General features: G+C 65.9%; 54 protein-coding genes (2 of these 54 only partly in view). 19 read left to right on the top strand and 35 right to left on the bottom strand.

The genetic code is table 11. From position 1 onward, the window contains the following. From leuS to ACQ4MJ_RS23350, 5 genes are all read right to left on the bottom strand, one after another. Window positions 1-2,130, bottom strand: partial view of a leucine--tRNA ligase gene (gene leuS, locus ACQ4MJ_RS23370; protein ID WP_431151103.1) — the 5' portion only. The gene continues 564 nt to the left of window position 1, outside the view; 2,130 of the gene's 2,694 nt are visible here — the first part of the coding sequence; its start codon is at window positions 2,128-2,130; the stop codon falls past the left edge of the window. A gap of 135 nt (window positions 2,131-2,265) precedes the next feature. Continuing rightward, a complete protein-coding gene (locus ACQ4MJ_RS23365) occupies window positions 2,266-2,715 on the bottom strand; it encodes an ExbD/TolR family protein (RefSeq protein ID WP_431151105.1) in 450 nt (149 codons plus the stop codon). Beyond that, the gene (locus ACQ4MJ_RS23360; RefSeq protein WP_121421476.1) at window positions 2,712-3,503 is read right to left on the bottom strand and encodes a MotA/TolQ/ExbB proton channel family protein; all 792 of its coding nucleotides are present in this window, start codon (window positions 3,501-3,503) and stop codon (window positions 2,712-2,714) included. Before ACQ4MJ_RS23360 ends, ACQ4MJ_RS23365 begins: the two co-directional genes overlap by 4 nt. A 132-nt stretch (window positions 3,504-3,635) precedes the next feature. Further along, window positions 3,636-4,481, bottom strand: a complete 846-nt coding sequence (dapB, locus tag ACQ4MJ_RS23355; protein WP_121421477.1) for a 4-hydroxy-tetrahydrodipicolinate reductase — start codon at window positions 4,479-4,481, stop codon at window positions 3,636-3,638. Window positions 4,482-4,562: 81 nt separating this feature from the next. Further along, the gene (locus tag ACQ4MJ_RS23350; RefSeq protein ID WP_055395435.1) at window positions 4,563-5,123 is read right to left on the bottom strand and encodes an outer membrane protein assembly factor BamE; all 561 of its coding nucleotides are present in this window, start codon (window positions 5,121-5,123) and stop codon (window positions 4,563-4,565) included. A gap of 89 nt (window positions 5,124-5,212) precedes the next feature. On the opposite strand from ACQ4MJ_RS23350, the gene fur reads away from it, so the two are divergent. Next, the gene (gene fur / locus ACQ4MJ_RS23345; protein ID WP_431151106.1) at window positions 5,213-5,632 is read left to right on the top strand and encodes a ferric iron uptake transcriptional regulator; all 420 of its coding nucleotides are present in this window, start codon (window positions 5,213-5,215) and stop codon (window positions 5,630-5,632) included. A 172-nt stretch (window positions 5,633-5,804) separates the two neighbouring features. Here fur and hprK read toward each other — a convergent pair whose 3' ends face one another. The 4 genes from hprK to ACQ4MJ_RS23325 form a co-directional block, all read right to left on the bottom strand. Next, a complete protein-coding gene (gene hprK, locus ACQ4MJ_RS23340; protein ID WP_055395437.1) occupies window positions 5,805-6,761 on the bottom strand; it encodes an HPr(Ser) kinase/phosphatase in 957 nt (318 codons plus the stop codon). A gap of 35 nt (window positions 6,762-6,796) precedes the next feature. Continuing rightward, entirely contained in the window at window positions 6,797-7,264 is a 468-nt protein-coding gene (locus tag ACQ4MJ_RS23335) for a PTS sugar transporter subunit IIA (protein WP_055395439.1), read from the bottom strand. A 113-nt stretch (window positions 7,265-7,377) separates the two neighbouring features. Further along, entirely contained in the window at window positions 7,378-7,713 is a 336-nt protein-coding gene (gene hpf, locus ACQ4MJ_RS23330; protein WP_010464246.1) for a ribosome hibernation-promoting factor, HPF/YfiA family, read from the bottom strand. A gap of 237 nt (window positions 7,714-7,950) precedes the next feature. After that, a complete protein-coding gene (locus ACQ4MJ_RS23325) occupies window positions 7,951-9,177 on the bottom strand; it encodes an MFS transporter (protein WP_431151107.1) in 1,227 nt (408 codons plus the stop codon). Between the two features lie 271 nt (window positions 9,178-9,448). On the opposite strand from ACQ4MJ_RS23325, the gene ACQ4MJ_RS23320 reads away from it, so the two are divergent. Further along, on the top strand, window positions 9,449-10,369 hold the full coding sequence (locus tag ACQ4MJ_RS23320) for a phosphoribosylaminoimidazolesuccinocarboxamide synthase (RefSeq protein ID WP_431151108.1): 921 nt from the start codon (window positions 9,449-9,451) through the stop codon (window positions 10,367-10,369). Window positions 10,370-10,440: 71 nt separating this feature from the next. On the opposite strand, the gene trxA is transcribed toward ACQ4MJ_RS23320, so the two are convergent. Then, window positions 10,441-11,349, bottom strand: a complete 909-nt coding sequence (gene trxA / locus ACQ4MJ_RS23315; RefSeq protein ID WP_431151110.1) for a thioredoxin — start codon at window positions 11,347-11,349, stop codon at window positions 10,441-10,443. Window positions 11,350-11,506: 157 nt separating this feature from the next. Between trxA and purE the strand changes: the two genes are divergently transcribed. From purE to ACQ4MJ_RS23295, 4 genes are all read left to right on the top strand, one after another. Next, window positions 11,507-11,998: a 5-(carboxyamino)imidazole ribonucleotide mutase gene (gene purE / locus ACQ4MJ_RS23310; RefSeq protein WP_431151112.1), complete on the top strand. Its 492-nt coding sequence runs from the start codon at window positions 11,507-11,509 to the stop codon at window positions 11,996-11,998. Window positions 11,999-12,077: 79 nt separating this feature from the next. Next, entirely contained in the window at window positions 12,078-13,250 is a 1,173-nt protein-coding gene (locus ACQ4MJ_RS23305; RefSeq protein ID WP_431151114.1) for a 5-(carboxyamino)imidazole ribonucleotide synthase, read from the top strand. Window positions 13,251-13,252: 2 nt separating this feature from the next. After that, window positions 13,253-14,269 carry an L-threonylcarbamoyladenylate synthase gene (locus ACQ4MJ_RS23300; RefSeq protein ID WP_431151115.1) on the top strand — a complete coding sequence of 339 codons (1,017 nt, stop codon included), beginning with the start codon at window positions 13,253-13,255 and terminating at the stop codon, window positions 14,267-14,269. A 76-nt stretch (window positions 14,270-14,345) separates the two neighbouring features. Then, window positions 14,346-15,299 (top strand): SGNH/GDSL hydrolase family protein, encoded by a 954-nt coding sequence (locus ACQ4MJ_RS23295; RefSeq protein ID WP_055395451.1) that lies wholly within the window; start codon window positions 14,346-14,348, stop codon window positions 15,297-15,299. Window positions 15,300-15,423: 124 nt separating this feature from the next. Here ACQ4MJ_RS23295 and ACQ4MJ_RS23290 read toward each other — a convergent pair whose 3' ends face one another. The 3 genes from ACQ4MJ_RS23290 to dacB form a co-directional block, all read right to left on the bottom strand. Beyond that, complete coding sequence (locus tag ACQ4MJ_RS23290) at window positions 15,424-16,722, bottom strand: lipase family protein (RefSeq protein ID WP_218301898.1); 1,299 nt, start codon at window positions 16,720-16,722, stop codon at window positions 15,424-15,426. A gap of 131 nt (window positions 16,723-16,853) precedes the next feature. After that, window positions 16,854-17,123, bottom strand: coding sequence for a SemiSWEET transporter (locus ACQ4MJ_RS23285; RefSeq protein ID WP_055395455.1), 270 nt, complete (start codon window positions 17,121-17,123; stop codon window positions 16,854-16,856). A 50-nt stretch (window positions 17,124-17,173) separates the two neighbouring features. Next, on the bottom strand, window positions 17,174-18,646 hold the full coding sequence (gene dacB / locus ACQ4MJ_RS23280) for a D-alanyl-D-alanine carboxypeptidase/D-alanyl-D-alanine endopeptidase (protein ID WP_431151118.1): 1,473 nt from the start codon (window positions 18,644-18,646) through the stop codon (window positions 17,174-17,176). 97 nt (window positions 18,647-18,743) lie between these two features. Between dacB and ACQ4MJ_RS23275 the strand changes: the two genes are divergently transcribed. From ACQ4MJ_RS23275 to corA, 5 genes are all read left to right on the top strand, one after another. After that, complete coding sequence (locus tag ACQ4MJ_RS23275; protein ID WP_431151119.1) at window positions 18,744-19,742, top strand: DMT family transporter; 999 nt, start codon at window positions 18,744-18,746, stop codon at window positions 19,740-19,742. A gap of 30 nt (window positions 19,743-19,772) precedes the next feature. Beyond that, window positions 19,773-20,489 (top strand): tRNA (adenosine(37)-N6)-threonylcarbamoyltransferase complex dimerization subunit type 1 TsaB, encoded by a 717-nt coding sequence (gene tsaB / locus ACQ4MJ_RS23270; protein WP_218301895.1) that lies wholly within the window; start codon window positions 19,773-19,775, stop codon window positions 20,487-20,489. A gap of 19 nt (window positions 20,490-20,508) precedes the next feature. Further along, window positions 20,509-20,988, top strand: coding sequence for a ribosomal protein S18-alanine N-acetyltransferase (gene rimI / locus ACQ4MJ_RS23265; RefSeq protein ID WP_121421487.1), 480 nt, complete (start codon window positions 20,509-20,511; stop codon window positions 20,986-20,988). Between the two features lie 28 nt (window positions 20,989-21,016). After that, window positions 21,017-21,799 (top strand): uracil-DNA glycosylase family protein, encoded by a 783-nt coding sequence (locus tag ACQ4MJ_RS23260; RefSeq protein ID WP_431151120.1) that lies wholly within the window; start codon window positions 21,017-21,019, stop codon window positions 21,797-21,799. Between the two features lie 194 nt (window positions 21,800-21,993). Continuing rightward, window positions 21,994-22,980 carry a magnesium/cobalt transporter CorA gene (gene corA / locus ACQ4MJ_RS23255; RefSeq protein WP_431151121.1) on the top strand — a complete coding sequence of 329 codons (987 nt, stop codon included), beginning with the start codon at window positions 21,994-21,996 and terminating at the stop codon, window positions 22,978-22,980. Between the two features lie 293 nt (window positions 22,981-23,273). Here the strand turns inward: corA and ACQ4MJ_RS23250 are convergent, their stop codons facing one another. The 8 genes from ACQ4MJ_RS23250 to ACQ4MJ_RS23215 form a co-directional block, all read right to left on the bottom strand. Further along, on the bottom strand, window positions 23,274-24,041 hold the full coding sequence (locus ACQ4MJ_RS23250) for a 5'-methylthioadenosine/adenosylhomocysteine nucleosidase (RefSeq protein ID WP_431151122.1): 768 nt from the start codon (window positions 24,039-24,041) through the stop codon (window positions 23,274-23,276). Window positions 24,042-24,171: 130 nt separating this feature from the next. Continuing rightward, a complete protein-coding gene (locus ACQ4MJ_RS23245) occupies window positions 24,172-25,851 on the bottom strand; it encodes a long-chain-fatty-acid--CoA ligase (RefSeq protein WP_121421489.1) in 1,680 nt (559 codons plus the stop codon). Window positions 25,852-25,942: 91 nt separating this feature from the next. Further along, window positions 25,943-27,355, bottom strand: a complete 1,413-nt coding sequence (gene pntB, locus ACQ4MJ_RS23240; protein WP_426305495.1) for a Re/Si-specific NAD(P)(+) transhydrogenase subunit beta — start codon at window positions 27,353-27,355, stop codon at window positions 25,943-25,945. Between the two features lie 35 nt (window positions 27,356-27,390). Further along, window positions 27,391-28,992: a Re/Si-specific NAD(P)(+) transhydrogenase subunit alpha gene (locus ACQ4MJ_RS23235; protein ID WP_431151123.1), complete on the bottom strand. Its 1,602-nt coding sequence runs from the start codon at window positions 28,990-28,992 to the stop codon at window positions 27,391-27,393. Between the two features lie 63 nt (window positions 28,993-29,055). Beyond that, window positions 29,056-29,790 (bottom strand): hypothetical protein, encoded by a 735-nt coding sequence (locus tag ACQ4MJ_RS23230; RefSeq protein ID WP_176887415.1) that lies wholly within the window; start codon window positions 29,788-29,790, stop codon window positions 29,056-29,058. Between the two features lie 317 nt (window positions 29,791-30,107). Further along, the gene (gene fba, locus ACQ4MJ_RS23225) at window positions 30,108-31,172 is read right to left on the bottom strand and encodes a class II fructose-bisphosphate aldolase (protein ID WP_055398457.1); all 1,065 of its coding nucleotides are present in this window, start codon (window positions 31,170-31,172) and stop codon (window positions 30,108-30,110) included. Between the two features lie 79 nt (window positions 31,173-31,251). After that, window positions 31,252-32,643 carry a histidine kinase dimerization/phospho-acceptor domain-containing protein gene (locus tag ACQ4MJ_RS23220; RefSeq protein WP_431151124.1) on the bottom strand — a complete coding sequence of 464 codons (1,392 nt, stop codon included), beginning with the start codon at window positions 32,641-32,643 and terminating at the stop codon, window positions 31,252-31,254. Continuing rightward, on the bottom strand, window positions 32,640-33,347 hold the full coding sequence (locus tag ACQ4MJ_RS23215) for a response regulator transcription factor (RefSeq protein WP_431151125.1): 708 nt from the start codon (window positions 33,345-33,347) through the stop codon (window positions 32,640-32,642). Before ACQ4MJ_RS23215 ends, ACQ4MJ_RS23220 begins: the two co-directional genes overlap by 4 nt. A 79-nt stretch (window positions 33,348-33,426) precedes the next feature. On the opposite strand from ACQ4MJ_RS23215, the gene ACQ4MJ_RS23210 reads away from it, so the two are divergent. Next, window positions 33,427-34,167, top strand: a complete 741-nt coding sequence (locus ACQ4MJ_RS23210) for a phosphatase PAP2 family protein (protein WP_431151126.1) — start codon at window positions 33,427-33,429, stop codon at window positions 34,165-34,167. A 19-nt stretch (window positions 34,168-34,186) separates the two neighbouring features. Here the strand turns inward: ACQ4MJ_RS23210 and pyk are convergent, their stop codons facing one another. The 5 genes from pyk to ACQ4MJ_RS23185 all read right to left on the bottom strand — a co-directional run bounded on the left by pyk (window position 34,187) and on the right by ACQ4MJ_RS23185 (window position 39,102). Continuing rightward, the gene (gene pyk / locus ACQ4MJ_RS23205; RefSeq protein WP_055398460.1) at window positions 34,187-35,623 is read right to left on the bottom strand and encodes a pyruvate kinase; all 1,437 of its coding nucleotides are present in this window, start codon (window positions 35,621-35,623) and stop codon (window positions 34,187-34,189) included. A 113-nt stretch (window positions 35,624-35,736) separates the two neighbouring features. Then, the gene (locus tag ACQ4MJ_RS23200) at window positions 35,737-36,522 is read right to left on the bottom strand and encodes a CPBP family intramembrane glutamic endopeptidase (protein WP_431151127.1); all 786 of its coding nucleotides are present in this window, start codon (window positions 36,520-36,522) and stop codon (window positions 35,737-35,739) included. Between the two features lie 14 nt (window positions 36,523-36,536). Next, window positions 36,537-37,934 (bottom strand): aminopeptidase P N-terminal domain-containing protein, encoded by a 1,398-nt coding sequence (locus ACQ4MJ_RS23195; protein ID WP_431151128.1) that lies wholly within the window; start codon window positions 37,932-37,934, stop codon window positions 36,537-36,539. Further along, window positions 37,931-38,716, bottom strand: coding sequence for a nucleotidyltransferase family protein (locus tag ACQ4MJ_RS23190; protein WP_121508274.1), 786 nt, complete (start codon window positions 38,714-38,716; stop codon window positions 37,931-37,933). The genes ACQ4MJ_RS23195 and ACQ4MJ_RS23190 overlap by 4 nt, the downstream gene beginning before the upstream one ends. After that, the gene (locus ACQ4MJ_RS23185; RefSeq protein ID WP_431151130.1) at window positions 38,713-39,102 is read right to left on the bottom strand and encodes an S-adenosylmethionine decarboxylase family protein; all 390 of its coding nucleotides are present in this window, start codon (window positions 39,100-39,102) and stop codon (window positions 38,713-38,715) included. The genes ACQ4MJ_RS23190 and ACQ4MJ_RS23185 overlap by 4 nt, the downstream gene beginning before the upstream one ends. 123 nt (window positions 39,103-39,225) lie before the next feature. Between ACQ4MJ_RS23185 and tkt the strand changes: the two genes are divergently transcribed. After that, window positions 39,226-41,307, top strand: coding sequence for a transketolase (tkt, locus tag ACQ4MJ_RS23180; RefSeq protein ID WP_055398465.1), 2,082 nt, complete (start codon window positions 39,226-39,228; stop codon window positions 41,305-41,307). A gap of 88 nt (window positions 41,308-41,395) precedes the next feature. Further along, window positions 41,396-42,394 (top strand): type I glyceraldehyde-3-phosphate dehydrogenase, encoded by a 999-nt coding sequence (gap, locus tag ACQ4MJ_RS23175; RefSeq protein ID WP_055398466.1) that lies wholly within the window; start codon window positions 41,396-41,398, stop codon window positions 42,392-42,394. A gap of 211 nt (window positions 42,395-42,605) precedes the next feature. Here gap and ACQ4MJ_RS23170 read toward each other — a convergent pair whose 3' ends face one another. After that, a complete protein-coding gene (locus tag ACQ4MJ_RS23170; RefSeq protein ID WP_055398467.1) occupies window positions 42,606-43,754 on the bottom strand; it encodes a mechanosensitive ion channel family protein in 1,149 nt (382 codons plus the stop codon). Between the two features lie 374 nt (window positions 43,755-44,128). On the opposite strand from ACQ4MJ_RS23170, the gene ACQ4MJ_RS23165 reads away from it, so the two are divergent. After that, window positions 44,129-44,506 (top strand): DUF4398 domain-containing protein, encoded by a 378-nt coding sequence (locus ACQ4MJ_RS23165; protein WP_055398468.1) that lies wholly within the window; start codon window positions 44,129-44,131, stop codon window positions 44,504-44,506. 108 nt (window positions 44,507-44,614) lie between these two features. Then, window positions 44,615-45,535, top strand: coding sequence for an OmpA family protein (locus ACQ4MJ_RS23160; RefSeq protein ID WP_431151133.1), 921 nt, complete (start codon window positions 44,615-44,617; stop codon window positions 45,533-45,535). A gap of 193 nt (window positions 45,536-45,728) precedes the next feature. On the opposite strand, the gene ACQ4MJ_RS23155 is transcribed toward ACQ4MJ_RS23160, so the two are convergent. The 3 genes from ACQ4MJ_RS23155 to ACQ4MJ_RS23145 all read right to left on the bottom strand — a co-directional run bounded on the left by ACQ4MJ_RS23155 (window position 45,729) and on the right by ACQ4MJ_RS23145 (window position 48,308). Further along, window positions 45,729-46,748, bottom strand: coding sequence for an aldo/keto reductase (locus tag ACQ4MJ_RS23155; RefSeq protein WP_431151135.1), 1,020 nt, complete (start codon window positions 46,746-46,748; stop codon window positions 45,729-45,731). A gap of 59 nt (window positions 46,749-46,807) precedes the next feature. Then, complete coding sequence (locus tag ACQ4MJ_RS23150; protein WP_431151136.1) at window positions 46,808-47,416, bottom strand: YdeI/OmpD-associated family protein; 609 nt, start codon at window positions 47,414-47,416, stop codon at window positions 46,808-46,810. 64 nt (window positions 47,417-47,480) lie between these two features. Further along, on the bottom strand, window positions 47,481-48,308 hold the full coding sequence (locus tag ACQ4MJ_RS23145) for a sigma-70 family RNA polymerase sigma factor (RefSeq protein WP_431151137.1): 828 nt from the start codon (window positions 48,306-48,308) through the stop codon (window positions 47,481-47,483). Window positions 48,309-48,467: 159 nt separating this feature from the next. On the opposite strand from ACQ4MJ_RS23145, the gene ACQ4MJ_RS23140 reads away from it, so the two are divergent. The 3 genes from ACQ4MJ_RS23140 to ACQ4MJ_RS23130 all read left to right on the top strand — a co-directional run bounded on the left by ACQ4MJ_RS23140 (window position 48,468) and on the right by ACQ4MJ_RS23130 (window position 50,930). Next, a complete protein-coding gene (locus tag ACQ4MJ_RS23140; protein ID WP_431151138.1) occupies window positions 48,468-48,821 on the top strand; it encodes a FlxA-like family protein in 354 nt (117 codons plus the stop codon). Window positions 48,822-48,945: 124 nt separating this feature from the next. After that, entirely contained in the window at window positions 48,946-50,262 is a 1,317-nt protein-coding gene (locus tag ACQ4MJ_RS23135; protein ID WP_431151139.1) for a flavin-dependent oxidoreductase, read from the top strand. A gap of 68 nt (window positions 50,263-50,330) precedes the next feature. Continuing rightward, window positions 50,331-50,930: an ATP-dependent Clp protease proteolytic subunit gene (locus ACQ4MJ_RS23130; protein ID WP_431151140.1), complete on the top strand. Its 600-nt coding sequence runs from the start codon at window positions 50,331-50,333 to the stop codon at window positions 50,928-50,930. Window positions 50,931-51,011: 81 nt separating this feature from the next. On the opposite strand, the gene ACQ4MJ_RS23125 is transcribed toward ACQ4MJ_RS23130, so the two are convergent. The 5 genes in view from ACQ4MJ_RS23125 to ACQ4MJ_RS23105 are tightly spaced (at most 34 nt apart) and all read right to left on the bottom strand, a layout consistent with a single transcriptional unit that may run on beyond the window. Then, window positions 51,012-51,965, bottom strand: coding sequence for a Gfo/Idh/MocA family oxidoreductase (locus ACQ4MJ_RS23125; protein WP_218300930.1), 954 nt, complete (start codon window positions 51,963-51,965; stop codon window positions 51,012-51,014). Window positions 51,966-51,978: 13 nt separating this feature from the next. After that, window positions 51,979-52,845: a class III extradiol dioxygenase subunit beta gene (locus tag ACQ4MJ_RS23120; RefSeq protein ID WP_055398478.1), complete on the bottom strand. Its 867-nt coding sequence runs from the start codon at window positions 52,843-52,845 to the stop codon at window positions 51,979-51,981. A 2-nt stretch (window positions 52,846-52,847) separates the two neighbouring features. Next, on the bottom strand, window positions 52,848-53,288 hold the full coding sequence (gene ligA / locus ACQ4MJ_RS23115; RefSeq protein ID WP_055398479.1) for a protocatechuate 4,5-dioxygenase subunit alpha: 441 nt from the start codon (window positions 53,286-53,288) through the stop codon (window positions 52,848-52,850). 4 nt (window positions 53,289-53,292) lie between these two features. Continuing rightward, window positions 53,293-54,222, bottom strand: coding sequence for an amidohydrolase family protein (locus ACQ4MJ_RS23110; RefSeq protein ID WP_431151141.1), 930 nt, complete (start codon window positions 54,220-54,222; stop codon window positions 53,293-53,295). A 34-nt stretch (window positions 54,223-54,256) separates the two neighbouring features. Further along, on the bottom strand, window positions 54,257-54,496 hold the final stretch of the coding sequence (locus ACQ4MJ_RS23105) for a Bug family tripartite tricarboxylate transporter substrate binding protein (protein ID WP_431151142.1). It continues 768 nt past the right edge of the window; 240 of the gene's 1,008 nt are visible here — the last part of the coding sequence; its start codon lies beyond the right edge, outside the window — the gene reads right to left on this strand; it ends in the stop codon at window positions 54,257-54,259.

The raw sequence follows: 54,496 nt of genomic DNA, 5'->3' as shown, positions 1-54,496 counted from the left end.
ATCCATAGCAGACAGCTTGAGGCCAAAGTTCCACACCCGGCGCAGGAAGCGGTAGCTGCCTTCCACCGCAGCGTCGTTCCACTCCAGCGTGGCCTCGGGCGGTGCGGTGAACATGGTGTACAGGCGGGCGGTATCGGCGCCGTACTTCTCGATCAGGTCCTGCGGGTCCACGCCATTGTTCTTGGACTTGGACATGGTGCCCACGCCCTCGTAGTCGATGGGCGTGCCCACGGGCAACATACCGTCGCCGCTGGTGGCTTCGTTCTTGAGCTTGGCGCCGATGATCTTGCCGCCTTCGTCCAGCACGTGCTCCACATCGTGCGGCCAGAAGTAGTCCTTGCCGCCCTTGGCGGTGCGGCGGCTGTAGATGTGGTTGAGCACCATGCCCTGCGTGAGCAGCTTGGTGAAGGGCTCATCGACCTTGACCAAGCCCAGGTCGCGCATGACCTTGGTCCAGAAGCGGGCGTACAGCAAGTGCAGGATCGCGTGTTCGATGCCGCCGATGTACTGGTCCATCGGCATCCAGTAGTCGGCACCGCCCGCCACCATCGCGTCGGCGTTCTTGGGGTCGCAATACCGCATGAAGTACCACGAGCTGTCTACGAACGTGTCCATGGTGTCCGTCTCGCGGCGGGCAGGCTTGCCGCACACGGGGCAGGTCACGCCCGCGTGGAAGCCTTCGTGCTTGTGCAGCGGGTTGCCCGAGCCGTCGGGGATGCAGTCTTGCGGCAGCACCACGGGCAGGTCTTTTTCGGGCACGGGCACGGCGCCGTGTTCATCGCAGTGGATGATGGGGATCGGAGTGCCCCAGTAGCGCTGGCGGCTCACGCCCCAGTCGCGCAGGCGCCAGGTGGTCTTCTTCTCGCCCAGGCCCTTTTGCTCCAGCGCATGGGCCACGGCGTTCACGGCTTCCTTGTACGACAGGCCGCTGAAGCTGTCGGAGTTGATGGTCACGCCGCGTTGCTTGTCGCCGTACCAGTCGTTCCATTGGTGGTAGTCAAAGTGTTCGCCATCGACCAGCACCACCTGCTTGATCTCGATGCCGTACTTGAGGGCAAACGCGAAGTCGCGTTCGTCGTGCGCGGGCACGCCCATCACGGCGCCGTCGCCATAGCCCATGAGCACGTAGTTGCCGACCCAGACCTCGACCTTCTCTTCGGTCAGCGGGTGGGTGACGAACAGGCCCGTGGGCACGCCCTTCTTCTCTTGCGTGGCCAGCTCGGCCTCGGTCGTGCCGCCGCTCTTGCATTCTTCGATGAAGGCCTTGAGCGTGGGATTGGTTTTGGCGGCATGGGCGGCCAGCGGGTGCTCGGGCGCCACGGCGCAGAAGGTCACGCCCATGATGGTGTCGGCGCGCGTGGTGAACACGTACATCTTGCCGTCGCCGATCAGTGCACCGTCGTCGCCTGCAATGTCGTGCGTGAACGCAAAACGCACGCCTTCGCTCTTGCCGATCCAGTTCTCCTGCATCAGCTTGACGCGCTCGGGCCAGCCGGGCAGCTTGTCGCCGGTGACGAAGTCCAGCAGCTCTTCGGCGTAGTCGGTGATCTTGAGGTAGTAGCCGGGGATCTCGCGCTTTTCGACCACCGCACCCGTGCGCCAGCCCTTGCCGTCAATCACCTGCTCATTGGCCAGCACGGTCTGGTCCACCGGGTCCCAGTTCACGACCTGGGTCTTGCGGTAGGCAATGCCCTTTTCGAGCATTTTCAGGAACAGCCACTGGTTCCACTTGTAGTACTCGGGGTCGCAGGTGGCCACTTCGCGGCTCCAGTCGATGGCTAGGCCCATGGCCTGCATCTGCTTTTTCATGTACGCGATGTTTTCGTACGTCCACTTGGCAGGGGGCACACCATTCTTCAGCGCCGCGTTTTCAGCGGGCAGGCCAAACGCATCCCAGCCCATGGGCATCAGCACGTTGTGGCCGTTCATGCGCAGGTAGCGCGTGAGCATGTCGTTGATGGTGTAGTTGCGCACGTGGCCCATGTGCAGCTTGCCGCTGGGGTACGGCAGCATCGAGCAGGCGTAGAACTTCTTCTTGTTGGCGTCTTCCGTCACGCGGTAGGCATCGGTGGCGGTCCAGTGGCCGTGGGCGGCGCGCTCGACGTCTTGGGGAGAGTATTTGTCTTGCATGGGGGCTCGGGGGTGAGAGGGAGGTGCAGCCGCAGGGCCGCGCTGCGCAGATTTTAGGCTGTCAGGCCCCACCTTCCGCGCCTGGCGCCGCCAGCGGCCTGCGCAGAACGGCTGGCACGGCAGCGCACGGCGGTTTCAGGGGGCCTTGGCAGGGGCAGATGGCGCGCCTGCGGCCGGTGGCTCGGCCACAAAGCCGATGCGCTGCAGCCCGGCCAGATGCGCTGCGCCCATGACCTCGACCACGCGCCCATAGGGCACTGCGGCGTCAGCGCGCAGCTGGATTTCGGTGTCGGGCCGTTCGGCGCCGATGCTGCGCAGGCGCTCAGCCAACGCGCTCTGCGACAGCGGCTGGTCGTCCAGAAAGGCTTGGCCCGACGCATCGACCACAAGGGTAACGAACTGCGGCGCACTACCGGGCGTGGCGCCCTCGGAGCGTGGCAGGTCGAGCCGGATGGAACTGGCCAGCAGCGGTGCCGTGAGGATGAAGATGACCACCAGCACCAGCATCACATCGACCAGCGGCGTCATGTTGATGTCGCTCATGGGCTGTGGCCCGGTGGTGCGTTCGAGTCTGCCGAAACTCATGCCCCCACGCTCCCCGCTGCGCGTGGTTCGCTGCCCCCCATGGGGGCTGACCCGCCTTGGGGCGGCCCGGCGGCGGGTCGGCTCGCATTGCTCAGACCTTCCGTGGTGCCTGCCAAACTCTGGAGTGCCGCCGTGTCAATGACCAGTTCGCGCAGGTCGCGCGCAAACCCTTCCAGGTCCGCCTCGATGCGGCCGATCAGCCGCCCAAACACGTTGTAGGCCAGCACGGCGGGGATGGCCACGGCCAGCCCGGCCGCCGTCATGACGAGGGCCTCGCCCACGGGGCCGGAGACGCGGTCGATGGTGATCTGGCCCGCGCCCGCCATGGCCGTCAGCGCATGGTAGATGCCCCACACGGTGCCCAGCAGCCCCACGAACGGCGCGGTGGAGCCCACCGTGGCGAGCAGCACCTGGCCAAACTGCAGGCGCCCCAGCACGCCATGCAGGGCATCGCGCAGCACCCGGGTCAACCGCTGAGACAGGCTGCCCGCGCTGGCCAATGAGGCCGGGGCATCGGGCAGAGAATGATTTGCTATTGAATTTGCAGCAACCACCAGAGGCAAGACCAGCGCAGCGCGGTCAAAAGACTGCAAACGTTGTGCTGCAACCTCCATGGATGGCGCCTGCCAGAACGCCGCAGTGCAGCGGGCCACGTCGGCACTGGCCTGGCGCATGAGCCGCAGCTTCCAGACGATGACCACCCAGCTTGCCACCGACATGGCCAGGAGCACCAGTGCGGCACCCTGCGTGACGGCGTCGCCCTGGCGCCACCAGTGGAGAGCGTCCATCAATACCTCGCTATTTGGCGCATCGCCCGCAACTGGCGCGCCCGAAGCCAGTGCCACCGTGGAACTGGCTTCGCCAGGCCACGGGTGGCGTCCCCCTGTAAGGGGAAGATGCGAAGCATCTCAGGGGGTTTCTCATTGCAGACCGAGCACGTCGAACATGTCGAACATGCCCGTCTTGTGCCCAGCGAGGAACCGCACCGCCCGCAGGCTGCCCTGTGCGTAGGTGGAGCGACTGGAAGACTTGTGCGTGATCTCGATGCGCTCGCCGATGCCCGCGAACAGCACGGTGTGATCGCCCACGATGTCACCACCCCGGATGGTGGCGAAACCGATGCTCGACGGGTCGCGCTCGCCGGTCACACCTTCGCGGGCGTACACGCCACATTCCTTGAGGTCGCGCCCCATGGCGTCGGCAATCACCTCGCCCATCTTGAGCGCGGTGCCCGAGGGCGCATCCACCTTGTGGCGATGGTGGGCTTCGATGATCTCGATATCGTAGCCCGTGGCCATGGCCTTGGCCGCCATCTGCAGCAGCTTGAGGGTGACGTTCACGCCCACGCTCATGTTGGGCGCCATGACGATGGCGGTGCGCTGGGCAAAGACGGCAATCTCGGCCTTCTGCGCATCGGTGAAGCCCGTGGTACCCACCACGGCTTTTACCCCGAGTTCGCAGCACACGGCCAGGTGGGCCAGGGTGCCCTCAGGGCGTGTGAAATCAATCAGAACGTCGGCGTTTTTCAGGCCCGCAGCAATGTCGGCGGTGATGGCAACACCGCTGGCATGGCCCAGAAACGCGGTGGCATCCGAACCGATGCCGGGGCTGGACGGCACGTCCAGCGCGCCTGCCAGCACACAGTCATCACTGGCGCGAAGGGCCTCGATCAGCATGCGGCCCATGCGACCGGATGCACCGGCAACGGCAACACGAAGGGGGCGCGAGGGCGTGGATGCGGGGGCAGGCGAAGGGGTCCCTGTCATGAGTGTCCTGTACGTTGTCGTTGGCTTTGAAGTGAGGCGGGCATCGATCTACCCGTTGCCCCACCGGCCAGATCGCGAAAATCAGCGTGCTGGCGCTTCCAGCGGCGGGTAGCTGACAGAAGCAGGCTCCAGCGGGGGCGCTGTCGGGGAGGCAGATGGCCGTTGCGACGCAGGGTAGCGGGCCAGTTGCTCCGGTGTGGCCTCCAGCACAGGCACCTTGCTTTTGGAGCCACGCGAGCCCAGTGTGGCCACGAACTCGGTCTCTGTGGGCATGGGATCGCCTTCGGAGCGGTCCAACCCATCGCCCTTGAAATACACGGTCAGCTTGCGGGTCTGGGCTTCTTCACCGGGGCGCTTGAGCGTGAACACGTATTCCCAGCGGTCTGCATGGAACAGGCTGGTGACCAGCGGCGTACCGAGGATTTCACGCACCTGCTGGCGGCTCATGCCGGGCTGGAGCGCCTCGACCTGCTCGCGCGACACAAAATTGCCCTGCACCACATCGATTTTGTAGGGAGTGACAATGCTGGCAATGCGGGTACTGGCACCATCCAGGCTACTGCAACCGGCCAGGGCGGCCACACTGGCACCGACCAAAAGGACCAGGCCCAGGCGGGCGCTGCAACGGGCTTTGACGGGCATGGGTAAAAGGGCTGAGGATATGATCGCCCCATTGTAGCGGCAGGCCTTCTGACCTTGAGGCCGAGGCCCGCATCCCGAAAGACCATGCCATGACCAACATCGACGAACTCAAAAGCACGGGACTCAAGGCCACGCTGCCCCGCCTGAAGATTCTGGAGATCTTCCAGAAAGGCGAGCAACGCCACATGACGGCCGAAGATGTGTTCCGCGTGCTGCTGGAAGAGCGTTCGGACATTGGCCTGGCCACGGTCTACCGCGTGCTCACGCAGTTCGAGCAGGCCAGCATCCTGATCCGCAGCAATTTCGAGAGCGGCAAGGCGGTGTACGAACTCAACGAAGGGCAGCACCACGACCACTTCATCTGCACGTCGTGCGGCAAGGTGGAGGAGTTCTACGACCCCGAGATTGAAAAACGCCAGCAGGCCGTGGCCAAGGCCAAGGGCTGGCTGGTGCAGGACCACACCATGGCCCTGTATGGCCAGTGCGCTGCCTGCGCAAAGAAGAGTTGACCCCCTGAGGCGCTGCGCGCCTTCCCCCAAGGGGGACGCACCCGGCGGCCCGGCGAAGCCGGTTCCACGGGTGCACTGGTATTGGCGCGCGCCAGTTTGGCAGCATCTGAGAACCTAAATTGGCTGTAGCGCCTGCCTGCCAAGCGCCGGCAGCTATCAAATACGCAGCATACTAGCCGCCTGTATCGCGCTCCATGGCGCGGCGATGGCGCTCGACAAACTCTTGATAGGTGTCGATGCCGCGCAGTTGCAGGATGGTGTTGCGCACGGCGGCTTCGACCAGCACGGCGATGTTGCGGCCGGCCACCACCTGGATCACCACCTTGAGCACCGGCACGCCCAGCACGTCTTGCGTGAGTGGCTCATAGGGCAGGCGCTCGTAGTCGCGCTCCAGGGTCTCCTTGCGCACCAGGTGCACGATGAGTTTGAGACGCATCTTGCGGCGCACCGCCGTCTCGCCAAAGATGGCACGGATATCGAGCAGACCGATGCCGCGCACTTCCAGCAGGTTCTGCAGCAGATCGGGGCACTTGCCCTCGATGGTGGTCTGGTTGATGCGGTACAGGTCCACCGCGTCGTCGGCCACCAGGCCGTTGCCGCGCGAAATCAGCTCCAGGCCCAGCTCGCTTTTCCCCAGGCCAGATTCGCCGGTGATCAGCACCCCCAGGCCGAGAATGTCCATGAACACGCCGTGCATCGTGGTGCGGTCGGCAAAGTGCTTGGACAGGTAGGCACGCAGCACGTCGATCACAAACGCCGAGGACTCGTGCGTGGAGAACATCGGGATCTGCGCGCGTTCGCACATCGACACCAGCGCATCGGGGGCGGTCTGGTCGTCGGCCAGCACCAGCACGGGCGGCTCCAGCGTCACGATGCGGGCAATGCGACGCTTGCAATCGTCGGGAGACGCGCTGCTCAGATAGGCAATCTCGCGCTCGCCCAGGATCTGGACGCGGTAGGGATGGATGTAATTGAGGTAGCCGACCAGATCGGCCCCGGAGCGCGCGGACCGCACGGCCACTTCGTCAAAGCGCCGCTCGGAAGCGCCCAGCCCGGCCACCCACTCCCACTTCAGGGGGCCGCGAAATTCCTCAAACAGAACATCGGCGCTGACAACATTGGGCTTCACGGCGAATCAGCGAAAGTGCGCAGCGCCAGACAGGCTCAGGCCGTTTGCGTGGACTGCCAGCCGGCAATCATGCCGTGCAGTTCGGCAGCATCGGTGCAGGCCTTGAGCCTTTCACGCAGGGCCGAATCGCTGAGCAGTTCGGCAATCTCGGAGAGGATTTCGAGGTGCTTCTGTGTGGCGGCTTCAGGCACCAGCAGAAAAATCAGCAGGCCCACAGGCAATTCGTCTGGCGCATCGAACCCGATGGGGTTCAGCAGCTGGAACACGGCAGCCATCGGTGCCTTGAGGCCCTTGATGCGCCCGTGGGGAATGGCCACGCCATGGCCCAGACCGGTGGAGCCCAGGCGTTCACGCGCAAAGAGGCTGTCGGTGATCAACGCGCGCGAGAGACCGTGCTGGCTCTCGAACAGCAGACCCGCTTCTTCAAAAGCACGCTTCTTGCTGGTGGCGTCAACGCTCACAAGCACTTGAGCGGAGGGCAGGATGGAGGCGAGTCGGTTCATGGTCAAGGGTAACAATTATGCACATATTGGCGAAAACCCTGAGCGCGGCGCTGTGGGCAACAAAAAAACCGCCCGAAAGGGGCGGCTGCTGTGCCAGGCTCAGGGCTGGCGCATCAAGCGTGCAGTTCGCGCTTGGCGGCTTCGTGGTGGTGGTCCTGCAGGCGATCCTTGTGGCGCACCACCTGACGGTCCATCTTGTCGACCAGTTCATCCACGGCAGCATACAGGTCGGCGTGGGAGCTTTCGGCAAACAGGTCGTTGCCCTTCACATGGATATTGCATTCCGCTCGCTGCCGCTTTTCCTTCTCCTTTTGCTTCTCTACCGTCAGCAGTACCTTGACGTCGACAACTTGGTCAAAATGGCGGGTGATCCGGTCCAGCTTGGTGGTGACGTAGTTGCGCAAGGCTGGGGTAACTTCGAGGTGGTGACCGCTGATCGTCAGGTTCATAAATAAGTCTCCTGTAACACTCTCTGTGGAAGAAGCGCCGCCCTGGATCAGAGGAGCGGCCCGGCGAACTTGGATGCATCCCGTTGACGTGAAGTCACTATGCCCCCGCCCTTCCTGAAAAGCAATCCCATTCCGCCCCGACCCGCTGGGTTATGCCCGCCAAGGTGCCAAGCCCCCAAAAAGCGCGCACAATGGCTGAGTTGCCGGGGAGCACACGCCCCGCCAGTCGGCAGTTGCTCAGCGTGCCGAAGGCGCTGCGCCATGCAGCGTCAACCGCCCTGCCACCACCATCGACAGCAGGCTCGCGGCAATACCCACCAGCGCCGCCATCCAGTAGTTCTGCACCAGTCCCTGCGCGTCGCGGCTGATCAGCATCCCGCCCACCAAAGACGCCGCCCCCATGGCCGCAGACTGCACCGATGCATTCAAGGTCATGAAGGTACCGCGCAGCGGTGCCTGCGCCGCAGAGGCCACGATGGCCATGCCGGGAATCATCCGGCCACTCACAAAGGCAAACATCAGGGTGGACACCGCCAGCACGCCCCACAGCGGCAGCCCCTGCACCAGCGTGATGCCCAGCAGGCAGGGCGCCGCAGCCAGGGCCAGCCAGCGAAAGGTTCGCACCTTGCCGCGCCGGTCCGTCAACCGGCCAAACAGGCGCGCGGTGAACAGGGTCGCGACACCTCCACACAGGTAGGCCACCGGAATCTGGTCGGCCCGCACACCGGCATTGGTCTGCATGTAGATGGTGATGTAGGGAATCACCGTAAAACCTGTAAACATGAGCAACGCGGAGAACAGGAACGCCCAGCGATGGTTCGGGTCGGCAAGCACTTGTCCGATGCCGCCCAACGCCGTTCTGCCGCTGGCCGCCTGCACATGGGCCGTCATCGCCGGCATGGTGCGCGCCGCCAGCACGGCCAGCAGCCCCACCATCGCGGCAATCGCAATGAACGGCATGTTCCAGCCGCCCACCTCGGCAAGAATCAGCCCCAGCGGAACACCGGCCACGGTCGATACCGAGAACGAGGTCATCACGATGCCCATCGCACGGCCGCGCCGCTCGAACGGGATCACGTCAGCCACGATGGTTTGCGACAGGGCCGACAAGACACCCCCGAATGCCCCCGCCAAAACGCGCGCCACCATGAGCGTGCCGTAGGTGGGCGCCACGCCACAGGCCAGTGTGGCCAGCCCAAACAGGACGTAGAGGACCAGCAGCAGCCGCTTGCGCCCGAACCGGTCGATGTAGGTGGAGGCCAGCAACCCCGAAACCCCAGCCGACAGCGTGTAGGCCGACACCAGCAGCCCGAACTGCGCGTCGCTGATGGAAAACAGCTGCGTGAACCGGGGCCCCAGCGGCATCATGATCATGAAGTCAAGGATGTGGGTGAACTGAATGCCCGCCAGGGTGAGCAGCAGCCAAAGTTCGCGGCGGGGAGTGAGCGCAGAGGTGGAGGGCACAGGGGGCGCGGCCAAAGGTGGCGCTGTCAGATTCAGGGCCACACAGTGTGCCGCAAGCTCACCGAGCGCGCAGGTCCGCACTAGCGCCCTCATGCACGCCGGTACATGCCCCTGCCAAGCCCCCACCGAGCCCTTGCCGCAGACACGCGTCAGACCCGCGCGTAAAATCCAAAGGTTGCGCGCACGCACTTGAAGACTTCACCAGCTCCCGCGCTTCACTCCCCGTTTTGCGGCCTGCCTGCAGCGCACATCGATCGCCCACACCGACACCATGACCCAGCCCAGCTCCAACGCCCTGCACACCTCCGCCCTGACATCGCTGCCCCTGCTGGCACGCGGCAAGGTGCGCGACAACTACGCCGTGGGCGACGACCGCATCCTGATGGTGGCCAGCGACCGCCTGTCGGCCTTTGACGTGATCATGGGCGAGCCCATCCCGGGCAAGGGCGAGTTGCTCACGCAGATGGCGCTGTTCTGGTTCGACAAGCTCGGGGATATCTGCCCCAACCACCTGACGGGCGACGCGCCGGAAAGTGTGGTGTCTCCGGAAGAAGCCCCGCAGATCCGTGGCCGGTCCATGCTGGTGCAGCGGCTGCAGCCCATTCCAGTCGAAGCCGTGGTGCGCGGCTACCTGGCCGGCAGCGGCTGGAAGGAATACCAGGAATCACGCGCGGTGTGCGGGGTACCCCTGCCAGAAGGGCTGACCAATGCCGCCAAGCTGCCCGAGCCCATCTACACCCCAGCCGCCAAGGCCGCTGCGGGCGAGCACGATGAAAACATCACGTTCGAGCGCACGGTGGAGATGATTGGCCTTCAGCTCGCCACCCGCATCCGCGACCTGAGCATTGAGATCTACAAGGCTGCTGCCGACATCGCGCTCGCCAAAGGCATGATCATTGCCGACACCAAGTTCGAGTTTGGCCTGGCGCCCGATGGCACGCTGGTGCTGATGGACGAAGTGCTCACGCCCGACAGCTCGCGCTACTGGCCCGTGGAAGGCTATGAAGCGGCTCTCGCTGCCGGCCAAAACCCGCCGAGCTACGACAAGCAGTTCGTGCGCGACTGGCTGGAGCAGGCCCAGGTGAACGGCAAGCCCTGGGACAAGACCGCGCCCGCACCCCGCCTGCCGCGTGAAGTGATCGAAAAAACCGCCGCCAAGTACCGCGAAGCGCTGGAACGGCTGACAGCCTGACGCCTCCGTCTGTTCTGTACAAAAGCAAAGGCCCTTCACGGGCCTTTGCTTTTTGGCGCGTCAGACCCCGCTCAGCTCAGCACGACGCTGGAGAGTCGGCGCCGGTAGGTCGCCACCACCGGGTCGTCGGGTGGGATCTGGCCGTCGGCCACCTTCACCTTGGGCGGCTCGATGATTTCAAGGATGGCCACATAGGTCTTGCGGGCGGCCTCTTCGCCCCAGGCCTTGTCGCGCATGAGGATTTCGAGCAGTTCGTCCATGGCGTCCGTCCAGCGCTGGTCGGCCATGAGCCAGCGGGCGCGGGCGTAGCGGGTGTCAAAGTCGCGCTTGTTGGCGGCGATTTTTGCATCAAAATCGGCACCAGCGCCTTCCCCATAAGCGTTAGAAGCTACGAAATCAATAGCATCCATCCAGGCTTTCAACGCACCCAGCTTGCGCGAGGCTGCGGCCTTGGCGATGACGGGGGCAAAGGCGACCTTGGCGTCGTCCTCGCGACGCAACTGCAGCAGCAGCTTGACGTAGTCGAAGCGCGCGTCGTCATTGGAAGGATCGGTCACCACGGCGTGCTGCAGCTTCTCCAGCGCGGTACTGGTGTCGCCTTCGGCCAGGGCGTCCTGGGCTTCTTCTTCCTCGATTTCCGCCACCAGTTCTTCGGCGGTGGGGATGTGCTTGTCCAGGAAGGCGCGCACCTGGCCTTCGGGCAGGGCGCCCATGAAGCCATCCACGGGCTGGCCATTCATGAGCAGCACGCAGGTGGGAATGCTGCGGATGCCGAACATGCCCGCCAACTGCTGCTCCTGGTCCGAATCGATCTTGACCAGCTTGAAGCGGCCCGCGTAGTCGGTCTCCAGCTTTTCCAGCACCGGCCCCAGCGACTTGCAGGGGCCACACCAGGGCGCCCAGAAGTCCACCAGCACGGGCACGTTCATCGAGGCAGCAACCACCTCGGTTTCAAAATTTTCTACGGTGACGTCAATCATGGCGGTGTGGAGGCCAGGGGCCTGTGGAGCGGTTTGCGCGCTATTTTGGCCCATCGAAACAGCCCCATGCCGGGAAGGGAGGCGCAAAAAGTAAAATCGCGGGTTCCACCTACAGCGGCAAAGCAGGCGCAACCTGCCCGCCAGCGCCCTCCACACCATGAAACCCATCCAGATCGGCGTGGTCATGGGTTCCAGCAGCGACTGGGACACCATGCAGCATGCAGTGCAGATTCTTGAACAGTTCGGCATCGCGCACGAGGCCCGCGTGGTCTCGGCCCACCGCATGCCCGACGACATGTTTGCCTACGCCGAGGCCGCAGCGGGCCGGGGCCTCAAAGCCATCATCGCGGGCGCCGGTGGCGCCGCCCACCTGCCCGGCATGATTGCCGCCAAGACCACCGTGCCCGTGCTGGGCGTGCCCGTGGCCAGCCGCCACCTGCAGGGTGTGGATTCGCTGTACAGCATCGTGCAGATGCCCAAGGGCATCCCCGTGGCCACGTTCGCCATCGGCACGGCGGGCGCTGCCAATGCGGCCCTGTTCGCCGTGGCCCTGCTGGCCAACGAAAGCCTCGAACTGCGCCAGCGCCTGGAAGCATTCCGTGCCGAGCAGACGGAAGTGGCCCGCAACATGACCCTGCCGCCCGCATGAACACGACCCCCACGCTCCACCGCTGCGCGGGTCGCTGCCCCCCGAGGGGGCCGCTTTTTCATCTTGGGGCGGCCCGGCGATGAAAAAATCCACCCATCAACCCCTTCTGCCCGGTAGCACACTGGGCGTGCTGGGCGGCGGCCAGCTGGGCCGCATGTTTGTGCACCAGGCGCAGGCCATGGGCTACTTCACGGCCGTGCTCGACGCCGACCCCACCAGCCCGGCCGGGCTGGTGAGCCACCACCACATCCAGACCGACTATGAAGACCCGCAGGGCCTGGCCGAGCTGGCCCGCCTGTCGGATGCGGTGACCACCGAGTTCGAAAACGTACCCGCTGCCGCGCTGGCTGCACTGGCTGTGCAACGCCCCGTGTCGCCTGCCGCCAGCGCTGTGTCGGTGGCGCAGGACAGGGCCCGCGAAAAGGCCCACTTTGTGGCCTGCGGCGTGCCCTGTGCGCCGTATGCGGTGATCGAAACGGCGGAGCAACTGGCTGCAGTTTCTTCTGATCTGTTACCAGGCATCCTGAAGACGGCCCGCATGGGCTACGACGGCAAGGGCCAGGTGCGCGTGAAGACGCCCGCCGAGCTGGCCGCTGCCTGGGACTCTGTCGGCAAGGTGCCCTGCGTGCTGGAGAAGATGCTGTCGCTGGCGCTGGAATGCTCGGTGATCGTGGCGCGCGGCGCCGACGGTGGCACCGTGCACCTGCCCGTGCAGCGCAACCTGCACCGCGACGGGATTCTGGCGGTGACGGAGGTTTTTGAACAAAATCTGCCTCCAGCGCTTGCCCAGCAAGCGGTAGCAGCTGCAGTTTCGATAGCAAATGGTTTGCAATACGTCGGCGTGCTCTGCGTGGAGTTCTTTGTGCTGCAGGACGGCAGCCTGGTGGTGAACGAGATCGCCCCGCGCCCACACAACAGCGGCCACTACAGCCAGAACGCCTGCGATGTGTCGCAGTTCGAGCTGCAGGTACGCACCATGGCCCGCCTGCCGCTCACGCAGCCACGCCAGCACAGCCCCGCCGTGATGCTCAACCTGCTGGGCGACCTGTGGTTTGCGCACGGCGACGCCGCGCAGACGCCCCCCTGGGCCGAGGTGCTGGCCCTGCCCGGCACGCACCTGCACCTGTATGGCAAGCGCGACGCCAAACGCGGCCGCAAGATGGGGCATCTCAACATCACCGCAGCCACCCCCGAAGCAGCACGTGCCACTGCCCTGCAGGCGGCGGCCCTGCTGGGCATCGCACCGTTCTGACCATGATTCTTGACGGCACCCAGCCCGCATCCATCGCCGCCGCAGCGCGGGCCGTGCGCAGCGGCGCGCTGCTCGGCCTGCCCACTGAGACGGTGTACGGCCTGGCGGCCGACGCCAGCAGCGATGCCGCCGTGGCGCAGATCTTTGCGGCCAAGGGGCGCCCCAGCGACCACCCCCTGATCGTGCATGTGGCCAATGCCGAGGGCATTGCGCACTTCGCCAACGAAGTGCCGAGCTTTGCGCAAAAGCTGGTCGATGCCTTCTGGCCCGGCCCGCTCACGCTCATCCTGCCGCGCCTGCCCGGCGTGGCCAGCGCCGCCACGGGCGGGCAGGACAGCGTGGGACTGCGCTGCCCCGCCCACCCCGTGGCCCATGCCCTGCTGCTGGCCTGCGCCGCCCCCGGCGACAGCGACGCCCAGGGCGGCCCGCCCGTGTGGGGCGTGGCCGCCCCCAGCGCCAACCGCTTTGGCCGCGTGAGCCCCACCACCGCCCGGCACGTGCAGGACGAGCTGGGCGCCGAGCTGCTGGTGCTCGACGGCGGCCCGTGCGAAGTGGGCATCGAAAGCACCATCGTGGACTGCACGCGCGGCGTGCCCGTGCTGCTGCGTCCCGGCGCCATCACGCGCGAGCAGATCCGGGCGGCCTGCGGCATTGCGCCGCTGTCCAAAGACGACATGCCCGCGCTCACGCCCCGCGCCTCGGGCACGCTCGAAGCGCACTACGCGCCCGCCGCCAAGGTGCGGCTGATGGACGCCAAGGCACTGCAGACCGGCCTGGACCTGCTGGGCGCCGACGCCGCCCACATTGCGGTGTATGCCCGCGCAGCGCTGCGCACCCAATCGTCCAAGCTCGTCATGCGCCGCATGCCCGACGACGCCACCGCCACGGCCCAGCAGCTGTTTGCAGTGCTGCGCGGCTTTGACGACGATGGCGTGAAACTGATCTGGATCGAGACCCCGCCCACCAGCCCGGAGTGGGAAGGCGTGCGCGACCGACTGCAGCGTGCGTCCGCAGCGTGATTCCGGCCGCGCCAGGCGGCTTTACATGCGTTGACGTTGCACCGCTAAACTACCCCCCACTTTTCTGGAGAAATACATGGCAGCAAATTGGATGCGCCGCACCGTACTGGTCGCCGCATGTGCGTCGGCCGCGTTGCTCGCGGCCTGCGGTTCCAGCACCACCGAATCGGCCATCGCGCCCGAGCGCTTCATCGCGTTTGGCGATGCCAACAGCGATGTGGGGCAAAAAGGAACGCGCTATACCGTTAACGACGGCAGCGTGAACAACTGGACCCTGCAGGTGGCTGCCAACTACGGCAAGCCCCTTGCGGCCGCCTCTGCGGGTGGCAAGAGCTATGCCGTAGGCAATGCCCGCGTGAAGATCAAGCCCGACGCGGCAGGCAACGCCAGCACCCCCACCATCACCGAGCAGATCGACACCTTTTTGGCCAGTGGCAGCTTTGGCGCCAGTGACGTGGTGTTTCTGAGCGGCGGCATCAGCGACGTGATTGCCGGCATGGCCGCCGTGCAGGCCGGCACCCAGACCGAGGCCGCCATGGTGGCCGCAGCCCGCCAGGCGGGTGAAGACATGGCCGCGCAGGTGCGACGCCTGGTCGCCGCAGGCGCCAAATATGTGGTCGTGACGGGAACCTACGACCTGAGCAAGACCCCCTGGGCCAAGACCATTGGCCGTGAAGCCCTGTTGGCCGATGCGAGCAGCCGCTTCAACGACGGCCTGCTCGTGGGCATCGTGGACCTGGGTGCCAACGCGCTGTATGTGGACCTGGCCTACTACGTGAACCTGTACACCGGCGTGCCCGCCAACTACGGTTTCAACAACGCCACCACGGCCGTGTGCACCTCGGTGGATGCCACCAACGGCATCGGCATCGGCGCAGGACAGGTCAACTCTGCCCTGTGCACCGCCTCCACGCTGCTGCCAGGCGCCAGCCAAACCTCCTACGTGTTTGCCGACCCGGTGTACCTCACGCCCTCGGCGCAACGCCAGTTCGGCACCTACGCTTACGACCGCCTGCGCGCCCGCTGGTAAGGGGCTGCTGACTCGCCCCCAGCCGCCGCTGAGCCTGCTGCTGTGCAGGGGCAGCGGCCCACAAAAAAAGCCGACCCTTGGGTCGGCTTTTTGCTGTGCGGCTTGCTGTGGCAAGCCAGCTGGCTTACTTGACCATGTCGAACACAGCGCGCGCCTGGGCGTGGCAGAACGGGGGTTCATAGGTGCCATGGTAGGCGCCGTAGTAGGTGGCAAACGCGGCCGATGCGGGGTCGGTGGGGGCCTGGCCACCCGGGCCAAAGGTGGCCTGGATGGCGGCATCGACGTCGACCGAGGTCACGTTGGTCAGGCCACGGCTGTCGAAGTCGGCCTTCATCACGCGCTGGTGAATGGCTGGCGGCACTGTGGGGTCACCCGCGCCGCCGCACAGCAGCACGCGGGCCTTGGGGCTCCAGCCCAGCAGGTCGTTCTTCTTGGCCGCCAGGTACAGCGGGTGGGTGGTGCTGGTCTGCGAGCCCGTGATGAAGGCGGACTGGAACAGCGCGTCGCGCGCCTGGTTGGGCGTGCCTGCGGGCAGGGTGCCCGAGGTGAGCAGCGTGGTGTACGTCATCGTGGGGTTGGGCAGCAGATTTTCGATGTAGCCCGAGTACGGTGCCTTGAAGACCTGCTTGACGTCCGTGTAAACGTCGCCATAGACCTTCTGCCAGGCCGTCACCAGATACGGCACGAAGAACTGCACCCCGGCAATCGCATCCGGAATGCGCAGCGAGCCCGACAGGTTGTAAGGGCCGGCCAGGTGGGCGCCTGCGACCACATTGAATTCGCTGCCATAGTCGCGCTCGGCAGCGCGGTGTGCGGCCATCGACGAGTGCCCGCCCTGCGAGTAGCCCGTGAACATGACCTTGCCCGACAGATTGGCCCCCACGGTGCCCGCTGCATTGCGCGCGGCACGCACCGAGTCGATGACCGTGGTGGCTTCCGAATCGGCATGCAGGTAGGGGTGGTAGCTGTAGCCCGACTTGGCAAAGCCCAGGTAGTCGGTGGCCACCACCGCATAGCCCTGGGCGGCGTACATGGCGGCGAGCAGGAAGGTTTCGTTGTCCTGCGGGTTGGCCAGGGTGCGGGGCTTTTGCACATCGGTGCCCTTGGCGTAGGCAATCAGCGGTGCGGCCGTGCTGCAGCTGCCAGCGGGCACCAGCATCACGCCCGAGGCGTTGGTGTTCTCTCCGGCCTTGGCGCCGACGGTGGCGTAGTTGAGCGCCACCACCTTGACATCACACTTCGCCTTGCCCGTGATGGCCTGCAGGCCGCTGCTGGAGGTGCCTGCGTCGATCTGCGCAGCCGTCAGCGTGGTCATCACGGCAGGGGGGTCGATCAGCGAGCCACGGTCTGGATCGTCAGAGCCACCGCAGGCGACAAGCAGCACCGCAGCAGCGGCAACACAGGTAAGGCGGAAATACTTCATGGATGGATACCTCAGGTCAAGAAACAACGACGCATCGTGCGCGCACCTGCACTGCACCATCCATAGGGGATAACGCGGACCGAACCAGCGGGCAGACGCCTAGGTGACAGCAGCCCGCCAGCAGCGGCCGCTCAACGATGGCCGCGCGCCCCGTAGACCAGCTTCATCCCCAGGATCGTCCCCGCCAGCGCGAGCGTGATGGCGTTGGCCACCACGATGGGCCACGCCGCGAGGACGACGCCATACACCAGCCACAGCGCCACCCCCGCCGTGAACACGCTGTACATGCCCAGAGAGATGCCCCGGACATCGCGCGTGCGGAAGGTGTGCAGGGCCTGCGGAACGAAGCTGCAGGTGGTCAGGAAGGCGGCAACGTAGCCGATCAGCTCGGTGGTGGACATGAAGGGAGGCGGGTGACTGCGCGGCGGATGGCTGCGCGAGTGCGCATTATTCACTGGTCGCGCGCGGTCCAGTCGATCAGGCTGTCGAGCACGGGCCGTGCAGCGCCGGCATTGGCATGGTTGACCACGGCCACCAGCACATACCGCCGCCCGCTGGTCGCGTGCACGTAACCGGCCACGGCCATCACATCGCGCAGGCTGCCCGTCTTGAGGTGCGCCGTGCCCGCACGGCTCTGGCTGCGGCGCAGCGTGCCGTCCACCCCGGAGATGGGCAGCGACGCCACCAGCTCCGGCATCACGGGCGATACCCAGGCCACCTGCAGCATGCGCGCCAGTGCCTGGGCGGTGATGCGCGCATCGCGGCTGAGCCCCGCGCCGTTGTCTGCCAGCGGCAGCTCTGCGTCCCCCATGCGCGATACCCACCACTGGCGCAGTGCCTCGCGGGCGCCGTCGAAGGTGGCCACGCCGTTCTTTTGCAGCGCAAGGGTCAGAAACACATGCTGCGCCATGACGTTGTTGCTGTACTTGTTCACGTCGCGCACGACCTCGGCCAAGGCTGGCGACGTGACCACAAACGCGGGCTTGAGACCCGCAGGCACCTTGCCTTCGCGCACGCTGCCCGTGAGCTTGCCGCCCAGTTCGCGCCACATGCCCTCCACGGCCTTCGCCGCAAAGCCGCGCGGGTCGGCGGCGGCCACGGGCCACACCCGCTCCCCGCAGGACGCGGGGTACACGCCCTGAAAGCTCACCTTGGCAGGGTCGGCCAGCTCCGCCCGCAAGGCACCACGCCAGTCGCCACACTCGGTGCCCGGCGCGCCCAGCGCCACGGTGGCCTGGCGCGCCACGCCCGCCAGGGGTGGGTCGTACTGAATGCGCGCCAGGCCTGCGGCGGCATCCGGCACAAAGGTCATCACCGACGATTTGTAGTTGAGCAGCAGCGCGTCGGGCGCGGCGTTGTAGGGGCGCAGGGGCTCGCCATCAAATCGCGCCGGATCGTGGTCGGGCACCTCAAAGGCGGTGCGGTCGAGCACGATGTCGCCCACGATGACCTGGATGCCCTGGCCCTGCAGGCGGCGCATCAGCAGCCACAGCCGCTCCATGACCAGCTTGGGGTCTCCCTGGCCCTGGATGTAGACGTTGCCCCGCAGGCTGCCGTCCTGCACCGTGCCCTGCAGATAGACCGGGGTGTTCCACACATAGGCGGGGCCCAGTTGCTCCAGCGCGGCGTAAGTGGTCACCAGCTTCATCACCGATGCCGGGTTCACCGGCAACTGCGCACGGTGCGCCAGGCGCACAGGCGAAGTCTTGCCTCCCTGGGCATCCACCACCATCACCGACAGGGCCTCGCGCGGCAACCTGGCGCGGGCCAGGGCGGCTTCGACCTCGGGCGGCAGCGGGGTGGCGGGCGCCGCCGCCTGGGCCTGGGCCGTGTCAACAGCCCCCACCAGAGCCAACCAGGCCACAACAACACCCAGGGCCCCACGCAGCGCAGCGCGGCGCCAAAAAACAGGAAGCAAAAGCATGGAGCGAGTCTATCGCCCGGCAGGAAGCCCACCTGGGTCGCGCCTGCGTCCAGACCCGCTGCAGGCGCCGCCGCCCCCACCCACCGATAATCCTCCGATGCGTTTTTCTCCTCGTGCCATCGGCCTGCTGGCGGCAGTCGTGACGGTCACCATCTGGACGGGTTTCATCGTCATTGCCCGCGCCTCGGCCCAGCGCACGCTCACCCCGTTCGACATTGCGCTGCTGCGCATCGTGGGCGCCAGCCTGGTCCTGCTGCCCTGGGGCTGGTGGATGGTGCGGCAGCGCACCACAGCACTGGGCTCTGCGGCCCCGCCCTCCAGCCTGGCAGGTATCTCGCCCCTGCCGCTGTGCACCACGGTGCTGCTGGGCAGCTTTGGCGGTCTGCTCTACGCCATGCTGGCCTATGCGGGGTTCTTCCACGCGCCCGCCACCCATGCAGCAGTGCTCATGCCGGGCAGCCTGCCGCTGTGGACGGCGCTGCTCGCCGCCGTGCTGCTGCGCGACCACATCACCCCGCTGCGCGCGGCGGGCCTGGCGCTGATCGTGGCAGGCGACCTGCTGGTGGGCGGGCGCAGCCTGCTGGCAGCGTTTTCGGGCGGTGATGTGTGGAAGGGCGACGTGCTGTTCATGCTGGCCGCCTCCTGCTGGGCCACCTACAGCGTGCTGGCCCGGCGCCACGCGGTGGACGCCGTGCAGGCCACCATCGCCATCACCGCGTTTGCCTGCTTGGTCTATGTTCCCAGCTATGCCCTGCTGATTGCGCTGGGAACCGTCACCAGCCACCTGGCCATTGCGCCGTGGAGCGAGATCGTCTTTCACATGGCGTTCCAAGGTGGCGGGTCGGTGGTGATCTCGGGCATTGGCTTCACCCGCATGATCCAGCACTATGGCCCTGTGCGCTCCACCATGATCACGGCCCTGGTGCCCGGCCTCTCGGCCATCGGCGCGGTGATTTTTCTGGACGAGCCGATGTACTGGAACCTCGTCGCCGGCCTGCTGCTGGTGACTGCCGGTATCCTGCTGGGCGTGCTGCGCAGTAGCCAGGCGCCTGCGGTCACCCCGCCCACGCCCGCGCCTGGCCCTACCGTCCCCTGACCTCCTTTGCCGCGCAACCCCACTGGCCCCATGAATCTGCTTGCTTTCGACACCAGCACCGACACCCTATCCATTGCCGTCCAGCACGGGGATGCCGTGTGGCAGCACACGGGCCCCGGGGGCGCGCAAGCGTCGGCCACCCTGATCCCGACGGTGCGCAGCCTGATGGCGCAGGCCAGCCTGTCGTTCGACACGCTGGAGGCCATTGTGTTTGGCCGGGGCCCAGGCTCCTTCACCGGCCTGCGCACCGCCTGCGCCGTGGCCCAGGGGCTGGCGTTTGGCGCGCGCGGGGGCCAGGGTGTGCCGGTGCTGCCCGTGGACACCCTGCTGGCCGTAGCCGAGGAAGCGCGCCACGCGCACAGCTGCACGCAGGTGGTGGCGGTGCTGGACGCGCGCATGGACGAGGTCTACCACGCGCGCTGCGAATGGGTCGCCGCCCAGGGCCGCTGGCACACCGAGGCCGACTTTGGCCTGGGCGCACCGGAATCCGTGCTTGCCCCCGCAGGGTGGACGGTGGCGGGCAATGCGCGCACGCCCTATGGCGAGCGGCTGGCGCCCATGGCCGCCCACGTGGCCGCGCTGCCCACAGCCACGGCGCTGCTGCGCCTGGCACCGGCCTTGCTGGCAGCGGGCGAAGGTGTGCCGGCCAGCGATGCGCTGCCGCGCTACATCCGCGATAAAGTGGCACAAACCACCGCCGAGCGGGCTGCGCTGCGCGCCGCCCAGGCGGTGCCCGCTCCTCTGTGAATCCTTTCCGCCAGACCCCATGAGCGCCCTGCCCACCCCGTCTGCCGGCGCGCCCGAGGCGCGCTTTGAAGCCCTCACGCTCGCGCGGCTGGATGCCGTGCTGGCGGTGGAACAACGTGCCTATTCGCACCCCTGGACACGCGGCAACTTCACCGATGCCATGGCATCGGGCTACCAGGCACAGGTGCTGATGGCGGACGAACACCTGCTCGGCTACTTCGTGGCCATGATGGGGGTGGACGAGGTGCACCTGCTCAACATCACCGTCACCCCCGAGTTCCAGCGCCAGGGCTGGGCGCGGGTGCTGCTGGACGCGCTGGCCCTGTGGTCACGCGGGCGCGGCGCCCAGTGGCTGTGGCTGGAGGTGCGCGTGAGCAACCTGCGCGCCCAGCACATCTACCAGACACACGGGTTCCGACGCGTGGGCGAACGCAAGCGCTACTACCCCGCGGACCTGGGCCAGCGCGAAGATGCCGTGGTCATGAGCCTGGCACTGTGAGCAACACCTTCAACCGGCCCTTTTTTCCATGAGCCTTCACCTCGATGCGCGGCAGCGCGCCATGCTGCAAGAAATGGGCGTCACCGTGTGGGTGCAGCCGGAGGCACCCGTAGCCCGCACCACAGCCGGGGCCCCCGCCGTCGCCGTGGCGGCGCCCGCCCCTGCCGCCCGCATGGCGCCCCCCACCGCCCCGGCACCCGCCGTGGCCAGCCCTCCTGCTGCGCGAGCGCCCCAGCCAGCGGCCCCGCGAGCACCCGCACCGGCACCTGCGGTAGAGAACGCAGGCGCAACACCCGCCATACCCAGCTTGCGGCTGCATGCGCCCCAAGTGCTGTACCCCAACGCCGACCCCTCGCAGACCCCGGCCGGGCTGGGCGCTGGCTGGCTGATCGTGACCGAAAGCCTCACGCCGGGCGAACCGCTGGGTGGCGACGCAGGCCGGCTGCTGGACAACATGCTGCGCGCCATGCAACTGCACAAGCACCCGCGCGTGTTCCTGGCTGCGCTGGAGCGCACCGCCCCCGGCGCGGAAACCGGGGGTGACAACCCCACGCCCGCCGCGCTGGCCGACGCCGTGGCGGCACTGCAACCCGCCCTGGTCCTGGTGCTGGGCCATGTGGCGGCGCGGGCGGCGCTGGGGCGCACCGAGCCGCTGGGCCGCCTTCGCGCGGGCCCGCACCAGCTGGCGGGATGCCCCGCCGTGGTGACCTACGACCCTGCGTTTCTCTTGCGTTCACAGGATGTCAAGGCCGCTGCCTGGGCCGATCTGTGCCGGGCGCTGGCCATCGTGCGCCAGGCCTCGCCGGGCTGACCACGGCGGGTTCGGACATTTGCAGCGATTCCACGGCGGCTGCAGTGCCATAATCCGCCGCCTGTTCATTTTTTACGGAGAAAGCTCCTTGGAAACCTACCCGAGTTGGTAGCTTTCAGCTCCCCGGCCTGCTGTGGGGTTGAAAGCACCCGATCCCCCACACCGCAGATGCCACACAACAAGGGAGTGAGCCCATGCTCAACATCTTCACGCTTGCCAATGGCCGGCTTTTCCAGGAAGAGATCGAATCGCTGGAAGAGCTGACCAAGTTCCAGCCGATCTGGGTGGACCTTGAAGCCCCCACGCTCGAAGAAAAACGCTGGATCAAGCAGCACTACGGCCTGTCCATCCCCGAGGATGCGATGGACGAGGACATCGAGGAATCCGCCCGCTTCTACGAAGAAGACAACGGCGAGCTGCACATTCGCAGCGACTTCTTGATCGACGACGACGAAGACCCCCGCTCGGTGCGCGTGGCCTTCATCCTGAACCAGCACAACGCCAACCTCAAGAGCCGGGGCGTGCTGTTTTCCATCCACGACGAAGATGTGCCCGTGTTTCGCCTGCTGCGCATGCGCGCGCGCCGCGCGCCCGGTCTCATCGAAGATGCCAAGGAAGTGCTGCTCAAGCTGTTCGACGCCGATGCCGAGTACTCGGCGGATACGCTTGAGAACATCTACGACGAGCTCGAGGCTGTGAGCAAGCAGGTGCTGGCAGGCGACGTGACTGACACCCGCGCCGGTGAAGTGCTGGCCGCCATCGCGCGCCAGGAAGACTTGAACGGCCGCATCCGCCGCAACGTGATGGACACCCGCCGCGCCGTGAGCTTCATGATGCGCAGCAAGATGCTCAACTCCGAGCAGTTCGAAGAAGCCCGCCAGATCCTGCGCGACATCGAATCGCTGGACAACCACACGGCGTTTTTGTTCGACAAGATCAACTTCTTGATGGACGCCACGGTTGGTTTCATCAACATCAACCAGAACAAGATCATCAAGATCTTCTCGGTGGCCAGCGTGGCGCTGCTGCCGCCCACGCTGATCGCCAGCGTGTACGGCATGAACTTCAAGTTCATGCCCGAGCTGGACTGGTCGCTGGGCTACCCGTATGCGCTTGCGCTGATGGTGGCCAGTGCACTGGGCCCCATGTGGTATTTCCGCAAGCGCGGCTGGTTGAAGTAGCCCCCCTGTGGCGCTGCGCGCCTTCCCCCCCGAGGGGGGACGCCTCCAGCGGCCCGGCAGAGCCGGTTCCGCGGTGGCGCTGGGTTTTGGGGCGCGCCGGTTTCACGGTGCGGAGGCGTACTTTGTCGCCCCTCAGGCTCTTGCTGATTCTTTGAATCCACGCCCTGCCCGTTCGGGCTGAGCTTGTCGCAGCCTGGACAAGGCGGATCATCGCTTCGTCGGCTACCTCAACGCAGGAAATGAGCCAAATTGGCCTCTAGCGCTTATTCATCAAGCGCTAGTAGCTATTAATTTCATAGCATTCGCAAAAACGCCAGCACCATGTGTTCGGCGTAACGGCTGGCTACGGTCTGCACGAAGTGGGGGAAGTCCACGTGCGCGGTGTCGTCGGCGCGGTCGGAGATGGTGCGCACAGCGGCGAAGGGGATGCCGTAGTCGTGGCACACCTGGGCGACGGCGGCGCCTTCCATTTCTACGGCCAGCACGTCGTGCCCGGCGTCGCGCAAGATCGTGCGCAGACGGTGGGACTCATCGGCGGCAGAGACAAAACGGTCCCCGCTGGCGATCAGGCCGTGGTGTGCGCGGTGCAGGCCGCCTTCTGGTGCGTTTTGCGGCGTAGATTTCAAGCCCAATTGACCACTAGCGCTTGATACACAAGCGCAAGCAGCTTCCAAAAGAATAGCAGACAGTGCAGTGTCGCAGGCCAGGCGGCTGCGTGCGTAGCCGGGCACTTCCCAGCGGGGGAACAGGGGCGAGGCGTCCATGTCGTGCTGCAGGTAGTCCTGCGCTACCACCACGTCGCCCACATTCACGCCATCGCCCACACCGCCCGCAACCCCGGTGAAGACGATGCGCGCCACACCGAACCGCTCAATGAGCGCCGTGGCCGTGGTGGCCGCCGCCACCTTGCCGATACCCGACAGCGCCAACACCACCGGGCGGCCCTGCAGATCACCCAGCCAGAAAGCCCGGCCTGCGTGCATCACCCGCTGAGGGTGCAAGAGGTGATCAACCAGCGAGCTTTGCTCTTCGGGCAAGGCGCTGAGGATGGCGGTGGTCATGGCCTACGAAACCGACACGACCCATACCAGCGGACGCCGTGGAACTGGCTTCGCCAGGCCGCTGGCGTCGTCCCCCTTCCCGGCGCGAGCCGAGAGAAGGGGGAAGCCGCGAAGCGGCTCAGGGGGATGGTCATTTCTTATCGCGCAGCTCGCGGCGCAGGATCTTGCCCACGGGGGTCTTGGGCAGCTCGGTGCGGAACTCGATGACCTTGGGCTGCTTGTAGCCCGTGAGTTCAGCGCGGCAGAACTCCTTGACCTGCGCTTCGGTGAGCGCGGGGTCTTTCTTGACGATCACGAGCTTGACGGCTTCACCGGTCTTCTCGTCAGGCACGCCCACCACGGCGCATTCGAGCACGCCGGGGCAGTTGGCCACGACCTCTTCCACCTCGTTGGGGTAGACGTTGAAGCCGCTGACCAGCACCATGTCCTTCTTGCGGTCCACGATCTTGAAGAAGCCGCGCTCGTCCATGACACCGATGTCGCCAGACTTGAAGAAGCCGTCGTCGGTCATGACCTTGGCGGTTTCATCGGGGCGCTGCCAGTACCCGGCCATCACCTGCGGGCCCTTGATCGCGATCTCGCCGGGCTGGCCGAGGGTGGTGACTTCCTTGCCGTCGTCGTCGATCAGCTTCATCAGGGTGCCGGGAAGCGGCACGCCAATGGTGCCCGTGAACTCCTTGGCGGTCACGGGGTTGCAGCTGACCGAGGGGCTGGTCTCCGACAGGCCGTAGCCTTCGCAGATGGGGCAGCCGGTCTTCTCCAGCCACAGTTTGGCCACGGCGCCCTGCACGGCCATGCCCCCGCCTACCGAGACCTTGAGGTTCTTCCAGTTGACGGTATTGAAATCGGGGTGGTTGGCCAGGCCGTTGAACAGCGTGTTCACGGCCGGGAAGCTGTGGAAGGTGTGCTTGGACAGTTCCTTGAGCACGGCAGGCAGGTCGCGCGGGTTGGGGATCAAGATGGTCTTGCCGCCCGTGCGCATGCTCAGCATCATGTTCACGGTGAACGCAAAGATGTGGTACAGCGGCAGCGCGCAGATGCTGGTCTGCTGCTCGCCTGCGGGCACCTTCTTCATCACGGGGTCGTTCCACGCCTCGGACTGCAGCACGTTGGCGATCACGTTGCGGTGCAGCAGCACGGCGCCCTTGCTCACACCCGTGGTGCCGCCGGTGTATTGCAGCAGCGCGATGTCGTCGGGCTTGATGTCGGGCTTCTTGAGCGTGCCGCGCGTGCCCTGGGCCACCGCGTCATTGAAGCGCACGGCACCCGGCAGGTTGTAGGCGGGCACCATCTTCTTGACGTTGCGCACCACATAGTTGACGAGCGCGCCCTTGAGCAGGCCCAACTGGTCGCCCATGGCGCACAGCACCACGTGCTTGACGGGCGTGTTCGCAATGCAGCTTTGCAGCGTGGTGGCGAAGTTTTCGATGATGACGATGGCCTTGGCACCCGAGTCCTTGAGCTGATGCTCCAGTTCGCGCGGCGTGTACAGCGGGTTCACATTGACCACCACAAAACCTGCGCGCAGGATGGCGGCCACCGTGACGGGATACTGCGGCACGTTGGGCATCATGATGGCCACACGGTCGCCCTTGACCAGGCCCAGGCCCTGCAGGTAGGCCGCAAACGCACTGCTCAGGGAGTCGGTCTGGGCATAGGTCACTTCCTTGCCCATGAAGCTGTAGGCCACGCGGCCAGCGTACTTGGTGAACGCCTCGTCCATGAGGGCCACGAGCGACGGGTATTGCGTGGTGTCGATGTCTGCGGGGACGCCTTGCGGATAGGCAGTCAGCCAGGGGCGATGGGTCATTGTTGTCTCCTGATAAGTTTTATTGAGGTCGTGAAATCCGTGCTGCGCCTAACAGCACGGTCGTGCTTTTTTTGCGGTGGAATTATGCCCGTCACCCCTTGAGCGCGGAAAGAACTTCGTCGAGCATTTTCTTGGCGTCGCCAAACAGCATGCGATTGTTGTCCTTGTAGAACAGAGGGTTGTCCACCCCCGCATAGCCCGACGCCATGGAGCGCTTCATCACGATCGAGGTCTTGGCCTTCCACACTTCGAGCACCGGCATGCCGGCGATGGGGCTGGACGGATCGTCCAGCGCGCTCGGGTTCACGATGTCGTTGGCGCCGATGACCATGGCCACGTCGGCATTCGGGAAGTCCTCGTTGATCTCGTCCATCTCCATCACGATGTCGTAGGGCACCTTGGCCTCGGCCAGCAGCACGTTCATGTGGCCGGGCATGCGGCCTGCCACGGGGTGGATGGCAAAGCGCACATCCACGCCCTTCTCGCGCAGGGTCTTGGTGATCTCGTACACCGTGTGCTGGGCCTGGGCCACAGCCATGCCGTAGCCGGGCACGATGATCACACTCTTGGCGTCGCGCAGCAGCTCGGCCGTCTCGGCGGAGCTGACGGGTACGGCCTCGCCCTGCGGCTCGGTTGCCTCGCCCTTTTTGGCGGGAGTTCCAGCGCCCGAGCCAAAGCCGCCCGCGATCACGCTGATGAAGTTGCGGTTCATCGCGTTGCACATGATGTAGGACAGGATGGCGCCCGAGGAGCCCACGAGCGCGCCCGTGACGATGAGCAGGTCGTTGGACAGCATGAAGCCCGTGGCCGCCGCTGCCCAACCCGAGTAGCTGTTGAGCATGGACACCACCACCGGCATGTCAGCGCCACCGATGGCCATCACCATGTGGATGCCGAACAGCAGCGCGATCGCCGTCATCACCATCAGCGGCACCATGCCCTGCTCGATGGTTTCGGCGCGCAAAAACTCGCGGCCAAACCAGATCACGATCAGCAGCGCAGCCAGGTTCATCCAGTGGCGGCCGGGCAGCAACAGCGGCTTGCCACCGATCTTGCCGTTGAGCTTGCCAAAGGCGATCAGTGATCCGCTGAACGTGATGGCGCCGATCAGGATGCCGACATAGATCTCCACCTCGTGGATGATCTTCTCCGCGCCTTGCAGCTGGATCGAGGTATCCACATAGCTGGCAAACCCCACCAGGCAGGCCGCAAGACCCACCAGACTGTGCATGAGCGCGACCAGCTCCGGCATCTGCGTCATCTTGACGACCTTGGCCGCATACAGGCCAATGCCGCCGCCAATGACCAGCGCGCCGACGATCCAGGCCACCCCTGCGGGGCTGACGCGCGGGCCGAACACCGTGGCCAGCACGGCCAGCGCCATGCCGACCATGCCGAACAGGTTGCCCCGGCGCGAGGTTTCGGGGTTGGAGAGCCCGCCCAGGCTCAGGATGAACAAAATGGCCGCGCCCAGGTAGGCCACGGTAGCGAGACTTTGGGACATGTTCTGTGCTCCTCGTTGTTCTTGTCGTTATCGGATTACTTGCGGAACATGGCGAGCATGCGGCGCGTGACCGCAAAGCCACCGAACATGTTGACGGCCGTGAGCACCAGGGCGGCAAAGGCCAGCCACAGGATGAGCCCATCAGGGCGCCCATTGATGCCCGCGTCGGGCGGCGCAATCTGCACCAGCGCGCCGATGGCGATGATGCTGGAGATGGCGTTGGTCACGCTCATCAGCGGCGTGTGCAGCGCAGGCGTGACGTTCCACACCACCATGTAGCCGATGAAACAGGCCAGCACGAACACCGTGAAGTGCCCCAGGAAGGCCACAGGCGCATAGGCACCGATGGCCCAGAACAGCACGGCCAGCACGGCAAAAACAATGGTCAGCGTCTTGGCGGACATGGGAGCACCGGGGCCATGGCTGGATTTCTTGGCGGCCACGGGTGCCGCCGCAGCCTTGGGTGCCGGTGCAGGGGCCTGCTTGAGCGGTGGCGCAGGCCAGGTGATGGCACCATCCTTGACCACGGTAAGGCCCCGGATCGCGTCATCCTCCATGTTGACCACGGCCACGCCGTCCTTGGCCTTGCACAGCTCTTCTGTCAGGCGCAGCAGGTTGGTGGAATAAAGGGTGGACGACTGCTTGGCCAAGCGCGAAGCCAGGTCGGTGTAGCCGACGATGGTCACGCCATGGCGCACCACGGCCTGGCCGGGCACCGTCAGCTCACAGTTGCCGCCTTGCTCGGCGGCCATGTCCACGATCACGCTGCCGGGCTTCATGCTCTGCACCATCTCGGCCGTGATGAGCTTGGGCGCGGGCCTGCCGGGGATCAGCGCGGTGGTGATGATGATGTCGGCGTCTTTCGCCTGCTCCGCGTACATCTTGCGCTGCGCGGCCTGGAAGCCCTCACTCATGACCTTGGCGTAACCGCCGCCGCCCGAGCCTTCTTCCTCGTAGTCCACCTTGACAAACTCACCGCCCAGCGACTTGACCTGGTCGGCCACCTCGGCACGTGTGTCGTTGGCGCGCACGATGGCGCCCAGATTGGCCGCCGTGCCAATGGCCGCAAGACCCGCCACGCCAGCACCTGCAATGAACACCTTGGCGGGCGGCACCTTGCCCGCCGCCGTGATCTGGCCGTTGAAGAAGCGGCCAAAGGCGTTGGCCGCCTCAATGACGGCGCGGTAGCCGCTGACGCCTGCGGTGGAGGTGAGCGCGTCCATCTTCTGCGCGCGGGAGAGCGTACGTGGCAGGCAGTCGATGGCGAGCACCGTCGCCTTCTTCGCGGCCAACTGCTGCATCAGTTCCGGGTTCTGGGCGGGCCAGATGAAATCGATGAGCGTCGAACCCTCGCGCATCAGCGCCACTTCGTCGCTGCTGGGCGGGCGCACCTTGAAGACGATATCGGATGCAGCCCACAGCGCGGCAGCGTCGCCCACGATCTGAGCCCCGGCGGCGCGGTAGGCGTCATCGCTGAAATTGGCGCCATCCCCAGCCCCCGACTCCACATTGACCGCGAAGCCCAGCTTGATCAGCTTTTCCACCACATCGGGCACTGTGGCCACGCGTTTTTCACCGGGGAAGGTCTCCCTGGGCACGCCGATACGCTGCGGCTGCGGGACGGGGGTTGTCTGCATTAGAGGTCTCCTCGAGTTTCGTAATCGTTATGCAAGGCCGCCAGGCAGGGGAGAACTGGCGAGCTAGGGCCTGGATGTGGGCGTGGGGAACGGGAAAGGCGGAATGGCCAGGTGGCCGTCCACCATGCCGGCGCTCAGGCGCACAGCCTGGGCCAGGTCATAGGCCCACTGCTGGAAGGGCAGACCTGCGACCAGGAACTCTTCGTTGTTGCGCGGTCGGACGCTGATCAGCCGCTGGTCCACCAGGGCATCCACCGCCACCCAGACACCCGCTTCGGTGACATAGCGGTAGCTCACATGCGCATAGGGGGTGCTTAGCGCGATCTGGCGGCTGGCCATCCATTGGCCCAGATCGGGTCGGTTCTTTTCAAGCCACTTGGGGCTGCTCGCCCAAAGCTTGAAGCGCAGGCAGTCGGCGCGCACGGGGCTGCCATCCGCGGGATCTTTGACCACGACGTCCTGTTGCGGCGGGCAGTACCCCACCCCTTGCGGAGACCCGCGCAGATCGCCGGTGCGGTTGGTCTGCACGCGCACCGCAGCCAGCCATTCGCCTTGTGCACCCCGCAGCGCCACCGCACGCGTCTGGAGCGGGGTACGGCCTGCGGGGCTGGATGTGGCTTCTTCGGAGGTTCCCAGGTCCTGCCACGCCCCCGGCGGCAACACCAGACGGGCGCGACCCACGGGATATTCGGACTTGGGAGGAACGGTCAGGGGCGCGCACGCCACCGTGAACACCGTCACGGCCAACACAGGCAAGAGAGGCAACAGCCGCCGGAACTTTGAAATTGTCAGAGTCATAGAGAAAGGTTCATACGAATTCGCCTTCAATCATCCCACGGCACCCGAGTCCGTCCATCGACGGCTTCTGCCATGCAACAACCAGCTCGGTGTAGCTGGTGAGAAATGTGTTGAAAGCGCCCTGGTATCGGACACTTCTTGCGGCGCTGCCGGTGGGCAAGCTGACCGTGAGCTTACATGAAGAAGATCTTGTCGCTGTCACCTTTGTCTGCTGTAGAGGGAACTCCCCAGTCTCCGCATGCAGACAGGCAAAAAAAAGCCTGGCAGCACAACGCAGCCAGGCTGGGCAGCGGCCCCGCAGGGCCTCATGCCAACGATCAGTTCACCACTTGGGCCAGCGTACCCGCAGCGTACTGGGCTGCCACAACCTGGAGGCTCAGGCCCTTGATCTTGCTGCCCTGGCCTTCGCAGCCGAACTCCAGGTAACGCTGCTTGCAGACCTGCTTGGCAGCTTCGCGGGCAGGCTTGAGCCATTCGCGGGCGTCGAACTTGTCGGGGTTCTCAGCCAGGAACTTGCGCACCGCGCCGGTCATGGCCAGGCGGATGTCGGTGTCGATGTTGATCTTGCGCACGCCGTGCTTGATGGCTTCCTGGATTTCCTCGACCGGCACGCCGTACGTTTCCTTCATCTTGCCGCCGTACTGGTTGATGATGGCCAGCAACTCGGCGGGCACCGACGAGGAGCCATGCATTACCAGGTGGGTGTTGGGGATGCGCTGGTGGATTTCCTTGACGCGGCTGATGGCCAGGATGTCGCCCGTGGGCTTGCGGCTGAACTTGTAGGCGCCGTGGCTGGTGCCGATGGCAATGGCCAGGGCGTCCAGTTGCGTGGCCTTGACGAACACGGCGGCTTCTTCAGGGTCGGTCAGCATCTGGCTGTGGTCGAGCTTGCCTTCAGCGCCAATACCGTCTTCTTCACCGGCTTCGCCGGTTTCCAGGTTGCCCAGGCAGCCCAGTTCGCCTTCGACCGTGACGCCCACCTTGTGCGCCATGTCCACCACCTTGCGGGTCACTTCCACGTTGTACTCGAAGGAGGAAGGCGTCTTGCCGTCTTCCATCAGCGAGCCGTCCATCATCACCGAGCCAAAGCCCAGGTCGATGGCGCCCTGGCAGACCTTGGGCGAAGTGCCGTGGTCCTGGTGCATGACGAGCGGAATGTGCGGGAAGGCCTCGACCGCTGCCTGGATGAGGTGCTTGATGAAGGGCTCACCCGCATATTTGCGGGCACCGGCGCTGGCCTGCAGGATGACCGGGGCGCCCACTTCGTCGGCGGCGGCCATGACGGCCTGGACCTGCTCCAGGTTGTTGACGTTGAAGGCAGGGATGCCATAGCTGTTGGCAGCGGCATGGTCGAGCAGTTCGCGCATCGAAACGAGGGGCATGGTCGTAGGGTCCGTTGAGGGTTGGGGAAGGCGCTGTAAGCCGGGCTTGGCGGTGGTAACCGCTTGGTAACTCGCAATTTTAACCGGGGGGCGTGACCGCCGAAGGGGGCAAATCCAACCGAAAACAGGTGGTAAAGGGCGGGGCGGCTGGCGCTGGCCCGAAATAGCCACCATGAATGTCTGCGACCCGCCGCAGGATCTCGTGGCCCAGATGCAGGCTGTCCGAGGGGTTTTTCGGCCCCGGAGCGACAGACGCATCGCCCTGGCGCCGCGCGCCGTCGTCGCACACCTGCAGCCATGCACCCGCCCCGTCAGAAGCACCTACCTGCACGGCGATGTGCGTGCCGTCTGGTGTGTGTTTGAGCGCGTTCTCCACCAGATTGCGCGCCGCGATGTCCAGCAGCAGCGCATGCCCAGACACCCACAGCGCCGGTGGCGCCGACAGTGCGATGTCGTTGCCCCGCTGCCAGGCCGCCTGGGCATAGTCGGCACACACCTGGCGCGCCACCGCGCACAGATCCACCGGCGCCTTGGCCTCATGCAGTTCGGCCCGGCTCGCGCGCGCCAGGGCCAGCAGCTGGTTGAGCACATGCCCTGCACGCAGGGCATCCTGGCCAATGCGGGCGATGGCCTGCGCCCGGGCGGCCGCATCCAGTTCGCCGCCCAAAGCACTGGCCTGCAGCGCAATGGAGGACAGGGGCGTGCGTAATTCGTGCGCGACTTCATTGGCCAGCCGGCGCTCGCGCACCATCGCCGCCTGCTGGCGGTCCAACAGGGTGTTGATCGATGCGACCACGGACTCGAACTCGTTCCAGGCATGGCGTGACGCCAGGCGCTGGGTGCTGGCGGGGTCGAGCGCCGCCACGTCGGCCGACAGGGCATACAGCGGGCGCAGACCGCGCCACAGCGCAAGCCCGAGAGCCAGGGACACCACGGGCAGCAACCACAGGCCAGGCTCGATCATCTGCTCGGCAATGTCCTGGGCCAGCTCGTCGCGCTCGCGCAGCTCCAGCAGCACCATGATCTTGTGCGTGCGTGCCGCGTCCCACTGGGAAAAACTGCGCCACACCACACCCTTCGCCCCCAGCGCCATGTTGGCGAACCCCTCGGCGGCGCTGAAAGCAGGAACGGGCGCCGTACCGCTGTGATGGAGCAGACGCCCCTGCGCATCCCACTGGACGACGCTGAGCGATTGCTGGTAGTCGTGCGATTTGAGCCAGGGTGTGGCGACCCGCTGGGTGACCTGGGGCCCCTCGGCAGCCTCGTTCGCACGCAGGTTCAGCAACAGGGCGGCCACGCTGGCCAGGTGCCCGTCGGTCAGTTCATCCGCCTCGTGCACCCCCGTCTGGTAGCCCATGAACACAAAGCTGCCCCACACCAGCACCAGCGCGCCCAGGGACCACAGCAGCAGCTGCCGGGTCAGCGACGGCCTGCGCGCACTCCCCCCGGGCGTTGCGGCAGCAGCGCTCATGCGGCCGCCTCCTGGGGCATGAAGTAGCCCACACCTCGCATGGTCTGGATACATGCGCTGCCCAGCTTGCGCCGCAGGTGGTGAATGTGGACCTCCACCGCATTGCTCTCGATGGCCGCATCCCAGCTGTACAGGCGCTCTTCGATCTGCTGGCGCGAGAGCACCCGCCCCCGCGCCTCCAGCAACACCAGCAGCACCGAAAACTCCCGGGGCGACATCTCCACCAGCTTGCCGCCCTGGTGCACCGTGCGCGCCGCAGGGTCCATCTCGATATCGCCATAGCGGATGGTGGGCGAGGCGCGCCCGGCGGCCCGGCGCAGCAGGGCGCGCAAGCGCGCATCCAGCTCGTCCATGTCAAAAGGCTTGGCCAGGTAGTCATCCGCCCCCTGGTCCAGCCCCGCAATGCGCTGGTGAACCTGGTCACGGGCGGTCACGATGAGCACAGGGGTGGAGGGATCGGGCAAAACCTGCGCAGAAGCCGCCCCCCCCGGCGCCGGGCTCAGGCGCAACCGCCGCAGCAGATCGCCGCCATCACCGTCGACCAGCCCCAGATCGAGCAGCACGGCATCAAAGCGCTCCGCGCGCAACGCCCCCCAGGCACTGGCCACGCCATCACACACATCCACCGCATAGCCACGTTGCTGCAGGTTCGTGCGCAGGCCTGCGGCAATGCCGGCATCGTCTTCGACAACGAGTATTCGCATGCAGCGATTGTCGCCGGGCGCGGCCACCTGCGCAGGGTCATTAAGGCGGCGTTAAGTGGCGCGCCCTATGGTCGGTGGAATGCTGTCCACGCCTTCCTCGCCCCGCCGCTTCGCCCACGACCACCGTACCTTGCTCCTGTGGACCCTGGGCATCCTGATCGCCATCGTGGCATGGGACGCTGGCGGGCAAGACATCCCCCTGGCCCGCGCGTTTGGCTCGGCCAACGGGTTCCCACTGCGAGAACAATGGTTCTTCGTGCAGGTGCTCCACGAAGGGGCCCGCCGCCTGGGATGGCTGCTGGTGCTGCTGCTGGCGCTGGGCGTTTGGTGGCCCTGGGGGGTGTTGCGGCGTCTGGATATGGGTGAGCGCCTGCAGATGGCCATCAGTGCCTTGCTGGCGCTGGCGGCCGTGAGCGTGGGCAAGAACCTCAGCACCACCAGCTGCCCCTGGGACCTGGCGGAGTTCGGCGGTGTGGCGCGGTATGCCTCCCACTGGGCGCTGGGCGTGGTCGATGGCGGCGGTGGGCGGTGCTTTCCGGCGGGCCATGCCTCTGCGGGTTTTGCCTTCGTGGGGGGCTACTTCGCGCTGCGCCACAAGGCACCGGCTGCCGCGCGCTGGTGGCTGGCTGCGGCGGTGCTGGCAGGGTTGGTGCTGGGTGGAGCCCAACAGGTGCGGGGCGCGCACTTCATGAGCCACACGCTGTGGACGGGCTGGCTCTGCTGGATGGTGGGCTGGCTGTGCGACCTGGGAGCGTTGGCACTGCGCCCACGCCTGGCGGCGTTGTCTCTCGCCAACGACCCGCCACACGCGGCCAGCTAACGACTCAGAACCTGGCTATTCAGCTCGCCACGCAGATCTTCAGCATATTGGTCCCGCCCGGCGCACCCATGGGTTCGCCGCAGGTGATGGCGTAGACATCGCCCTTTTGCACGATGTTGCGGTTCTTGAGGTGGCGCTCGGCCTGCTCAAGGGCCGTATCGCGGTCAGCACTGGTGTCCATGAGCAGGGGGCGCACGTTGCGGTACATGGCCATCTTGCGCTGCGTGGTCACCTTGGGCGTGAGCGCATAGATGGGGATGCGGATGCTGTGGCGGCTCATCCACAGCGCCGTGGCACCGCTGTCGGTCATGGCCACGATGGCCTTGGCGCCCAGGTGGTGGGCGGTGAACAGTGCGCCCATGGCAATGGACTGGTCGATGCGGCCAAAGGTCTGGCCGGTGAAGTCCGCGTCCAGGTGATGGTCTTCCGCCGCCTCGGCCGCTGCGCAGATGGTGGCCATTTCTTCCACGGTTTCGAGCGGGTAGCGGCCTGCGGCCGTCTCGGCGCTCAGCATCACGGCGTCGGTGCCGTCCAGCACGGCGTTGGCCACGTCACTCACCTCGGCGCGCGTGGGCACGGGGTTGGTGATCATGCTTTCCATCATCTGCGTGGCGGTGATGACGACCTTGTCCAGCTCGCGCGCCATGCGGATCATCTTCTTTTGCAGTGCGGGCACGGCCGCGTTGCCCACTTCCACCGCCAGGTCGCCGCGCGCCACCATGATCCCGTCGCTCACGCGCAGGATGGCTTCGAGGTGCGGAATAGCCTCGGCCCGCTCGATCTTGGCGATCAGGCCCGGCTTGTGGCGGTACTCGGACGCGGCCACATTGCACAGCTGGCGCGCCATTTCCATGTCGGTCGCGTTCTTCGGAAAGCTCACGGCCACGTAGTCGGCCTGGAAGCTCATCGCCGTGCGGATGTCCTCCATGTCCTTGGCCGTGAGGGCCGGTGCCGTGAGGCCGCCACCCTTCTTGTTGATGCCCTTGTTGTTCGACAGCTCGCCACCCACCTTGACGGTGGTGTGCACTTCCTCGCCGCGCACCGCATCCACCGTGAGCACGATCAGGCCGTCATTGAGCAGCAGCAGATCGCCCGCCTTCACGTCGCGTGGCAGCTCCTTGTAGTCGAGCCCCACACCTTCGATGTCGCCCAGTTCGGTGCGCGATGCATCCAGCACAAACTTGGCGCCCGACTCCAGCTGCACCTTGCCCTCGGCAAACTTGCCCACGCGGATCTTGGGGCCCTGCAGGTCGGCCATGATGGCCACCTCGCGGCCCGCGCGCTGGGCAGCGGCACGCACGGTGGCGGCGCGGTCGATGTGGTCCTGCGCCTTGCCGTGGCTGAAGTTCAGCCGCACCACATTCACCCCCGCTCGGATCATGGCCTCCAGCAGTGCCGGGTCGCTGGAGGCGGGGCCCAGAGTGGCAACAATCTTGGTGGCGCGGCGGGTAGGCATGGGTTTGTCTCTTTCTCTCGTTTGTCTGGTGGATGTAATCGAGTTTCAATTCTCACACGAAGCGGTTACAGGCGAGTTACCCCTTGCATCCGCCCTGCGGTCCATAAGCCCCATCAGAGCAACGGGGATGACAACAGATGCGCCAGCACATGCGCCAGGATCGCCGCCTCCAGCCCGTGGCGCGCGTAGAGCCAGCCTGCCACCAGGCCAAAGGCCGTGTTGCCCACCAGCACAAACACCACGACGGGCGCCGTCAATGCGCCCGCCAGCGCCTGCGCGGCAGGCAGATGCCCCAGCGCAAACAGCAGCGCACTGAGCAGCACCGCGCCAGCCACCAGCCCCTTGCCAGGCTGGCCCTGTCCGCGCTGCACCACGCGCCAGCCCAGCCACAGCAGCAAGGTCATCACACCCCAGCGCACCAGCAGTTCTTCGGTGATGCCGCCATACAGCAGCTTGACCACCAGCGGCATGGCGCTGGCAGGGTCTGAAGGCTGAAGGGCTGCAGGCATCACCCAGGACAAGGCCCACAGCCATGCGGCGCCCGCCACACCGCCCAACACGCAGGGTAGGGACTGGGCTCGCAGCGCGGAGCCGATGGGCTGGCCAACCAGCCAAGCAGACACAGCGGGCGCCCGCAGGCCCACGCGGGGCGCCAGCCACACACCTACCGCCACAGCCAGCGCCAGCAACACGGCCGTCTGCAGCCCGCTGAGCAGCACCACCGCCCAGAGCGGCAACGGCAGCAGCGCCTCGTTGGCCTTCAACGGTGGCAGCAGCGCCCACACCACCGCCACCACGCCAGGCATGCCCAACAACCACAGCGCACCGCCCAGTCGCCACTTCGCGGGTTGCCCCGGGGCACCCGCCGATTCCGCCAACAGAGCGTTGTCCACTGCCATGGGTTTGCCCACGCTCAGGCGCGCATCAGCGCTTCGATCTCGTCGGCCTTCACGGGCACGCCACGCGTGATCAGCTCGCAGCCCGTGTCCGTGACGATGGCATCGTCTTCAATGCGGATGCCGATGTTGTGGAACTGCTCAGGCACGCCCTCGGCGGGGCGCACATAGATGCCGGGCTCGATGGTCAGAACCATGCCCGGGCGCAGCACACGGCTGGGGCGGTTGGTGATGGTCTCACCCGAAAGCGGGTCCTTGCGCTCGCTCACCTGGCCGACTTCGTCGGGCTCCACATAGCTGCCGCAGTCGTGCACATCCATGCCCAGCCAGTGGCTGGTGCGGTGCATGTAGAACTGGAAGTACGCGCGCTTGTCGATCACGTCCTGCGCCGACCCCACCTTGTTCTTGTCAAGCAGGCCCAGGTCCAGCATGCCCTGCGCCAGCACGGCCACCGTTGCGTCGTGCGGGTCGTTGAAGCGGGCACCCGCCTTGGTGGCAGCCACGGCGGCATCCTGGCTGGCCAGCACCAGGTCGTACAGCGCACGCTGGGGGCGTGTAAATGTGCCGTTGGCGGGGAAGGTGCGGGTGATGTCGCTGGCGTAGCTGTCCAGCTCGCAGCCCGCGTCGATCAGCACCAGCTCGCCATCGCGCACCGGGGCCGCATCGGCGCGGTAGTGCAGCACGCAGGCGTTCGCGCCCGCCGCCACGATGGAGCTGTAGGCCGGGTACTGCGAGCCTGCGTCTCGGAACGCATGCAGCAGCTCGGCATCGAGGTGGTATTCGCGCACATCCTCCCCGGCGCGCAGCATGCGGGCCGAGCGCTGCATGGCGCGGATGTGGGCCTGCGCGCTGATGCTGCTTGCGCGACGCATGATGTCCTGCTCATGCGCGTCCTTGAACAGGCGCATCTCGTCGAGCAGCGTGCACAGGTCGTTCTGTTCTGCGGGGCAGATGGCGCCATAGCGCACACGGCCGCGCACCACGTTGAGCCAGCCCTCCACCCGCGCCGCCAAGCCGCTGTGCGTGGCAAACGGGTACCAGACGCAGCCCGTGTTTTCGAGCAGGCGCGGCAGCTTGCTGTCCAGCTCAGCCATCGAATGTGCCGCGTCCACTCCCAACGCAGCGGGCGCGGCGGCCGGGCCCAGGCGGTATCCATCCCAGATCTCGCGCTCCAGGTCCTTGGGCTGGCAAAACAGCGTGCTGCGGCCGTCGTGGGCCAGCACCAGGCACGCGCCGGGCTCGGTGAAGCCGGTCAGGTAGTAGAAGTAGCTGTCGTGGCGGAACAGAAAGTCGCTGTCCCGATTGCGTGGGCGCTCCAGCGCCGTAGGAATGATGGCGATACCCCCGGGGCCCAGCTGGGCAGCCAGGTGCGCGCGGCGCTGGGCGTAGACAGAGGCAGGCACGGTGGTGTTCATGGCGCGTTGGAAGAAAAGGAGTTGAGTTCGGCCAGCCGCTCGGGCGTGCCCACATCGGTCCAGCGGCCGGTGTAGAGCTGCGCACTGACGCGGCCATTGTCCATTGCACGGCGAAGCAGCGGCGCCAGCGGGGCTTTGATGCCGCTGGGGTTTCCGGGCGGAATGTCGCACCACGGCGCTGCAAACAGCTCGGCGCGCAACAGGGCGATGGTGCTGTAGGTGTAGCGTGGCGCGGGGTCGTCGGCGGGCAGGTTGAGCGCCAGCCCGTCTACCGACAAGCCAAAGTCGCCACGCGGGTTGTGCGCCGGATTGGGCACCAGCCACAGGTGGGCCATGTGGTGGCTCGCTTCAAAGGCCGCCACGGCGGCGCTGTCGAACACGAAGTCGGGGGCAAACACATCACCTGCCGCCAGCCAGAACACGGGCCCCAGCTGGGGCAGCGCGCGCGCGATGCCACCAGCGGTTTCCAGCGCACCGCCAAAGTCCACGCCTTCACGCGAGTATGAAATTGATAGCTGTTTGCGCTTATCCATCAAGCGCTGAAGGCCGAAAACACCTAGAAAATGGTCGCTGATCTGCGCCCCCAGCCACGCGGTGTTGATCACCACCCGCTCCACACCCGCCTCCTGCAGCGCCGCCAAGTGCCACTGCAGCAGTGGCTGGCCCTGCACCGGCAGCAGAGGCTTGGGGGTGGTGTCGGTCAACGGGCGCATGCGCTCGCCACGGCCGGCGGCCAGCAGCAACGCGGGTACCTGGTGATGGGAGGCGGCACTAGAACTCATGCCGCCACCTCGTTCACAGCACCCCGCTGCAGCGCGTGGCGCTCCACCGTGGTGGGGTCGAACAGGGCCAGCAGCGCGTCCATCAGCGCCCGCGCCTTGGCCGAATGGTCGGCGCCGAAATTGCACACATACACATCCAGCGTCACCGCGCGCTGCTCGGGCCAGGTGTGCACGCACAGGTGGGATTCCGCTAGCAAAACAGTAGCAGTCACTCCGCCAGGGCCATGCGCCGTGGCCGGAAATTCATGAAACAAATGCCCCACGGGCTGCAGCCCGGCGGCGTGCACCGCATCGGTACAGGCGTGGCCCAGGGCGGCGGCGTCCAGCAGCCAGGCAGGGGCACAGCGGCAGCCATGGAGATCGGCGGTGAGGTGCAGTCCTTGCATGGCCCGCACTGTAGTGCATTGCCACCGGGCTTCCGGCTTGCAGCCTGCGAATTCAGGTGGGCGAAAGCCGCCCCGGTAAAATGCCGGGTTTCCCCCGAATCACCCACCCTGAAGCCTCCCCCCATGGCCAACACCCAGCAATCCCAACAGATGGCAAATGCGATCCGCGCATTGGCCATGGACGCCGTTCAACAAGCCAACTCCGGCCACCCCGGCGCCCCCATGGGCATGGCCGACATGGCCGTGGCGCTGTGGAGCCGCCACCTCAAGCACAACCCTACCAACCCCCAGTGGTTTGACCGCGACCGGTTTGTGCTGTCCAACGGCCACGGCTCGATGCTGCTGTACGCGCTGCTGCACCTCACGGGCTACGACCTGCCGATTGGTGAGCTGAAGAACTTCCGCCAGCTGCACAGCAAGACGCCCGGCCACCCCGAAGTGGGCTACACCGCTGGCGTCGAGACCACCACCGGCCCGCTGGGCCAGGGCATCACCAATGCCGTGGGCTTTGCGCTGGCCGAAAAGCTGCTGGCCGCCGAGTTCAACCGCGAAGGCCATGCTGTGGTGGACCACCACACCTACGCCTTCCTGGGCGACGGCTGCCTGATGGAAGGTATCAGCCACGAAGCCGTGTCTCTGGCAGGCGCCTGGAAGCTCAACAAGCTGATCGCCCTGTACGACGACAACGGCATCAGCATCGATGGCCAGGTCGCTCCCTGGTTTGCCGACAACACCCCCCTGCGTTTTGTGGCCAGCGGCTGGAACGTGATCGGCCCCATCGACGGCCATGACGCTGACAAGGTGGCCGCAGCCATCGAAGAAGCCAAGAAGCAGACCGAGCGCCCCACCCTGATCGTGTGCAAGACGCACATCGGCAAGGGCAGCCCCAACCGCGCCAACACCGCCAAGGCCCACGGCGAACCGCTCGGCGCCGAAGAAATCGCGTTGACCCGCGAAGCCCTGGGCTGGGCCAGCGAACCCTTCGTGATCCCCGAAGACGTGTACGCCAGCTGGGACTGCAAGGCCAACGGCCAAGCTTTTGAGGCCGCCTGGAACGAGCGTTTTGCCGCCTACACCGCCGCCTTCCCCGAGCTGGCCGCCGAACTCACTCGCCGCATGAACGGCGACCTGCCCGCCAACTTTGCCCAGGTGGCCGTGGACACTGTGGTGGCCGCCCATACCAAGGGCGAAACCGTGGCCAGCCGCAAGGCCAGCCAGCTGGCGCTGGAAGCCTTCACCGCCGCCCTGCCAGAGCTGCTGGGTGGCAGCGCCGACCTGACCGGCTCCAACCTCACCAACACCAAGAGCACGCCCAACCTGCGCTTTGACATGCAGGGCAACGTGGTCAAGACCGAAGCCGCGAATGGCGACAAGGTCGGTGGCCGCCACATCAACTACGGTGTGCGCGAATTCGGCATGGCCGCCATCATGAACGGCGTGGCGTTGCACGGTGGCTTCATCCCCTACGGCGGCACCTTCCTCACGTTCAGCGACTACAGCCGCAACGCCATCCGCATGGCCGCGCTGATGAAGCAGCGCGTGATCCACGTGTTCACGCACGACTCCATTGGTCTCGGTGAAGACGGCCCCACGCACCAGTCCATCGAGCACGTGGCCAGCCTGCGCCTGATCCCCAACCTGGACGTCTGGCGCCCCGGTGACACGGCCGAAACCGCCGTGGCCTGGAGCGTGGCCCTGTCCAACCGCAACAAGCCCACCGTGCTGGCCCTGTCGCGCCAGAACCTGCCCTATGCGCCCAAGCGCGACCTGGGCGACATCTCGCGCGGCGCCTACGTGCTGAGCGAGCCCGCCGACGTGGGCATCAAGAAGAAGCCCGTGGCCGTGATCATCGCCACCGGGTCTGAAGTACAACTGGCCCTCAAGGCCCAGCGCCTGCTGGCCGACAAGAAGATCGGCGTGCGCGTGGTCTCCATGCCCAGCACCACCACCTTCGACCGTGAAGACGCCAAGTACAAGAGCAGCGTGCTGCCCGCCGGCGTGCCCCGCGTGGCCGTGGAAATGGGCGTGACCGACGGCTGGTGGAAATACGGCTGCGCTGCCGTGGTGGGCATCGACACCTACGGTGAATCGGCCCCTGCGCCCGTGCTGTTCAAGCACTTCGGTTTCACCGAAGAAAACGTGGCCGATGCGGTGCTGGTCGCCATCGGCGCGGCACGTCTGAAGCCCGCCAAGAAGGCCCGCTAAAACTTCTCCTGCCCGCTGTGCCCCGCTGCCAGCGGGCGCGCGGCGGCAGATTCCCGATTTCGACTTTGCAACTTTGAAGAGGCTCCCTATGACGATCAAGATTGGTATCAACGGCTTCGGCCGCATCGGCCGCAACGTGCTGCGCTCGGCCATCCAGAACTTCAGCGACATCGAAGTCGTGGGCATCAACGACCTTCTGGAGCCCGAGTACCTCGCGTACATGCTGCAGTACGACTCGGTGCATGGCCGCTTCAAGGGCGAAGTCTCGGTCGAGGGCAACACCCTGGTCGTCAATGGCAAGAAGATCCGCCTGACGCAAGAGCGCGACCCCGCCAACCTGAAGTGGAACGAAGTCGGCGCCGACGTGGTGATCGAATCCACCGGCCTGTTCCTGGACAAGGTCACCGCGCAGAAGCACCTGGACGCTGGTGCCAAGAAGGTCATCCTGTCGGCCCCCTCCAAGGACGACACCCCCATGTTCGTGTTCGGCGTGAACCACGACACCTACGCGGGCCAGGCCATCATCTCCAACGCATCGTGCACCACCAACTGCCTGGCCCCCGTGGCCAAGGTGCTGAACGACAAGTGGGGCATCAAGCGCGGCCTGATGACCACCGTGCACGCAGCCACCGCCACGCAAAAGACCGTGGACGGCCCTTCGAACAAGGACTGGCGCGGCGGCCGCGGCATTCTGGAAAACATCATCCCCTCCAGCACCGGTGCTGCCAAGGCGGTGGGCGTGGTGATCCCTGCGCTGAACAAGAAGCTGACCGGCATGTCCTTCCGCGTGCCCACCTCCGACGTGTCGGTGGTGGACCTGACGGTGGAACTGGACAAGGCTGCCACCTACGAAGAAATCAAGGCCGAGATGAAGGCCCAGTCCGAAGGCGCCCTGAAGGGCGTTCTGGGCTACACCGAAGACAAGGTGGTGGCCACCGACTTCCGTGGCGACACCCGCACCTCGATCTTTGATGCCGACGCTGGCATTGCCCTGGACGGCACCTTCGTGAAGGTCGTGAGCTGGTACGACAACGAATGGGGCTACTCGAACAAGTGCCTGGAAATGGTGCGCGTGGTATCCAAGTAAGTACGACTTGCGCAAAAGGGGATCAGGCGCCATGCTTGGCCTCAGAACGCAACGGCGGATTCATCCCTGTTTGCGCGGGTCTTGAAAAGTTTTCCCTTTGAAGATGAAGAAGCGCTAGTAGCAACTACCCTGTTCAAGCCGGTCGCCTGCCAAGGCCACCGGCTTTTTTTTGCCCGCCCTCCGCGCATAGCAGGTACGGACCACCTGGCATTCAACGGTCACCACCCCCAAGAGCTGCCGCTGCTGAGGCCGCCATAGCCAGCGGCGCAGGCCCCGGCACCTGCCCTGGAGCACTTGCGATGTGCACCGTGCGGGTGGGGAAAGCAAACTCCACCCCCATGGCCTTGAACTCGCGCAGCAGCCCGAGGTTGATGGACTGCTGCAGGTCCATGTACACGTTGAAGGCCGGGTCTTCGACGATATAGACCACCTCGTAGTCGAGCGAACTGGCGCCAAAAGCCTTGAAATGCGCGCGGTCAAAACGCAGCTGCGGCTGGGCTTCGATGAGCTTGCGCACCACACCCGGAATGGCCTCAGCCTGCTCGGGGGTGGTGTCATAGGCCACGCCAAACGTGAACACGATGCGCCGCCGCTCCAGCATGCGAAAGTTGCTGATGGTCTGCTTGAGCAGGTCGGTGTTGGACATCACGATCTGCTCGCCCTGCAGGCTGCGGATGCGTGTGGTCTTGAGACCAATCACCTGCACCGTGCCCGACACATTGCCCACCACGATGAAGTCGCCCACCTCAAACGGCTTGTCCACCGCGATGGCGAGCGAGGCAAACAGGTCTCCCAAGATGTTTTGCACCGCCAGCGCCACCGCAATGCCGCCCACGCCCAGGCTGGCGATGAAGGCCGTGATGTTCACGCCCACATTCGACAAGATGGCCAGCAGCACCACGCTCCACAACAGCGTGCGCAGCCCCCAGGACATCAGCGTGGCCGAGGCACTGACCTGCGTCATGCCACTGGACGAGTGCCGCTCCACATAGCGGCGCACACCTATGCCAATGGCACGCATGCCCCACAGGCCCATCTGCAGCGCCACGGCCACAAACCACAGCTGGCTCAGGCGGCTCTCCCAGCGGCCGGGCAGGTCCAGCAGGCTCGCGCCCACGAGCAGAGCCACCACCAGCATCAGCGTGCGGCTGGTGCCTTCCAGCACATCCACCATGGTCAGCGCCATGCCGCTGTGCGACTGCGTGGCCCACACCTTGGCGCGGCGGGTCAGCAGGTGCAGCACCACAAGGATGGCTGCATAGGTGGCCGTGGTGGCCGCCAGGGCCACGCACAGGCTCCACAGCGGCACGCCGGCAAAGGTGGTCTCCTGGACCCAGGTCATAAAGGTGGATGGCTGCATGCGGGGACTCTCCTCTTCGTGGTGCAGTGACGGGATGGGGCGCGCGGGGGCGGGGCTGATACACGGGTTCGACCCGTGACCTCGGCCATGCAGGGCGCTTCAGCCCCGCGATGGAGCGCTGAGGTGCGCAACGTCCTTGATCGAGACCCCGTGGATGTCAGAGTTCCGCAGTTGATCAGGCAACGGCCAATGCGCCGCTGGTCTGCCCCGTTTGCAAGTGTTCGTAAGACATGCCCCACAGCAATACAGAGGCAGGGCCTACGCCCCGGTGCCGCGCGGGCCCCAACAATGCATCAACACCAGAACACCGCTGGCTGCCCGCCCGAAATCTCGGTGCGGCACATCCCACAACCTCCACAGGAGTCCACCACACCATGCATTCATCCGCACTGATCCGCACCGCCACAGCGGCACTCGCACTGGGCGCACTGGCCGCCTGTTCCTCCACCCCCGCACCCACCGAGCAAATGGCCGTGAGCCGCACCACCGTGAACCGCGTTGCGGCTGCCCCGGCGGTGGCCACCAGCGCCCCCGTGCAGTTGCAACAAGCGCGCGAGAAGCTCATGCAGGCCGAAAAAGCCATGGCGGAAAAGGACTATGTGGCCGCGCGCCGCCTGGCCGCTGAGGCCGAGGTAGATGCCCGCGTGGCCGAAACCCGCGCCGACGCCGCCAGCAATGCCGCCAACCTGACGCAAGTGCAAGACGGCATCCGAGCGCTGCAAGAAGAAATCAACCGCCGATCGCCGCGCTAGGCCAGCGCCAGACGTTGAAGCCTTAGCGCCCAACCTGGCTTCGACTCACGCCCAACACCGTTGAGGCCCCGCGATTGACCTCCCCCCCATTTCAAGGAACACCTGACCATGCATCGCTTTTTTCACCGAACCACCGCCCTGTGCACCAGCCTGATTGCCGTAGGCCTGCTGGCCGCCTGCGCCAGCACCACCCCATCGCCCGCGCTGGAAGAGGCCCGTACCGCAGTGAGCACCGCTGCAGGAGACCCGGCCGTCAACCAGTACGCGCAGCTCGAACTGAAGCAAGCCACCGACGCACTCGCCAAGGCCGACCGCGTGTGGGCCGATGACCGCGACACGTCCGAGACCAACCACTTGGCATACATTGCCCGCCAACGCGCCGAGATCGCCACCAACGCGGCCCGCGCGCGCCAGCTCGATGCCAACATCCAGCAAGCGGGCAGCGAAGCCGACCGCATCCGCCTGCAGGCCCGCACCCAAGAGGCTGACGCAGCCCGCCTGCGCGCCCAGCAAGCCCAACAACAGGCGATGAGCGCAGAGCAACGTGCAGCCCAACAGCAGGCCCAGGCCACGGCCGCCATGGCCCAGGCCAACGCCGCACAAGACCGTGTGCGCGCCCTCGAAGCCCAACTGCGCGACCTCGAGGCCCAGCAAACCGAACGCGGCCTGCTGGTCACTCTGGGCGATGTGCTGTTTGCCTTCAACAAGGCCGAGCTCTCCGCCCAGGCGGGCCCGCGCCTGGACAAGCTGGCCAACTTCCTCAAACAGTTCCCGGACCGCAAACTGCTGATCGAGGGCTACACCGACAGCGTGGGTAGCGACAGCTACAACCAGGACCTGTCAGACCGCCGCGCCCAAGCCGTGCGCGCCGCGCTGGTGCAGCGCGGCGTGGACACCAGCCGCATCACCGCACGCGGCTACGGCAAGGCCCACCCCGTGGCCGACAATGCGTCGCCCGAAGGCCGTGCGATGAATCGCCGCGTGGAGATCGTGATCGCCGATGACAAGGGCAACCTGCGCGGCAGGTAAAGCGCCCCCCTGAGGCGCCACGCGCCTTCCCTCCGCTCTCGCATCGCTGCGCGTTGCGGGCAGGGGGACGCCGCCATCGCACGCTAACGAAGCGCCGCCCGTGCGGCTTGGCGGCCATTGCGCGGCGGCCACTGGCTTGAGCCACGCCGGTTTCTGCGGCCTATATCAATAAACGCTTCAAAGACCGCGCCGCTTACGCCGCGCGGTCTTCAAACGTTTCGGTATCCACTTCGCTCGCGCTCTGGGCGTTGTAGCGATTGCCCACCACCGTGCGCTCATTGATCAGCGCGCCCAGACGCTCCATGGTGGCCGCATCCAGTCGCACGTTCACGGCACCCAGGTCGTCGTGCAGATGCTCCACGTTCGTGGTTCCTGGGATGGGGATGATGTGCTCGCCTTGGTGCAGCAGCCACGCCAGGGCCAGCTGGGCGGGTGTGCAGCCCACATCGCGTGCAATCGCCTGGTAGCCATCGAGCAGCTTCAGGTTGGCCGCATACGCCTCGGGTGCAAAACGCGGCATGGCACGGCGGATGTCCTTGGCGTCCAGCGTGCTCACATCGGTCAAGCCGCCACACAAGAAACCCCGCGCCACCGGGCTGAACGCCACAAAGGCCACGCCCAGCTCGCGGCAGGCGTCCAGAACGGCAATCTCGGGGTTGCGCGTCCACAGCGAATACTCGGTCTGCACCGCCGTGATCGGGAACTCGGCATGCGCGCGGCGCAGCGTGGCAGCTGACACCTCGGAGAGACCCACAGTGCGAATGTGCCCCCGCCGCACCAGCTCGCCCAGTGCGCCCACGCTTTCCTCAATCGGCACGCTCTTGTCCCAGCGGTGCAGGTAATACAGGTCGATCACATCGGTCTGCAGGCGGCGCAGGCTGTCTTCGCAGGTCTTTCGCAGCGTATCGGGCCGCCCGTCGATCACGCGCACCAGCTTGCCGTCACCCGCCACATCCACGCCCTGCATGCCGCATTTGCTGGCCAGCGTGAAGCGGCTGCGGTGCTGCTTCAACACACGGCCCACCAGGTTTTCGTTGGCTCCAAAGCCATAGAGCGTGGCGGTGTCGAACAGCGTCACGCCCGCATCAAGTGCAGCCAGCAGCACGCGCTCGCCCTGCTCGGCAGACACCGGCGCGCCATAGGCGTGCGACAGGTTCATGCAGCCCAGGCCGATGGCCGAGACGGAGAAAGGTCCAAGGTTTCTTTGTTGCATGCCGCGAGCTTACGGCAAGCGCGGCAACCCAGCGGGTGGCTCGGGCTTGGGTGCGGGGCCTAAGATTTTGCGGCCGATGGCCGCTTGGCCCACAGCTCAATGCGCTCACCCGCAGCGCAGGCGGCCACCAACTCCGCAAACCGTGCCTCGCGGGTCGCATCGCGCTTGGCGGATGTGACCCAGTGCAGCATGCTCTTGCGATAGCTGGGTGGCGTGGACTCCTGAAAGAACCGCCACGCGGCCTTGTTGCGCTGGAAGGCGCGTTGCAGCGACGCCGGCAGCTCGACCACTGCCGCCTGCTCGTGGGAATAGATGGCCGACTTGTGCGCCTTGCGGTGAGCAAAGGCCGCGAGCCCCGCGGGCGTCATGCGGCCCGCCGCCTGCAACTGCTCCACCTTGGCGATGTTGACAGCGCTCCAGATGGACGACGGCTTGCGCGGGGTGAAGCGGATCGAATACGTGTGCTCGTCAATGCGCCGCCGGATGCCATCGATCCAGCCAAAGCACAGGGCTTCGTCCACCGACTCCGACCAGCCCATGCTGGGGCGGCCCGAGCCCACCTTGTGAAAGCCCACCAGCAACTCCGGCGCGCTGTCTGCATGGCGCTCCAGCCACTGGCGGAACGCCTTCGGGGTGGCAAAGACGGTGGGGGAGGTCTGGGAGGCCATGGTGCTGCGAACGTCTTTTTGTGCAGGCGGGCGGCTGGCAATTGCTGTTGTGCGGGTGCGTCGGCTAGGCCACCACGCCTTCGTGCGCCAGCTCGGCGCATGGCCCCAGGGGCAACACGCACAGTGTCACGCCATCCAGCGTAAGCACCAAACCCAGTTGCCCACCTACCTGCACCACACCACCCGCCTTGGCCCGTGGGCGTCGGGCTTGGTGCTGCAACGGGAGCACGGCATGCACCGCACCATGTATGGCCAATGCACTGACCGGCGGCTGGCGCAGCAGGGCCCACAGGCCCCGTGCGTCCCGCGATTGCAGCGACTGCAGGTACAGGCGCAGCACCGCAGGGTCGGCGTCCTTGGATTCATCGCGCCCATCACCACGGCGGGCCTCCTCTTCGGCCCGCCGCAGGCGATGCAACGCGCGGCGTAATTGCTGGCGGCTGGCCGCTTCCGTCCGGCCGGTAGCCTGCGCCAGCTCGGCGTGGCTGGCATCGAACACCGCATGCAGCAGCACCGCAGCCCCCTCCACGGGCGTCACACACGCCGCCAGTCGCCGCAGCGCGAGCGTGGCTTGCTGCGCCAGCGCGGCATCGGCCTCTGCCGAAGGCGCGACCGAAACGAGGGTATCCCCTTGCGCTGCCTGGATGGTCTCTGCCGCCCACTGCGCCATCCACTGACGGCGACGCAGTCGATCAATGGCCAGGTTGCGCACCACCGTCAGCAGCCACGCCTGGGCCGCATTGAGCACCGGGGCGTTGGCCTCCAGCGCACGCACATAGGCGTCCTGCACGACGTCCTCGGCATCGGCCGGGCCCAGCAGGCGCGTAGCGGCACGCAGCAAGGTGCTGCGGCTGGCGTTCACCAGCGCCAACAGGTGTTCATCGTTCTGCATCGGGGCATGGTGCCACAGGCTGAAGCAGGCCACACATCGGCAGGCAATGGCTCGCAGGCTGTTGTCACTACCTCCGTCACATGGGTTGGCGGCGTTCAACAGACCGCAGCGCGAGGGGGCGGTCGGTCAACTTTCCCGGCGCCTTGCCGATAACCAGGGATGCAAATTGCCAGCACCACCTCCACCACCGGCCCGGTCTCTTCCTCCAGTGGCAGCAGCGACATCGCCAAGCTGCAAAAGCAGCTGCGCGAGCTGACCGAGCAGCTCAAGGGCTTGGCCAGCTCCGACATGGATGCCAAGGCCAAGCAGCAGAAGGCCAAGTTGCTGCAGGCCCAGATTCAGATGGTGCAAGCCCAGATCACGGCGATACAGCGCGCGCAACAGCAAGAGCAGCAACGGGCCCAGACGGCGAAGGCCGAAGGCGCTGCGGCCAGTGCCGCACAGCAGCACAAGGCCGTATCCGCAAAGAATCAACCCGCTGGACTGGGCAACAACGTCGATACCTACGCCTGACAAGAATGGCTTGCTGAGGGGGCGCTCCCAGCCTGCAAGACCCCGCACCCGGCATGCACCAGCGCCGCATTCGCCTGCGGCGTCCGCGACAAGCTCCGCCCGCCATTGCATGGACAATCTCGGCATGTCTGGCGCACCTACTACTTCACCCCCCTCTTCCGTCCACCCCGTCTTGATCGCCGGTGGTGGCATTGGTGGCATGGCCACTGCCCTGACCCTGCACCAGATCGGCGTGCCCTGCATCGTCTTTGAATCGGTGCCCGAGCTGCAGCCGCTGGGCGTGGGCATCAACCTGCAGCCCAACGCTGTGCGGGAGCTGCACGACCTGGGGTTTGGCAACGAAGTGCTGGACACCATTGGTCTGCAGGCGCGCGAATGGGCCCTGATGGGCCGCAACGGCAACGAGGTGTACGCCGAGCCACGCGGGCTGGAGGCGGGCTACCACTGGCCGCAGTATTCGGTGCACCGGGGGCAGCTGCAGATGATGCTGTTCAACGCCGTGCGAGAACGCTTGGGTGACGATGCTGTGCAATTGGGACAGCGGGTGGTGGGCTACCGGCAAGATGCCGATGGTGTGACGGCGATCATCGAGACACGCGATGGTGAACGCCGGGAAGTGGACGGATCGCTGCTGATCGCCGCCGATGGCCTGCACTCGGCCGTGCGGGCGCAGATGCACCCCGCGCAGCCGCCCATCCAGTGGGGCGGTGCCATCATGTGGCGCGGCACCACGCCGGGGGTGCCTGTGCGAACGGGCGCTTCGTTTGTGGGCGTGGGCTCGCTGCGGCACCGTGTGGTGTTCTACCCCATCACACCGCCCGACCCGGCCACAGGGCTGGCCACCATCAACTGGATCGCCGAGATCACGGTGGACAACCAGGGCGGCTGGCAGCAGGGCGACTGGAACCGGCGTGTGGCGCTGGAGGAATTCGCTCACCACTTTGACGGCTGGAACTACAGCTGGCTGGACGTGCCCGCGATGCTGCGGGGTGCGAAGGACATTTTTGAATACCCCATGATCGACCGCGACCCCGTGCCCACCTGGGTGGACTGCCGCGTGGCGCTGCTGGGCGACGCGGCGCATGTGATGTACCCCGTGGGCTCCAACGGTGCCAGCCAGGCCATCGTGGATGCGCGCGTGCTGGGCGCACAGCTGATTGCGCAGGGCGTGGGCCCGCAGGCGCTGCGTGCCTATGACGACCAGCTGTGCAAGGACATCTCGGCGCTGGTGCTGCGCAACCGGGGCTCCGGCCCCTTTGGCCTGCTGGGGCTGGTGGACGAACGCTGCGGCGGGGTGTTCGACCACATCGACGACGTGCTGCCGCGCGAAGAGCGCGAAGGCTTCATGGCGCGCTACAAGGCGGCGGCGGGGTTTGCGATCGAGACGCTGAATGCGGCGCCGCCCACCATCGCGCCGGGGCAGCGCGTGGCCGCAGGCTGAGGGGTGTCACGCCCGGCGTGTCTCGTTCGTCATGGCAGTCCTGTCACTCTTTTCAAGGACCTGCCCCCATGGACACGCCAGACACCAACACCCCACCTGCCACCCCAGGCTCCGAGCCACGCACGTCGTACCTGGAAGAAAAGGCCTTCAAGGCCCGCACCCTGCTGGTCTTCGGCACCATCACCGACACCCTGGCCGCCGATGTGGCACGGCGGCTGATTGCGCTGGATGCCGAGAGCGCCGAACCCATCGACATGCTGGTGAGCTCGCCCGGTGGGCACCTGGAGTCGGGCGACACGATACATGACCTGGTGCGCTTCATCACCGCGCCGGTGAACATGATCGGCACCGGCTGGGTGGGCAGCGCGGCCACGCACCTGTACCTGGCCGCGCCGCGCGAGCGGCGGTTCTGCCTGCCCAACACACGCTTTCTGATCCACCAGCCCAGCGGGGGCGCAGGTGGCCCGGCCAGCGACATTGCCATCCAGGCGCGAGAGATTGTGAAAGCCCGCGAGCGCATTGCGCGCACCATCGCCCGGCAGACGGGCAAGCCGCTGGAGGTGGTGCTGGCCGACATCGAACGCGATCACTGGCTGTCGGCCGAAGAGGCGGTGGACTACGGCCTGGTCTCGCGCATCATCGAGAACAAAGCGGCTTTGAAGGGGTGAAGCAGCACGCCCCTTTAAGCTATTAAATACATAGCTGCTAGCGCTTGATGGATGACCGCTAGCAGCTTATTTGGCTTGAAATCAGCCTGCGTTGAGCTGCAGCTCCAGGTTGTGCAGCACCTGGTAGCACGGCAGCACCTGCGCCACGCTGGCGTTGGGCTCGCGGCCTTCCTTGATGGCGGCGAAGAACTCGCGGTCCTGCAGCTCTATGCCGTTCATGCTCACATCGACCTTGCTCACGTCGATCTTTTCTTCCTTGCCATTCACCAGGTCGTCGTAGCGCGCGATGTACGTGGCCGAGTCGCCGATGTAGCGGAAGAAGGTGCCCAGCGGGCCATCGTTGTTGAAGCTCAAGCTCAGCGTGCAGATGGCACCATTGGCCGCCTTAAGCTGGATGCTCATGTCCATCGCAATGCCCAGCGTGGGGTGGATAGGGCCCTGGATAGCGTTGGCCTTCACGATGGGGCTGCCGGCCTGATAGGCGAACAGGTCCACGGTGTGCGCAGCGTGGTGCCACAGCAGGTGGTCCGTCCAGCTGCGCGCCTGGCCCAGCGCGTTCATGTTGGTGCGGCGGAAGAAGTAGGTCTGCACATCCATCTGCTGGATGTTGAACTCGCCTGCCGTGATCTTTTTGTGCACGTACTGGTGGCTGGGGTTGAAGCGGCGGGTGTGGCCGCACATGGCCACCAGGCCGGTCTGCTTTTGCAGGGCGACGACTTTCTCGCCATCGGCCAGCACGTCGCACAGCGGGATCTCGACCTGCACGTGCTTGCCCGCCTCCAGGCAGGCAATGGTCTGGCTGGCGTGCATCTGCGTGGGTGTGCACAAAATGACGGCGTCCACTTCCTTGATGGCCAGGCTGTCGGCCAGATCGGTGGTGACATGCTTGATGCCGTACTTGTCGGCCACTTCCTGGGTCTTGGCCAGATCGCGGCTGATGAGGGAGACGACTTCGACGCCGTCGATGTTCTTGATGCCGTCCAGGTGCTTGATGCCGAAGGCGCCAGCGCCTGCGAGTGCGACTTTGATGGTCATGGTGTGTGTCCTTTTACGTGTTCTCGAGAATCAGGTGGCCCACGGCGGTGTTGGACGCGGGCACATGGTAGAAGCGGTGCGCCAGCTTGGGTGGCTTGCCACCGGCCACATCGGCCATCGCGCCACGCGCGATGAGCCACATCACCAGCTCGATGCCCTCGCTGCCCGCCTCGCGCACATAGTCGATGTGCGGGATGCTGGCAGCGGCCTCGGGGTCGTTGATGAGCTTGTCGAGGAAGGCGTTGTCAAACTCTTTGTTGATGAGGCCGGCGCGCGGGCCCTGCAGCTGGTGGCTCATGCCACCCGTGCCCCAGATGTGCACGTTCAGGTCTTCGTCATAGCTCTCCACGGCCTTGCGGATGGCCTGGCCCAGGTTGTAGCAGCGGCGGCCGCTGGGCACGGGGTACTGCACCACGTTGACGGCGAACGGGATCACCGGGCAGGGCCAGGCGCCCTTCACGGGGTCTTGTTCGCCAAACATCAGCGACAGGGGCACGGTCAAGCCGTGGTCCACGGCCATCTTGTTGACGATGGTGAGGTCAAAGTCCTGCTGGATGACCGACTGCGCAATGTGCGCGGCCAGGTCAGGATGACCAATGACCTTGGGCACGGGGCGCGGGCCAAAGCCCTCATCGGCCACTTCATATTCGGCAGCGGTGCCGATGGCGAACGTGGGGATCAGGTCCAGGCTGAAGGCCGTGGCGTGGTCGTTGTAGACCAGGAAGATCACGTCGGGCTTGTTGTCCTTGATCCACTGCTTGCCAAAGTCATAGCCCGCGAACACGGGCTTCCAGTAGTCCTCGTGGGTCTTGCCCAGGTCCATGGCCGCGCCAATGGCTGGCACATGCGATGTGAACACGGAGGCGGTGATTTTGGCCATCGTCAGATTCCTTTCTTGCCCGCGCTGCCTTGCGGCTGGCGGTGCGCCTGGGCGTCGCCATCTTCGCCCACGTAGCGGTTGCCTTCGGCGCTGCGGCCGCCGTTGATCATCATGTTGCGGTATTCCTCTTCGGTCATGCCGGTCATGCTGCCCGCCATCTGCTGAAAGCTCTTGCCGTCGGTCGAGCCGATCTTGGCCAGGAAGTAGATGTTGCCGCCCAGGCGAATGCACCAGTTCAGGTCGCGCGCCAGCACGGCCTGCTTCTGCTCTTCGGTCATCGCCCATTCGTCCAGGTAGGCGCGTTCGTTGGCCTTGAAGCGGACGCGGTTCTCGGCCTTCATCAGGCTCATGCAGAACTGGTTGAGCCAGTAGCCCTTGCGGCTTTGCTCGGCGTCGAAGATGGTCGTGCCGGGCACGTCGAGGTAGGGTTTATCGAGAGACATGGTGTCAGTCCTCCACGGTGACTTCTTCGGGCCAGTACAGGCGCATGGGGTTGTCCACCAGCAGCTTCTTTTGCAACTCCGGTGTCGTTGCGATGTGCGGGATGAAGTCCACCAGCAGGCCATCATCGGGCATGTGGTCCTTGAGGTTGGGGTGGGGCCAGTCGGTGCCCCAGAGCACACGGTCGGGGAACTCTTCCACCACGCGGCGGGCGAAGGGGATCACGTCGGTGTAGGCGTTCTGCTCGCCGTTCAGGGCCTTGGGGCCAGTCACGGAGAGGCGCTCGGGGCAGCTCACCTTGCTCCACACATTGGGGTGCTGGCGCATGAACTTCAGGAACAGTTCGAACTCCGGCCCATCCACCGGCTTGCTCACATCGGGGCGGCCCATGTGGTCCACCACCACCGTGGTGGGCAGGGCGGTGAAGAAGTCCCACAGCTCGGGCAGGTCCACCGCCTCGAAGTAGATCACCACATGCCAACCCAGCTGGTGGATGCGCGCGGCAATCTCCATCAGCTCGTCCTTGGGCGTGAAGTCCACCAGGCGTTTGACGAAGTTGAAGCGCACGCCGCGCACACCGGCCGCGTGCATGGCCTGCAGTTCTTCATCGCTGACCGAGCGCTTGACGGTGGCCACGCCACGCGCTTTGCCGCCCGAGTGCACCAGCGCATCGACCATGGCGCGGTTGTCCGCGCCGTGGCAGGTGGCCTGCACCACCACGTTGCGCGCAAAACCCAGGTGGTCGCGCAGCGCGTACAGCTGGTGCTTGCTGGCATCGCAGGGCGTGTACTTGCGCTCGGGGGCGTAGGGGAACTCGGCCCCGGGGCCGAACACGTGGCAATGCGCGTCCACCGCACCGACAGGCACCAGGAACCGGGGTTTGCTCGGACCCGCGTACCAGTCGAGCCAGCCGGGGGTTTTTGTGAATTCGCTCATGCGCGTACTCCTTGGTTTCTTGCAGGCTCGCAGATCAATCGAGCGACACGTTGGCCTTGCGGATCACGTCGCCAAAACGCTGGCTCTCGTCCTTGACGAACTGGTTGAACTGGGCGCGCGTGGTGGGGAACTGCTCGTAGCCAAAGGTCTTGAACTTCTCCGCCACTTCGGGGCCGGTCAGGGCCTGTTCTATGTCCTTGCGGATCTTGTCGGCCACGGCGGCGGGCAGGCCGGGCGGCACGGCGATGGCGTTCCAACCCGTGACGGCAAAGTC

Origin of the sequence: Acidovorax facilis (assembly GCF_050626955.1) — a bacterium.
In the GTDB taxonomy this organism is placed as follows: domain Bacteria; phylum Pseudomonadota; class Gammaproteobacteria; order Burkholderiales; family Burkholderiaceae_C; genus Acidovorax; species Acidovorax facilis.
Note: the sequence above shows the minus strand (reverse complement) of the source record. Positions and strands in the feature narration are given on the sequence as shown.

What these genes read in the sequence shown, in the direction of transcription:
- ACQ4MJ_RS23275 (WP_431151119.1), top strand. Translation starts at nt 18,744, where the DNA reads ATGCGTTTTTCTCCTCGTGCCATCGGCCTGCTGGCGGCAGTCGTGACG.
- tsaB (WP_218301895.1), top strand. Translation starts at nt 19,773, where the DNA reads ATGAATCTGCTTGCTTTCGACACCAGCACCGACACCCTATCCATTGCC.
- hpf (WP_010464246.1), bottom strand. Translation starts at nt 7,713, where the DNA reads ATGAACCTGACGATCAGCGGTCACCACCTCGAAGTTACCCCAGCCTTG.
- ACQ4MJ_RS23160 (WP_431151133.1), top strand. Translation starts at nt 44,615, where the DNA reads ATGCATCGCTTTTTTCACCGAACCACCGCCCTGTGCACCAGCCTGATT.
- gap (WP_055398466.1), top strand. Translation starts at nt 41,396, where the DNA reads ATGACGATCAAGATTGGTATCAACGGCTTCGGCCGCATCGGCCGCAAC.
- ACQ4MJ_RS23210 (WP_431151126.1), top strand. Translation starts at nt 33,427, where the DNA reads ATGCTGTCCACGCCTTCCTCGCCCCGCCGCTTCGCCCACGACCACCGT.
- ACQ4MJ_RS23305 (WP_431151114.1), top strand. Translation starts at nt 12,078, where the DNA reads ATGAAAAAATCCACCCATCAACCCCTTCTGCCCGGTAGCACACTGGGC.
- ACQ4MJ_RS23135 (WP_431151139.1), top strand. Translation starts at nt 48,946, where the DNA reads ATGTCTGGCGCACCTACTACTTCACCCCCCTCTTCCGTCCACCCCGTC.
- ACQ4MJ_RS23150 (WP_431151136.1), bottom strand. Translation starts at nt 47,416, where the DNA reads ATGGCCTCCCAGACCTCCCCCACCGTCTTTGCCACCCCGAAGGCGTTC.
- ACQ4MJ_RS23170 (WP_055398467.1), bottom strand. Translation starts at nt 43,754, where the DNA reads ATGCAGCCATCCACCTTTATGACCTGGGTCCAGGAGACCACCTTTGCC.
- corA (WP_431151121.1), top strand. Translation starts at nt 21,994, where the DNA reads ATGCTCAACATCTTCACGCTTGCCAATGGCCGGCTTTTCCAGGAAGAG.
- ACQ4MJ_RS23200 (WP_431151127.1), bottom strand. Translation starts at nt 36,522, where the DNA reads ATGGCAGTGGACAACGCTCTGTTGGCGGAATCGGCGGGTGCCCCGGGG.
- ACQ4MJ_RS23335 (WP_055395439.1), bottom strand. Translation starts at nt 7,264, where the DNA reads ATGAACCGACTCGCCTCCATCCTGCCCTCCGCTCAAGTGCTTGTGAGC.
- ACQ4MJ_RS23165 (WP_055398468.1), top strand. Translation starts at nt 44,129, where the DNA reads ATGCATTCATCCGCACTGATCCGCACCGCCACAGCGGCACTCGCACTG.
- pntB (WP_426305495.1), bottom strand. Translation starts at nt 27,355, where the DNA reads ATGTCCCAAAGTCTCGCTACCGTGGCCTACCTGGGCGCGGCCATTTTG.
- dapB (WP_121421477.1), bottom strand. Translation starts at nt 4,481, where the DNA reads ATGACAGGGACCCCTTCGCCTGCCCCCGCATCCACGCCCTCGCGCCCC.
- ACQ4MJ_RS23215 (WP_431151125.1), bottom strand. Translation starts at nt 33,347, where the DNA reads ATGCGAATACTCGTTGTCGAAGACGATGCCGGCATTGCCGCAGGCCTG.
- ACQ4MJ_RS23130 (WP_431151140.1), top strand. Translation starts at nt 50,331, where the DNA reads ATGGACACGCCAGACACCAACACCCCACCTGCCACCCCAGGCTCCGAG.
- fur (WP_431151106.1), top strand. Translation starts at nt 5,213, where the DNA reads ATGACCAACATCGACGAACTCAAAAGCACGGGACTCAAGGCCACGCTG.
- ACQ4MJ_RS23285 (WP_055395455.1), bottom strand. Translation starts at nt 17,123, where the DNA reads ATGTCCACCACCGAGCTGATCGGCTACGTTGCCGCCTTCCTGACCACC.
- ACQ4MJ_RS23250 (WP_431151122.1), bottom strand. Translation starts at nt 24,041, where the DNA reads ATGACCACCGCCATCCTCAGCGCCTTGCCCGAAGAGCAAAGCTCGCTG.
- ACQ4MJ_RS23300 (WP_431151115.1), top strand. Translation starts at nt 13,253, where the DNA reads ATGATTCTTGACGGCACCCAGCCCGCATCCATCGCCGCCGCAGCGCGG.
- ACQ4MJ_RS23195 (WP_431151128.1), bottom strand. Translation starts at nt 37,934, where the DNA reads ATGAACACCACCGTGCCTGCCTCTGTCTACGCCCAGCGCCGCGCGCAC.
- ACQ4MJ_RS23145 (WP_431151137.1), bottom strand. Translation starts at nt 48,308, where the DNA reads ATGCAGAACGATGAACACCTGTTGGCGCTGGTGAACGCCAGCCGCAGC.
- ACQ4MJ_RS23295 (WP_055395451.1), top strand. Translation starts at nt 14,346, where the DNA reads ATGGCAGCAAATTGGATGCGCCGCACCGTACTGGTCGCCGCATGTGCG.
- ligA (WP_055398479.1), bottom strand. Translation starts at nt 53,288, where the DNA reads ATGTCTCTCGATAAACCCTACCTCGACGTGCCCGGCACGACCATCTTC.
- trxA (WP_431151110.1), bottom strand. Translation starts at nt 11,349, where the DNA reads ATGATTGACGTCACCGTAGAAAATTTTGAAACCGAGGTGGTTGCTGCC.
- ACQ4MJ_RS23260 (WP_431151120.1), top strand. Translation starts at nt 21,017, where the DNA reads ATGAGCCTTCACCTCGATGCGCGGCAGCGCGCCATGCTGCAAGAAATG.
- fba (WP_055398457.1), bottom strand. Translation starts at nt 31,172, where the DNA reads ATGCCCCTCGTTTCGATGCGCGAACTGCTCGACCATGCCGCTGCCAAC.
- rimI (WP_121421487.1), top strand. Translation starts at nt 20,509, where the DNA reads ATGAGCGCCCTGCCCACCCCGTCTGCCGGCGCGCCCGAGGCGCGCTTT.
- ACQ4MJ_RS23245 (WP_121421489.1), bottom strand. Translation starts at nt 25,851, where the DNA reads ATGACCCATCGCCCCTGGCTGACTGCCTATCCGCAAGGCGTCCCCGCA.
- ACQ4MJ_RS23110 (WP_431151141.1), bottom strand. Translation starts at nt 54,222, where the DNA reads ATGAGCGAATTCACAAAAACCCCCGGCTGGCTCGACTGGTACGCGGGT.
- dacB (WP_431151118.1), bottom strand. Translation starts at nt 18,646, where the DNA reads ATGCTTTTGCTTCCTGTTTTTTGGCGCCGCGCTGCGCTGCGTGGGGCC.
- ACQ4MJ_RS23155 (WP_431151135.1), bottom strand. Translation starts at nt 46,748, where the DNA reads ATGCAACAAAGAAACCTTGGACCTTTCTCCGTCTCGGCCATCGGCCTG.
- ACQ4MJ_RS23140 (WP_431151138.1), top strand. Translation starts at nt 48,468, where the DNA reads ATGCAAATTGCCAGCACCACCTCCACCACCGGCCCGGTCTCTTCCTCC.
- ACQ4MJ_RS23230 (WP_176887415.1), bottom strand. Translation starts at nt 29,790, where the DNA reads ATGACTCTGACAATTTCAAAGTTCCGGCGGCTGTTGCCTCTCTTGCCT.
- ACQ4MJ_RS23125 (WP_218300930.1), bottom strand. Translation starts at nt 51,965, where the DNA reads ATGACCATCAAAGTCGCACTCGCAGGCGCTGGCGCCTTCGGCATCAAG.
- ACQ4MJ_RS23235 (WP_431151123.1), bottom strand. Translation starts at nt 28,992, where the DNA reads ATGCAGACAACCCCCGTCCCGCAGCCGCAGCGTATCGGCGTGCCCAGG.
- ACQ4MJ_RS23190 (WP_121508274.1), bottom strand. Translation starts at nt 38,716, where the DNA reads ATGAGTTCTAGTGCCGCCTCCCATCACCAGGTACCCGCGTTGCTGCTG.
- ACQ4MJ_RS23365 (WP_431151105.1), bottom strand. Translation starts at nt 2,715, where the DNA reads ATGAGTTTCGGCAGACTCGAACGCACCACCGGGCCACAGCCCATGAGC.
- tkt (WP_055398465.1), top strand. Translation starts at nt 39,226, where the DNA reads ATGGCCAACACCCAGCAATCCCAACAGATGGCAAATGCGATCCGCGCA.
- ACQ4MJ_RS23360 (WP_121421476.1), bottom strand. Translation starts at nt 3,503, where the DNA reads ATGGACGCTCTCCACTGGTGGCGCCAGGGCGACGCCGTCACGCAGGGT.
- ACQ4MJ_RS23185 (WP_431151130.1), bottom strand. Translation starts at nt 39,102, where the DNA reads ATGCAAGGACTGCACCTCACCGCCGATCTCCATGGCTGCCGCTGTGCC.
- purE (WP_431151112.1), top strand. Translation starts at nt 11,507, where the DNA reads ATGAAACCCATCCAGATCGGCGTGGTCATGGGTTCCAGCAGCGACTGG.
- pyk (WP_055398460.1), bottom strand. Translation starts at nt 35,623, where the DNA reads ATGCCTACCCGCCGCGCCACCAAGATTGTTGCCACTCTGGGCCCCGCC.
- ACQ4MJ_RS23350 (WP_055395435.1), bottom strand. Translation starts at nt 5,123, where the DNA reads ATGCCCGTCAAAGCCCGTTGCAGCGCCCGCCTGGGCCTGGTCCTTTTG.
- ACQ4MJ_RS23220 (WP_431151124.1), bottom strand. Translation starts at nt 32,643, where the DNA reads ATGAGCGCTGCTGCCGCAACGCCCGGGGGGAGTGCGCGCAGGCCGTCG.
- ACQ4MJ_RS23320 (WP_431151108.1), top strand. Translation starts at nt 9,449, where the DNA reads ATGACCCAGCCCAGCTCCAACGCCCTGCACACCTCCGCCCTGACATCG.
- ACQ4MJ_RS23290 (WP_218301898.1), bottom strand. Translation starts at nt 16,722, where the DNA reads ATGAAGTATTTCCGCCTTACCTGTGTTGCCGCTGCTGCGGTGCTGCTT.
- ACQ4MJ_RS23120 (WP_055398478.1), bottom strand. Translation starts at nt 52,845, where the DNA reads ATGGCCAAAATCACCGCCTCCGTGTTCACATCGCATGTGCCAGCCATT.